Source organism: Flaviflexus huanghaiensis, from assembly GCF_014118685.1.
GTDB lineage: Bacteria > Actinomycetota > Actinomycetes > Actinomycetales > Actinomycetaceae > Flaviflexus > Flaviflexus huanghaiensis.
This window is the reverse complement of the sequence record NZ_JACFAK010000002.1, coordinates 229,949-276,527: the sequence shown is the minus strand read 5'-3', so window position 1 is coordinate 276,527 and position 46,579 is coordinate 229,949. Positions and strand designations below refer to the sequence as shown.

The 46,579-nt window shown below is 57.5% G+C and carries 34 protein-coding genes and 1 pseudogene (1 of these 35 only partly in view); 6 read left to right on the top strand and 29 right to left on the bottom strand.

The annotated features are described in order from the left end of the window. Positions 1-82: 82 nt before the first annotated feature. Entirely contained in the window at positions 83-400 is a 318-nt protein-coding gene (locus H7E91_RS02900) for a transposase (RefSeq protein ID WP_182353587.1), read from the bottom strand. 92 nt (positions 401-492) lie between these two features. On the opposite strand from H7E91_RS02900, the gene H7E91_RS02895 reads away from it, so the two are divergent. The 3 genes and pseudogenes from H7E91_RS02895 to H7E91_RS02885 all read left to right on the top strand — a co-directional run. After that, positions 493-636, top strand: a complete 144-nt coding sequence (locus H7E91_RS02895; protein ID WP_182353586.1) for a hypothetical protein — start codon at positions 493-495, stop codon at positions 634-636. After that, a complete protein-coding gene (gene istB, locus H7E91_RS02890; RefSeq protein WP_182353585.1) occupies positions 637-1,386 on the top strand; it encodes an IS21-like element helper ATPase IstB in 750 nt (249 codons plus the stop codon). A 332-nt stretch (positions 1,387-1,718) separates the two neighbouring features. Beyond that, positions 1,719-1,958 (top strand): annotated as a pseudogene (locus H7E91_RS02885) (transposase); the annotation flags it as partial. Between the two features lie 108 nt (positions 1,959-2,066). Here H7E91_RS02885 and H7E91_RS02880 read toward each other — a convergent pair. The 18 genes from H7E91_RS02880 to H7E91_RS02795 all read right to left on the bottom strand — a co-directional run bounded on the left by H7E91_RS02880 (position 2,067) and on the right by H7E91_RS02795 (position 25,223). Further along, positions 2,067-3,269: a glycosyltransferase gene (locus tag H7E91_RS02880; protein WP_182353584.1), complete on the bottom strand. Its 1,203-nt coding sequence runs from the start codon at positions 3,267-3,269 to the stop codon at positions 2,067-2,069. A 39-nt stretch (positions 3,270-3,308) separates the two neighbouring features. Then, positions 3,309-4,382, bottom strand: coding sequence for an EpsG family protein (locus tag H7E91_RS02875; RefSeq protein ID WP_182353583.1), 1,074 nt, complete (start codon positions 4,380-4,382; stop codon positions 3,309-3,311). A 17-nt stretch (positions 4,383-4,399) separates the two neighbouring features. Continuing rightward, positions 4,400-5,578 carry a glycosyltransferase gene (locus tag H7E91_RS02870; RefSeq protein ID WP_182353582.1) on the bottom strand — a complete coding sequence of 393 codons (1,179 nt, stop codon included), beginning with the start codon at positions 5,576-5,578 and terminating at the stop codon, positions 4,400-4,402. A 146-nt stretch (positions 5,579-5,724) separates the two neighbouring features. Next, positions 5,725-6,183 carry a glycosyltransferase family protein gene (locus H7E91_RS12205; RefSeq protein ID WP_422111028.1) on the bottom strand — a complete coding sequence of 153 codons (459 nt, stop codon included), beginning with the start codon at positions 6,181-6,183 and terminating at the stop codon, positions 5,725-5,727. A 1,069-nt stretch (positions 6,184-7,252) separates the two neighbouring features. After that, positions 7,253-8,662 carry a lipopolysaccharide biosynthesis protein gene (locus tag H7E91_RS02860; protein ID WP_182353580.1) on the bottom strand — a complete coding sequence of 470 codons (1,410 nt, stop codon included), beginning with the start codon at positions 8,660-8,662 and terminating at the stop codon, positions 7,253-7,255. 1,244 nt (positions 8,663-9,906) lie between these two features. After that, complete coding sequence (wecB, locus tag H7E91_RS02855) at positions 9,907-11,037, bottom strand: non-hydrolyzing UDP-N-acetylglucosamine 2-epimerase (protein WP_182353579.1); 1,131 nt, start codon at positions 11,035-11,037, stop codon at positions 9,907-9,909. A 6-nt stretch (positions 11,038-11,043) separates the two neighbouring features. Next, entirely contained in the window at positions 11,044-12,165 is a 1,122-nt protein-coding gene (locus tag H7E91_RS02850) for a polysaccharide biosynthesis C-terminal domain-containing protein (RefSeq protein ID WP_206680335.1), read from the bottom strand. Beyond that, on the bottom strand, positions 12,162-13,211 hold the full coding sequence (locus H7E91_RS02845; RefSeq protein ID WP_182353578.1) for a polysaccharide biosynthesis protein: 1,050 nt from the start codon (positions 13,209-13,211) through the stop codon (positions 12,162-12,164). Before H7E91_RS02845 ends, H7E91_RS02850 begins: the two co-directional genes overlap by 4 nt. A gap of 160 nt (positions 13,212-13,371) precedes the next feature. Next, complete coding sequence (locus tag H7E91_RS02840) at positions 13,372-14,478, bottom strand: glycosyltransferase (RefSeq protein WP_182353577.1); 1,107 nt, start codon at positions 14,476-14,478, stop codon at positions 13,372-13,374. A gap of 167 nt (positions 14,479-14,645) precedes the next feature. Further along, complete coding sequence (tviB, locus tag H7E91_RS02835) at positions 14,646-15,917, bottom strand: Vi polysaccharide biosynthesis UDP-N-acetylglucosamine C-6 dehydrogenase TviB (protein WP_182353576.1); 1,272 nt, start codon at positions 15,915-15,917, stop codon at positions 14,646-14,648. Continuing rightward, the gene (locus tag H7E91_RS02830) at positions 15,914-16,864 is read right to left on the bottom strand and encodes an NAD-dependent epimerase/dehydratase family protein (protein WP_182353575.1); all 951 of its coding nucleotides are present in this window, start codon (positions 16,862-16,864) and stop codon (positions 15,914-15,916) included. The genes tviB and H7E91_RS02830 overlap by 4 nt, the downstream gene beginning before the upstream one ends. Then, complete coding sequence (locus H7E91_RS02825; RefSeq protein ID WP_182353574.1) at positions 16,861-18,072, bottom strand: glycosyltransferase family 4 protein; 1,212 nt, start codon at positions 18,070-18,072, stop codon at positions 16,861-16,863. The genes H7E91_RS02830 and H7E91_RS02825 overlap by 4 nt, the downstream gene beginning before the upstream one ends. A 348-nt stretch (positions 18,073-18,420) precedes the next feature. After that, positions 18,421-19,428: a peptidoglycan bridge formation glycyltransferase FemA/FemB family protein gene (locus tag H7E91_RS02820; protein WP_182353573.1), complete on the bottom strand. Its 1,008-nt coding sequence runs from the start codon at positions 19,426-19,428 to the stop codon at positions 18,421-18,423. Next, positions 19,425-19,970 carry a GNAT family N-acetyltransferase gene (locus tag H7E91_RS02815; RefSeq protein WP_182353572.1) on the bottom strand — a complete coding sequence of 182 codons (546 nt, stop codon included), beginning with the start codon at positions 19,968-19,970 and terminating at the stop codon, positions 19,425-19,427. Before H7E91_RS02815 ends, H7E91_RS02820 begins: the two co-directional genes overlap by 4 nt. Next, positions 19,967-20,635, bottom strand: coding sequence for a sugar transferase (locus H7E91_RS02810; protein ID WP_194309101.1), 669 nt, complete (start codon positions 20,633-20,635; stop codon positions 19,967-19,969). Before H7E91_RS02810 ends, H7E91_RS02815 begins: the two co-directional genes overlap by 4 nt. Positions 20,636-20,646: 11 nt before the next feature. Next, positions 20,647-21,753: an aminotransferase class I/II-fold pyridoxal phosphate-dependent enzyme gene (locus tag H7E91_RS02805; RefSeq protein WP_206680334.1), complete on the bottom strand. Its 1,107-nt coding sequence runs from the start codon at positions 21,751-21,753 to the stop codon at positions 20,647-20,649. 29 nt (positions 21,754-21,782) lie between these two features. Then, positions 21,783-23,666 (bottom strand): polysaccharide biosynthesis protein, encoded by a 1,884-nt coding sequence (locus tag H7E91_RS02800; protein ID WP_206680333.1) that lies wholly within the window; start codon positions 23,664-23,666, stop codon positions 21,783-21,785. 489 nt (positions 23,667-24,155) lie between these two features. Continuing rightward, positions 24,156-25,223 carry an LCP family protein gene (locus tag H7E91_RS02795; protein ID WP_182353570.1) on the bottom strand — a complete coding sequence of 356 codons (1,068 nt, stop codon included), beginning with the start codon at positions 25,221-25,223 and terminating at the stop codon, positions 24,156-24,158. 218 nt (positions 25,224-25,441) lie between these two features. Between H7E91_RS02795 and H7E91_RS02790 the strand changes: the two genes are divergently transcribed. Further along, positions 25,442-27,937 (top strand): MMPL family transporter, encoded by a 2,496-nt coding sequence (locus H7E91_RS02790; RefSeq protein WP_182353569.1) that lies wholly within the window; start codon positions 25,442-25,444, stop codon positions 27,935-27,937. Positions 27,938-28,004: 67 nt separating this feature from the next. On the opposite strand, the gene H7E91_RS02785 is transcribed toward H7E91_RS02790, so the two are convergent. The 4 genes from H7E91_RS02785 to aspS all read right to left on the bottom strand — a co-directional run bounded on the left by H7E91_RS02785 (position 28,005) and on the right by aspS (position 33,686). Beyond that, entirely contained in the window at positions 28,005-29,870 is a 1,866-nt protein-coding gene (locus tag H7E91_RS02785; RefSeq protein ID WP_182353568.1) for an AAA family ATPase, read from the bottom strand. Between the two features lie 361 nt (positions 29,871-30,231). Continuing rightward, positions 30,232-30,600 carry a thiol-disulfide oxidoreductase DCC family protein gene (locus H7E91_RS02780; RefSeq protein ID WP_182353567.1) on the bottom strand — a complete coding sequence of 123 codons (369 nt, stop codon included), beginning with the start codon at positions 30,598-30,600 and terminating at the stop codon, positions 30,232-30,234. A gap of 409 nt (positions 30,601-31,009) precedes the next feature. Continuing rightward, a complete protein-coding gene (locus H7E91_RS02775) occupies positions 31,010-31,861 on the bottom strand; it encodes a GNAT family N-acetyltransferase (RefSeq protein ID WP_182353566.1) in 852 nt (283 codons plus the stop codon). A gap of 1 nt (position 31,862) precedes the next feature. Beyond that, complete coding sequence (gene aspS, locus H7E91_RS02770) at positions 31,863-33,686, bottom strand: aspartate--tRNA ligase (protein ID WP_182353565.1); 1,824 nt, start codon at positions 33,684-33,686, stop codon at positions 31,863-31,865. A 147-nt stretch (positions 33,687-33,833) separates the two neighbouring features. Between aspS and H7E91_RS02765 the strand changes: the two genes are divergently transcribed. Then, positions 33,834-35,240, top strand: coding sequence for an MFS transporter (locus H7E91_RS02765; RefSeq protein WP_182353564.1), 1,407 nt, complete (start codon positions 33,834-33,836; stop codon positions 35,238-35,240). Between the two features lie 115 nt (positions 35,241-35,355). Next, a complete protein-coding gene (locus H7E91_RS02760; protein WP_241698316.1) occupies positions 35,356-37,239 on the top strand; it encodes a DEAD/DEAH box helicase in 1,884 nt (627 codons plus the stop codon). A gap of 539 nt (positions 37,240-37,778) precedes the next feature. Here the strand turns inward: H7E91_RS02760 and H7E91_RS02755 are convergent. The 6 genes from H7E91_RS02755 to H7E91_RS02730 form a co-directional block, all read right to left on the bottom strand. Next, positions 37,779-38,249, bottom strand: coding sequence for a nucleoside deaminase (locus tag H7E91_RS02755; protein WP_182353562.1), 471 nt, complete (start codon positions 38,247-38,249; stop codon positions 37,779-37,781). 444 nt (positions 38,250-38,693) lie between these two features. After that, a complete protein-coding gene (locus H7E91_RS02750; protein ID WP_182353561.1) occupies positions 38,694-41,129 on the bottom strand; it encodes a DMSO/selenate family reductase complex A subunit in 2,436 nt (811 codons plus the stop codon). A gap of 749 nt (positions 41,130-41,878) precedes the next feature. Further along, a complete protein-coding gene (locus tag H7E91_RS02745) occupies positions 41,879-43,477 on the bottom strand; it encodes a GTPase (RefSeq protein WP_182353560.1) in 1,599 nt (532 codons plus the stop codon). After that, positions 43,474-45,177: a GTPase gene (locus tag H7E91_RS02740; RefSeq protein WP_182353559.1), complete on the bottom strand. Its 1,704-nt coding sequence runs from the start codon at positions 45,175-45,177 to the stop codon at positions 43,474-43,476. Before H7E91_RS02740 ends, H7E91_RS02745 begins: the two co-directional genes overlap by 4 nt. Then, on the bottom strand, positions 45,174-46,493 hold the full coding sequence (gene hisS, locus H7E91_RS02735) for a histidine--tRNA ligase (RefSeq protein ID WP_182353558.1): 1,320 nt from the start codon (positions 46,491-46,493) through the stop codon (positions 45,174-45,176). The genes H7E91_RS02740 and hisS overlap by 4 nt, the downstream gene beginning before the upstream one ends. A 60-nt stretch (positions 46,494-46,553) precedes the next feature. Further along, a protein-coding gene (locus H7E91_RS02730; protein WP_182353557.1) for an MBL fold metallo-hydrolase crosses the window boundary here: on the bottom strand, positions 46,554-46,579 show its final stretch. Its footprint extends 754 nt past the window's final position; the window shows 26 of its 780 coding nt (coding positions 755-780); its start codon lies off the right edge, out of view; its stop codon occupies positions 46,554-46,556.

Genomic DNA, 46,579 nt, shown 5'->3' with positions numbered 1-46,579 from the left:
ATGAACCCACCGGCCGTCGCAGCCAGCGTGCGACAGATAACCTCGACCCCGAACTGATCCCTATACCTATCGATGTAGGCGATCATTTCGTCGTGGGGCGGTCGAGTTCCGCTGCGAAAAAAGCTGATGCCGTCTTCAGAATTTCGTTGGCCCGCTTCAGCTCTCGCACCTCGCGGCGCAGTTCCTTGATCTCTTCCGACTCAGCACTCGACGCGGGGGTGTCACTGCTCACCTCGCTGCGTGCCCTCCTGGACCAGCCGCGCATCGTATGAGGCGAAACCCCCAACTTCTCACCCACTGCCGACGCCGCGGCCCATTCTGAGACGTCACCACCGCGGCGATAATCGTCCATCATTCGCAAGGCCCGCTGCCTGAACTCCGGGCTGTACACATTGGTCATAATCCAATTCTCCTCAATCAACGAATCGGAACGAAACCCAGGACGCTTCAGTCATCACGACTCATGATCGTCTTTGGGGCAGCGGCGGTCAGGTGACCGACCCTGACCATGTAGAGACCGCTCGGAAGCTGCGTGCGACCTTTCAGCAGCGCCAGGGCCTACCCGGCTACGGAGTGACGGTCCAGGGCGGGGACCTGGCAGTGTATGACCAGATCTTTGACATCGAGGTGGCCTAAATGGAGGCGATCAAAGACGTCACCTATTACACGAGTGCGTTGAAAGCACCACGTATTCAAGCTTCTTTCGCTCGCCTGGCTGACACCGGGCGCGCACAGGGCTGGACGTTCGAAGAGTACCTGGCCGCGGTCTTGGAAGCCGAGGTGACGGCTCGGGAAGCATCTGGGGCCGAGATACGACGGAAACGAGCACACTTCCCGTCCATGAAAACAATTGAGGACTTCACCTTCGATCACCAGCCCCACCTGCGCTCAGACGTTCAAGCAGCCACGCGCTCGACCTGGATCCACAACGCGGAGAACATGATCCTTCTCGGCCCACCAGGCACCGGGAAGACTCACATCTCGATCGGGCTCGGCATCGCCGCGACCCGGGCCGGAATCCCGGTCCTGTTCGACACTGCAGCGGGGTGGATCCAGTCGCTGACCACTGCTCACAACACCGGAGACCTGACGAAAGAGCTGCGGCGAATTCGCCGCTACAAGCTCATCATCATCGACGAGCTCGGCTACCTCCCCATCGAACCAGAAGCCGCGAACCTGTTCTTCCAGCTCATCTCAGACCGATACGAGCAATCATCCATCCTGATCACCTCAAACCTCGCTTTCGGGTCCTGGTCCACGATCTTCCACGACGAGACCATTGCGACAGCCATCATCGACCGGCTCGTCCACCACGCCCAAGTCCTGACCACGAAAGGAACCTCCTACCGGATCAGACACCGACAAGAACAACAAACAGTAGACTAAAACTGCTCAGTTTTCGATCGCCGGAAACGCACCAAATTCAACTGCCGCCGACAGAAGCACGTGCATACGTCGACTGGTACGTGCCCTGGTACAACCAGAACCACAAGCACTCCGGGATCGCGTTGTTCTCCCCGGACGAGGTCCACGACGGCACCTGGCGGGAAGCCTGGGCGCGACGTGATGCGACCCAGCAGGCCTACTACGAACGGCACCCCGAACGATTCCGGCGACAACCCTCCACGCCCGCACCAGCCGAGATAGTCGGCATCAACCTGCTCACGCAGAACTCTGAAACTAACACCGACCGACTCCACGTAGCTTGACAATGACCGAACAACCCGGGCGAACGCCTCAACCGAGAAATCCGTCGCCGCACCGACTCCGTGGGAATCTTCCCCAACCGAGAAGCCATCATCCGCCTGGTCGGTGCGGTCCTTGCTGAGCAGACCGATGAATGGGCAGAAGGCCGACGCTACCTCGGCCTGGACATCCTTGCCAGAAGCCGCTTCCAAGCCATAGACAATTCTGGGATCGAGGTGAGCGACGAACACCCACTCGAACTCAGCGCCTAACCCCGAACCAACAAAACGAAGGAACAACCACTACACCACTCAAAGGGACTTGACCAAATTCGGCCGGAATCGACACAGTACGCTGACAACAATCGCGGGTTGCTTGGCTTAAAGGGCTATCAGCGACTTGCTCAACAATTCGTATGCCGAAATTCCACTTTCCATGGAGAAGTTGTCCACCGCAAACTTACGACAAGCTTCAGAAAATGACCCTCTACCCGCCAGTCGAACTTTTTCGGCTAAGGCAATTAGACTTGTTGAGTCCGGAGTCTGGGCGACATATCCACACCCAGGTCCGACCAACTCAGGGTTTGCGGTGAAACCGTTTGTGATGACTGGCGTACCACACGCAAGTGCTTCTGCTGACACCTTCCCAAAACTCTCTTCTCTCGAGAAGTTCATAAAGGCGTCTGCAGCCGAATAGATTTCCGCAAGATCGATGGTGTTTCTCGTGGCAGGTAAGTGAGTTACTGTCTCCGGAAGCACGGTGCCGCTCGGAAGTTCACCGACCAGCACAAGTCGCATGCCTCCTGGTAACACGCTTGCGAGCGCAAGCGCATCTTTCAGACCTTTCGCCACACTCCATCCAGACGCCACTCCCAACAACAGAAACTCGTCTCCCCAGCCATATCTTTCTCGAAGATCTGATTCGCGAAACTTGAAAGTCTCAAGATCTACCCAGTTGTAGATCCGTATTACTGTTTTTGCTGTTGAAAGCAGAGATTTCTGTGCCTCGCTTGTGATCCAGTTCGAGACTCCGACTACGCCTAGCCGCGGAATAGCGGAGAACCACTCCGACTTGTCGGCTCGCATTGTGGCGGTTCTGTCGAAGAACCAGGAGGGAATTGACTGTTTCAGCAATGGGCACTGCCCACAAGATTCCTGCCATCGGGAACACCCAGCTTGGGAGTAGTGGGTGCACTTGCCCGTGTAGAACCATGTGTCGTGGAGAGTGGCAATCGTGGGAATATCCTTCTCAGCCAGATATCCCAGTAACATCGGCAGATTTACAAAGTTCGCGTGAATATTCCCCAACCTGACTACATCAGGTTGGAACTCGTTTATCATAGTAAGAATTTTGGATGTTTCGTTCTCAGACCAATAACCTTGCAATCCGGTCACGCGGGCAAGAAGGGCGTGCGTCTTGATATCCCTCAAAGATCCTACACGAACTGATTCAGTGCTCACGGGCCCCTGCGAGTGGATAGTAAGACATTTGTGCCCCCTGTCCTTCAGACCATCTGAAAGCTCCGCTGTTGTTCTTCCGGTACTTCCGATCGTGTTTACTGCGTTGATTTGGAGAAACTTCATTTGTACCTTTCAGCTAACAGAAGCGCCAATATTTTTGGCTCACACTTCCCAAAAGAATCGGTAGGGGGAATCTGCGCGAATAAGTAGCAGGAAGAGCACAGAAATGACCGCGATGCGTACGATTACGCGATCACGCTGGGAAAAAGAGGAAATAAAATCAGGAATGCTGAGAACCACGAGCAGTGAGAAGTACTGCTGAACCCTCATGAAAGACTGACTAATCAGCGTCATCAGTGCGAATCCTGCGCCAAGGCCAGTCGAGCTCATGTTGAGGTATGCATAGTTGCTTGATTCCAGAATTGATTTTCGGCGTATCAAGAAAGCAATAAAAACTACCCCCATCAAGGTGGTGAATGTTGCGGTACCTCCTATGTCATTTTCAAAAGCGTAGGCGTAGCCGAAGGTCTCCCCCAACGCTCCGGTGGCTGCAAGGACTATGGCGCTACCAACAAGAGTAGAACCGATCAACCACGCACCTCTAACACTTCCATGTGACCGGGGTATCGCGCTAACCGGGTATATCAGAGCGTAGATCAGTGCGGATCGATGGAAGAGAAATCCGATTGCAATGAATAGCGCAAACTTGAGAGGCTTTCTATTGAGCACGCTTGGATAAGAAAGCAGGACGGCAATGACTGTCGCTATGGTCTGTCGGAATCCGGTCAGCGAGAAAAACGAGAAGAATAGAACATAATAAACAACGAAACTAATGAACGGATCAGCGGAGTACCGATAGACCAACCAACCGAATGGGAGTATGAAAACCAGCGACATGACGAAAATCATGACTTGGTAGTTATCGGTGAAAGTCGATACTAGCTTTACAAAAAGCAGGAAACCAGGCTCTGTAGAGTCTCCAACCAGAATGTCGATTGAAAAGAGATTGCCGATAATCTCATTCCAAGTGATGTCGTGGGAGTTGTTGAAGTACCTCTTGTAGGAAATAAATACGTCGCGGCCTCCGATTGATTCATGACGGAGCCCTGACTGAATCGCTAATACCGCAGTAGCTAGAATCACGAAAATTCCCCGGCGCGCAATGAGGGCTTGGTTCTGCAAAATGAAGATATCCGCAGCAATCAGAAAGACAAAGACCGCTAAGTATATGTTCACAGTATTGTCGCCACCTCCTAGCGTGAGTCGGTAGTTGCTTCGGTTAAAAGATCCCGAAGTTCCGTCAGAAAACGCGTATTCAGCTCCATCAAGATCTGACGACTATCCCGCGTATGTGACGCCGCGAAAATGATTGCCCGGGCGAGCTCTTCAGCACTGTCTCCGGACGTATAGACCAGAGCGTCGCCCAATGCCGAGGTTTCCACTGCGTCAAATCGGTCGCAGACCACTGTGAGACCGTTGGCCATATAGGACAGAATTTTCGAAGGGAATGATGTGTTAGCAAAGCTGGAATCGCCGCTTTGTCCAACAATTCCTATCTTGCAAGCTTGCAGATATTCCTCGTACTCAACGCCGCGAAGGAGACCATCGAACGAGATCTTGCATTGAGAACACTTGTTCGAGTCACTGATGCGTTGTCGAAGCATTTTAATCGAATCTTTATCTCCGAAACCGATGATATGTAAACGATATTCGCTTGGCAGGAACTGAGCCGCTTCGACGACGCGGAAGCTTCCCTTGATGCTATCGATGACTCCGGCGTAGACAACCCGTGTTATCTCTTCTTCAGCCTTCACCCCGTTGCCATTGGAGACTCTATAGTTGCCGTGCACTACAACGCGTGGTCGCTTTTTCTTATTGACCGTGCGCTCCAGAAGATCCGTCGAATACAGATACCCATCGGCCCTAGAGATCGAAACTCTCTCTGCCCATCTTGTGCGGCGAGACTTCCTTGTCTGATCTGCATAAATTTCTTCTATCTCGAGGATGAGCCGAAACCCCCGGATAAGATGCGCAATTTCTACCAGAATATTGTAACCGAGCGAGTGATAAACAATGACGTTCTCGCCGCGCTTTGCGCCTCTAACTAGGAAGCTGAATACCTGCCACTTTCCGTAGAGAACGCTCGTAACTCTACGAAACTTGTTGCCCCACCGAAGACTTGGAAATAGACGCAGATACACGCCAGGGCGAACCTCAGTAACTTTTCCCGGCCGCCGAGTTGTTCCTCTGGTGATGCTCGCGGACACAATCTCAACCTCGTAGCCAAGCTCAGTTAGCACGTCCATGATGTAGTCCATTTTGTCCGTCGCAGCAGGCACCGAGCCCCTCATTTCGCCACGGTTTTCCGGTGTGTCATAGTATCCGACGTACAGAATTCTCTTCGTCGCTGAATCGCTTTTTGCTGTTTCCATTGAGTATCTATCCTTAGGCGGGGGTTCCGTTACACCGGTTTACCCACACGTACTTGTCTCCTCCGTATAGATCTTTCTCATTGTGACAATTTGCGCTGGGTGAGCGATATACCGCATCGGGAATATCGACAGAGCAGTTAGCTGAGTTAAGCATTATCGATGTCCGGACGGGGTGCTGGAGATTCGCCAGCGAGGCGTTTCAAATAGGATTCGAGCTTTGGAAGCTCAGTCTCGAGATTGTGATTCTCTCGCCCCAGGTTCCAGCCGCTACGGGCGAACTCCAGCCGTAAATCACGGTCCGTCATGAGGTCTTGAACCTGCTGTTCAAGATCATCCCTCGGCGTTGAAACCATCGCCGCTCCTCTCATTTTGAGGTAACTGGCTGAAGCTTGCCCCGTCGCAGCTCTTAGAAGTATTGGGCGACCCGCCTCAAGGTATTCGACAATCTTTGTCGAGAACGAGTGGCGGACAGTTTGCCTGCCTTTCACATCTGTCGGTTCAACCAGAACCAAGATGTCTGACTCTTCGAACACTCTCCTGAGCTTATCCGGCGACACTGGGGAGTGCAGACGAATGGATCGACAACAGTTGAAACTCCTCTGCATCCTGCGCGAGAGCGGGGTCATGGTGTAAATATCCAGTCGGCCATTGTGCCCTAACTCAGATGCTCTATCCAAAGCGCGCCCGATTTCACATAATGACTTCCATCTACCGTTCCCGACATTTCCTGCGTAGGTGAAAACAATTTGATCTCCCCTAGCTGTATCATCGGGCGCTGGCGGCTGTAGGCCAGAGAAGTCTCCAAGCTTGGTAAGAACACTGCATTCCACGCCAAGTGCCTCTGAGTAGTCCACTTTTTGAGTGTCGGAGATGACGTAGAGACGGTCACATTGTCTTATCACCTGTCGAATCAACCGTCGGCTACCAATACGTCGCGCCCAAAATAAGGGAGAGATGGAAAGCCGACGCAAGGAATAGACATCGTCCGAGACGTACGCAACCAAGGGGGCTCCTGTGCGTTCACGGAGGTGAAGTGTAAGCCTGTTCATGTGAGCACTAGCATAAAGCGGAACAAACAGAAGGTCTGGCGCGAACTCATCGATAAAAGCATCGAGCTCTGCTGACTTCCAAGGGCCAACCCACCAAAGTAGGGCTTCTAAATTGCGACCGACCATTATCCCAACAGTGCTCTTCCTTAGAAGACGAGTGAACCGCTCGACGGTAGTCCTTGAGGGAGCCGGCTTATAGGCTTCGGGCTGTTCTGGCAGGATCTCCCTCCCTGAACTGGAAGATCGCCCCAACGTTGACGCCAGCAATGAATCAGCTGTTATTTGGAAGGACCGCCTGACGTATTTTGGATCCGGGCTGCCTGAGCTACAGAAGATGCTCGCAATCTCCACGTCTCTCATGACACCGAAAACAGACGAGTAGCTACTACCAAAACTATTCTCGGAGGACCAAGGCGCTTTCGATGGAATGAGGATCCGCAAGGTGTAGACCTTCCTAGAGAGGGATATATCGAATTTTCTCGGGTACCGAATTTGACTCTAAACCAAGACCATCATCCTGAGAATCAGGTGCAAATCGGTACTCCCTATTGCAACGTTGACGAGAGTTTAGGGATACGGGCCTGACACCGTGTCCACACGCGAAATCTATAGAACCGTCAACAAGTTAGCTCCAGCGTCTTGGTCTAAAATATCCTCGCTCGGTAGTCGAGAGGACGAACTTGAACAGGACAATCCCAACGATCACAAGGAAAATAACACCTCTAAGGAGAAGAGATATCCAATCCTCCCCTACGACAAGGCGCCCTATTAGCCAGGATAAGAACGTTGCAAAGATCATCCAAGGTACGATTTTGAGGTATACCGACGTAAAGAATGATCCCATGCGTAGACCTAGATGCTTCTTGTAAATGTAGATCATGTAGCTAATTCTTCCAACAGCGTTACCGAAACAGACTGCACACGCGGCCCCCAAAGCGCCCCAGGATGAAACGAGAAAGAACGACAGAGGTAAGCTGAGTCCAGATGCTATAAGACTCGCAAAAGCGACGTTTCGGATTCTGCCGGACGCGATCAAAGACGTCTCTGCTACATGCATAGTTGCCGTAACGACAGCAGGAAAGATGAGAATTGCCGCCACCATAAAACTGTCTGCAAGCGGGCCAACCCAAAGTCGCATAAACTGCGGACCAAGTAGCATAAAACCTGAGGCAATAGTTCCCAGGAGGAAGAACTGGAGCCTTCCCACCCGCTCAAGGAGGGCCTGTAACTCGTCCCGAGATCGTTCGCCAGCGACGGTTAGGCGTGTTACGCGAGGCAGCAGGAGACCATTGATTCCACTGGCTATTGAAAAAATATAGCCTTCAACCGTAATGGCGAGCGAGAACAGCGCAACCTGGTGGGCGCCTGCGAGCCCCGCTAGAATGGAAGGCTGCACATTAATAATAAGACGTTGGGAGATAGAGATGACAGTGACCCAAACACTGAATCCCAGCACCATTCGCAAGTCCCTAAATGAATTGCTCCGCCAATCTGGCCGGATACTGGTCGCACGTAGCGCTGCTCGCAACTTGACCAACGTAACCAGTAGACCGCCTGCGACGTTAGCTGCCACCACCCCAAAAAGTCCGAAGCCGGACCAAAGAGCATAAACCATAAACACGAGAGTCAAAACCTTCTGAAGGAGATCGAGACTCTTCAGCTGCACAAACTTCTCATTCGCGAGCAGTATTCCATCGATTGGGCGTAGCGGGAAGATTACAACGCTATAAAGTCCGAATACGGCGAGAACTGATTGGAACTGCTCGATCTGGTCAGAATCTAGAGATGAGTATAGTTTATCGGAAAAAAAATATAAGAAAGTCAATCCTACTGCGAGGATTATTGTGAGGAGAACAAAAACTTTAAAGACAACAGTGAGTAGCCTTTGCTCTCCCTCAATATCACCTTTGGCTTTATAAAGCGTAAGAAAGCGAGAGGTTGCCGCGCCGAGCCCGAGATCTAGGGCCACGAGACTTACGACTGACAAGACGAGCGAATAGACCGCGTATTCGTTCGTGCCTATCGTTCTGATCATCCATGGCGTGTATAGCAAGCCGGACACGACGCCAAACCCAACGGTGAGGTAAGAGAGTAGGGCTGCGTTCCGCAGCCCCCCTGAACTCACGATTTACGCCCTGTTCGACGAGCAGGTGAGTTGGCACGCAAGCGACGTACCCATCTTCGCAGAATCGGGGCTGGGTTCTCACCATACATAATTCGCCGGACCAAACTTTCAACTTTTCGTCCCTTACCTCCCCAGAACGTCCGTCCCATAAGTTTGTCGACCTGTCTGTTGTAAGAGAGATCTTCAGTCACATACTGCGGATGCTTTAAGTGACCGTGGAATTCGTGCAGGGGAAGGTCGTATAGGAAGCGCGATGCCCGTGGGACTTTCTTAAGGGAATCAGTCGTGTTAGCTCCGTCGGGACCCACCCCTATGTTGCTCATTAAGTTGACTCTAGGAACGATAATCAACCTTGAATGGAGAATATCTCCCACACCAAGGGGGTAACTCCAAGACGTTAGACGTTCGCCTGCTTCAATTCTAGCCTTGAGCTTCTCACCTCTTTTGAGTAGCCCTGTTCCTGTCTTCCGTCGCTTTAGGTAGTCACGTATTAGACGAATCGCGTATGGATCATCCAGAAACTCTAAATCTTGATCAACGGAGGTCCATGTCCGCTTCCAAGTTGCCCAGCCTGCGATCGAGCCTACGCGTGAGAACAAGTAGTCAAAAGATGTCCCATCATATGCCCCGAGATGGTTCATTCCGGTGATCATGCCGACCCGTTGGTCATCCTTGTAGCGGTCAAGCAGTTCCGTGCAGAAAGGGAAGAAGTCCTGAGCAGGGACACAGTCATCCTCTAGGATGATCAATCGGTCAACAGTGGAGAAAGCCAATGTCAATCCGCTCGCAACTCGCCGGCCGGTGCCGAGATTCTGTTCAGCAAAGTCACGATGAACCGTGCATTCCCAGTCGATCGCACTCACGATCTCCCGACACTCTCGTACTTTACGCTCGTCAGCCTGATTACCTGAGCGCGGTCCATCTTGAATAAGAAAGAGTTCACGAGGTTGCGCGTCTCGAATTGTGGCAAATGTACGCGCTAACGGACCTGGACGATTGAAGAATATGAGCGCAACCGGCGCAGTTGTCCCGTCATATGGCAGCATCGTTTTCCCCTATTCTCGAGCCTTCCGTCATTCCACCATGGGATAAAATCGAAAGGCTCCCTGTGCTAGTGGACTGATAGGCGGATTCAGTCCTACTTTCCGGCCGACTCACTTAACTCTCGGCATCATTAGTCCCGCTGCCGTTGCGTGGCTATGCACTCGGGAGAGCAAGAATCGCAAAGTGCGGATAGAAGTATCTCTAATTGAGTACTCGACAGGAATAGTACTTACTGCGCCAGATTCCAGCTGGATTCTGGCCGAAGCGATTACGGAATCAGGTTCTAGTCCCGTTGTAATAATACTTCCGGAGTCCAGAGCTTCTGGTCTTTCAATAAAGCTCCTCAGAGTGAGCGCAGGGAAGCCCAAAATACTTGATTCCTCGCTAATGGTACCACTGTCAGACAGGACGAGCTTCGACTCAACTTGTAGTTTGATGTAATCGTGAAAGCCGAACGGTTTATGGAATGTAATGTTCGGCTCATCGGAGACGCCAAGCCCTTCGAGTCGACTACGTGTCCGCGGATGAGTGGAAACTAGTACTGGCAGACGGAACTCATCGCGCATAGCTCGAAGGGTGTCGACTGCTTGAGAAAGGCGTTCCGGGTTATCGACATTCTCCTCGCGATGAAGACTGACCAAGAAATAACCGCGGGACTTCAGATTCAAGACATCCAAAATCCTGCTCTTCTTGATCTGACTACGGTTCTGCTCCAATACCTCTCGCATGGGTGAGCCGGTAAGGAGAATGCGCGACGGGTGTATACCTTCCCCGAGCAAGTTCCTTCGTCCATGTTCCGTGTATACGAGGTTATAGTCAGAGATATGGTCGAGGAGCCTGCGGTTCGTTTCCTCCGGAACATTCTCATCAAATGATCTGTTGCCGGCCTCCATGTGGAATACGGGGACCTTTAGACGCTTAGCTATGACTGCAGAAACGCAACTGTTTGTGTCGCCCAACACCAAAAATGCATCTGGCTTTTCGCTAATTAAGACTTTCTCCGTTGCTGAGATAATCGAGCCCAGCGTTGATCCGAGGGAACTGGTATCGGCATTCAGGAAATAGTCGGGCTGCCGCAATCCAAAGTCGTCAAAGAAGACTTCGTTTAACTCGTAGTCGTAGTTCTGCCCCGTGTGGACAAGAATATGATCAGTATGCTGATCGAGCAACTTGATTGTTGCTGAAAGGCGAATAATTTCTGGCCGCGTACCAACAACAGTCATGACTTTAAGCTTATTCATACTGGATCATACTTTCTCAGGTACGGTATCTGGGTTCATTGGGTCGAACAATTCATCGCTCCAAAAGTGCATATAGAGCGTGCCTGCGCCGACATTCGTAAGGTTGTGCACCCAGCCGGTTGGCATGTCGATAGCGACAGGATTACTGCTATCAACCCGAAACTCTATGACCCTGTCGGTAAACATCTTACGGAGGCGTATTGTTGCCGATCCAGACAAGATCGAGAAGCGTTCTATTTTCCTGCGATGGTAATGATCTCCTCGACTAATACCAGCAGCAGTCGTAGATATCGACGATTGTCCAGTACCACCGTGACTTCTAACCACCTCGAAGAAGGCGCCTCTATGATCGCTGTGTTTAGTAAGGGTAATAGGAAGCTTCGCGACGGGCCCCTCAGCGATGAAGGATCGGTAGGTATTAAAGAGATCCTTTCGGAGTTTCGTAGAGATATTTGGAATATCTCCACTCGAGTAGGTCGCCGAGATCTCCTCCAAGATGCTCAATATGTCAGCGACAGTTGACGTTTGAAGTCGTTGCGCCGCCACGCTCTCATCAACGACACCAATTAGCCAATCCGCAGCATCCTGCGCGTGTAACAGTGTGAGCTCTCGATCCTGATGCACCGTCGGCGCCCCTTCACCCGATGCCAATAGATGACAGAAGGTGGCGATGACAGAGTTGTAGTACGGTCGCCCATGCTCGCCAAAAATGTTTGGCAATAGTACTGAGCGGAAGCGCGTCCCGCGCGACTCACACACGCGTTCAAGCGTCTTCGCGGCTTCATCCTTAGCCCGGCCGTAGACATTTCCAGAAAGCGCTTGAATTGAATTTGCATACACCACCTCAACTGGAGGGTTTTTGCAGGAGACGAGCGCTTCCGCAATCTGGTCTGAGAATAATCGGTTTCCGTCGGAGACCTCTTCATCAGAGCCGCGATTTACGCCAGCTAGGTGGATGAGTATTTCGGTGCCTTCGAGGGTCTTGACAGTCGGTTCTTTGTCAAAAGATTCTCCGACTGGGATGCTTTCGTAACTTGCACCGTGAGAGTGGAGCGCAAGTCGCGTGTGCCAACCGAGGAAACCATTCGTGCCTGTAATCGCGAACTTTTTGTGCATGAGATTCATCATCGTTCCTTAGGCGCGACTCCGGCTTTATGCAAATCCCTTCGAATTTCGGGAATCGTCAGGAGTAGCTCTTCGACTTCCGAGACATCCATTCTCTCCACATTGTGCGAGTCATAATCCTCGTATTCAGACTGTTCAACATTGCCTTCATTGAGGAACAGGTCATAGTTAAGATCTCTGGAATCCGCGGCGATACGGAAATAATCACCGCGATCCTCTGCTCGAGACAGTTCTTCTCTGGTTGCCAATGCTTCAGAAACTTTCTCGGCGTGACGCGTCCCGATCACATCAATTCCAACGTCGGACTTGAAGAGATTAATCAGCGCTTGGGCGAGGTCCGAAATCGTGCAAGCGCGCGCCTTCTTGATGAATAAATCACTTTGCTTGGCGTTGTGGAATGCGTAGTCAACAAGGTCAACTGAGTCCGCAAGGGACATCATGAATCTAGTCATTCCGGGGTTTGTCACGGTGAGGTTCTTTCCCTGTCGAATCAGGTTGACAAACAACGGAATCACCGACCCTCGCGAGTACATAACATTCCCGTAGCGCACCAGAGAGACAGTGGTACTCGCGTTAGGGTTATTGAGGCCGTGCGACTGTGCCACTTTCTCCATCATCGCTTTAGACTGTCCCATCGCATTAACTGGATAGACGGCCTTATCAGTGGAAAGACAAACAAGAGATCGAACACCATTGTCCTCGCAAGCTTGAACCACATTGTTGCTGCCGACGATATTTGTGCGTACGGCTTCCATCGGAAAGAACTCACACGAGGGAACCTGCTTCAAAGCTGCGGCATGGAAGACATAATCGACATCCCGGCTCGCTCGCCGAACGCTATCAATGTCTCTCACATCACCAACATAAAATCGCACCCTGTGGTCGGCAAGCTCATGACGCATCGCGTCCTGTTTTGCTTCATCTCTACTGAGTATGCGAATTTCTTTGACATTATTTTGCAGGAGCTTCTTAGTCACGGTGTGGCCGAAGGAACCAGTACCACCCGTAATTAGGAGTGTCTTGCCTTCATAATTAGAATTGTCGGTCATTCCTTTTTCCTTCTGCCGGTTGGGCGTAACATTGTGTACGTTGACATTTGGATGCCAGAGCATCGACGATTCCTCCGAGGGACTGGATTTCAAAGGGCTCAGCTTTGAGGAGACGTTCAGTGCCCCTTGCAGCTTCTTTCTGCCAATCTGGCAGCCTGCTCTAGCGCTCGCCACGATAGGTTCTTTCTACTTCGCCAAGACTTTGAACGATATTAAACTCACTGTTTTTGACGAGATCGCATTGTTCTTCTCGAGATTCGATGGATCTGGCGTCTGCTAGAAGTGCTTCAGCCCAAACTACATTTGAAGCATTTAGCGATAGCGAGCGCACATGTCGACTAACTACGACATTCTTAGGAACGGTGTCTGACATGACTACAGGTAGGCCTGCGGCTTGCGCTTCAACAACACTCACCCCAAAACCCTCATATAGCGAGGGAAAGACCATGACATCGAACATTCCTAAGAGTTCCGCAATATCACTTCGCACGCCGAGAAACCGCACACTGTCGTAGATCCCTAACCCTTCAGCATAGATTTCCATCTCCCTACGGAGACCTCCGTCGCCAACTAGCACCAGTCGAGCATCCGCCGCTCTACTTGTTACTTCCTTGAATACATCCAATATTCGCCGGTGGTTCTTCACAACACGGAAGTTACCCACATGCCCGATGACAATGCCGTCGCCAAGTTCATGCTGAGCCCGCAGAATTTGGGAACGCTCGCTTGAGAATCGAAAACTCTCAACATCGATGCCATTAGGGACGATTTGAACCTGCTTTTGACCAAACATCCAGCGCGCGGCGTCGGGCGAGCACGCCATGCGGTCAGAGGCGATGTATCTCAATGGCCATCGCGCAAATCGCTTCAGGACGTCCTTCGCTGTTGAACGCCCCCCGGCAGTGTGGCTGTGAGCAATGGTTCTACGCCCCTTCATTCTGGCTAATGTTAGAAAAATAAACGCTGGCGAGGTGTGGTGTGCGTGGACCACCGTCCATTCGGGATGAGATTCCAAAAGCCGATTCCATTGTCTGATGTATCCAAAGACATTAGATATTGGCCTTTGAACGCGATATATTCTCCCACCTAGGCTGCGAATTTCGGATTCGTGAGCATACTCTTCGCATCTTTCCTCAACAACAAAGTCGAACTGAACTTGTTCTCTGTCAATTTTTCGGTACCAGTTCATGACAACTTGTTCGGCACCACCTCTGTCGAGGCTAGAGAATACCTGGAGCACACGTCGCGGATGATTTGCCTCGCTCACACTCCGCCTCCCGTCGCGGATATGGGTTTCAAACGGAGGCAATGTGCAGATTGAAAAGAACTTAGCAAACCGTGATCAAATCGGTTGTTGGAAGAAAGCCCCAAGAAATTTGAACTTAGAAGCTGAATGCCATCGAGAGTACCGTGCGGCCGAATCACTTGCGCTCACTAAAGGCGAAGATCGGCATCTGAGAGTGCACACTTTATGTCGTAGAGCACATGACCATCGTTCTTGCCAAACCTTCGAACACCGTTGGACCCAAGCTCGACATAATGTTTGTGCGCTACGGCGAGCACGACCGCGTCGTATGAGTCCAACTCTGGGTCGCTTACCAATGAGATCCCATACTCTCCGAATGCCTCAACGGGATTAGCCCAAGGATCGTGCACGTCCACCTGCATGCCATACTCAGACAATTCTGCAATGACGTCGATAACTCGCGTGTTTCGCAAGTCGGGCGTATTTTCTTTGAAAGTCAGTCCGAGAATTAGGACCCGGGAATCTCTGACCGGAATTCCCTCTTTGGTCATCTTCTTGATGAGCTGGGTCGCTACGTAGATTCCCATCGAATCATTCAGACGGCGCCCAGCCAAGATAATTTCCGGATGATACCCCACTGACTGTGCCTTATGGGTTAAGTAATACGGGTCGACTCCAATGCAGTGCCCACCAACGAGGCCCGGACGGAATGGCAAGAAGTTCCATTTAGAGCCAGCGGCAAGTAGTACCTCCTCAGTGTCGATCCCGAGTTTGTCGAATAGAACTGCTAACTCATTAACCAGAGCAATATTTACATCTCGTTGTGTGTTCTCGATAACCTTCGCAGCTTCTGCCACACGAATAGACGACGCTTTGTAGGTACCGGCGGCGACGACCATTCGATAGAGTTCGTCGACGAAATCAGCAACGTCCGGAGTTGATCCGGATGTCACCTTCACAATTGTGGTGAATCGATTGACCTTGTCACCGGGATTGATTCGCTCTGGGCTGTACCCAACAAAGAAATCAACATTGAACTTGAGGCCGCTCTCACGTTCGAGAACTGGTACGCAGTCTTCTTCAGTAGCGCCAGGGTAAACTGTTGATTCGAAAACTACCACGTCTCCCCGCTTAAGGTGCTGACCTACGGTGGAAGCGGCGGAAAGAAGTGGCTTGAGGTCGGGCTGCTTGTGCTCGTTGATTGGCGTCGGCGCGGTCACGATAAAAACATTCGCTCGGTCAAGATCAACTGGGTCCGAACTAAACTCCAATTGTTCTGCATTGGCAAGCTCGTGGCTCTCGACTTCCAGCGTCTTGTCCCGACCCGCGCGGAGCTCGGCAACTCGGGATTCGTTAATGTCGAAGCCGGTTACTGGGAACTTCTTGGCGAATTCAACCGCTAGCGGGAGGCCGACATATCCAAGACCAATAACCGCTATGCTGACATCCGAAATCTTCATGCGACACCTTCAGTTTCGTTCATTTGCTTAAACCACGCTATAGTTTTGGCGATTCCTTCTTCCAGAGCCACTGGTTGCACTTCCGGGAACAATTCCAGGACACGGCTACTGTCTGCCTGTGAAGCTCTAATATCGCCAGTACGTGCATCAGAGTGTTCTCGCGAGATTGGCTTCCCGAGTTGAAGTTCGATCTCTGCCAACAACGCAAGCAATGTAGTGTTCGTTCCATAAGCCAGGTTGACCGGCTCGACACTATGAGTTTGGTTCTTAACTGCTGTCGCGAGGACTTCACATACTGTCTCTACATAAGTGAAATCTCGTGACTGCAAGCCGTCTCCATGGACTGTTACTGGACTATCGTTCAGAGCGGCGTCGAGGAACTTAGGGATTACTGCAGCATAGGCGTGATCTGCGGCTTGCCCAGGTCCGAAAACGTTAAAAAACCTGAACGCAAGAGTCTTTAGTCCGTATGCATACTGGTACGCGATCGCGTACCCCTCGGTCGCGAGCTTGCTAACGGCGTAAGGGCTCATCGGGCGGATCCAGTCGTATTCGCTCTTCGGCAGGTTGGGATTGGAGCCGTAAACCGAGCTCGAAGATGCTACGACTACATGACCCACCTTCGCTTGACGAGCTGCCTCCAGCACGTTGAGAGTTCCCGTGGCATTTGCAGCGTGCGAGGCGACGGGATTCGCTATCGACCGTGGGACACTCGGAATCGCGGCAAGGTGGACAATGGAATCGACGTTTTCTGCTGCTCCGGCAAGAGCGTCGTAGTCGAGAACGCTCGCTCGGATGAGTTGGACGTCGGTGCCGTTCAGATTGCTTTCGAATCCGGTGCTGAGATCATCGATGATCCGAACATCGGTATCTGCAGAATGCCTATTGATGTGCTTCGCCAGATTTGACCCGATGAAGCCGGCACCGCCAGTGATCAGAACTCTCATGATTTCCTGTTCGTAACGTTCGGCTGCTCGAGTCGAACAACATGTTCGGAGACAGCTCTTCCTTCGATTATCTCCGCAAGTCCCTGCCAGATAGACTCAGGCTTGAACTCAGTGCGCACTCGCTCGTAAGCTCGCTGTCCCATCTCACGTGCGAGTTCCGGCGTAGCAGCGAACTGATTGATTCTTCTAGTCAAAGCAACGCTGTCGTCGATATCGACCTGGTACCCTGTCTCTCCGTCCAAGACCGAATCTGTTGCTCCAGTGGCGCGCGTCGTAATTGTCGGCACGCGCGCGGAAGCCGCCTCCAGGACGACGTTTGGAAACCCTTCTCGACGTGTGGGTAACACGAGCGTGTCAATGACGGAAAGGTACGCCCAGACATCGTTGGTCCACTCAATGAAGATTACTCGCGACTCCTGAGACCCTAGTAGGCCGGCAAGTGCGGTGTCCTCCACCGGACCAATGACAAGTAAACGAACGTGTTCCGCTAGCTCACCACTCGTCATCGCACGTACGAGAGTATCGAAACCCTTGTCTCGGTTGACCCGACCAATGAAACCGACTACGAATGAATCCGCGGATATCCCGAGATCACTCCGAAGCTGACCTGCGTCGGTCGCCGAAACCCGGTCCTCGATCTTCTCGACGTCGACGCCATTACTACTCCCAGAACCGATAAGCCAGGTCTTCTTCGGATTGGTGAGCCGTCGTCGTACAAGCTCACGACCAAGCGATTCGCTGACCACAACGACGTCCGTCGCGAATGTCGTAGAAAGTCGCTCCATCAGCCACAAGACTGGCAGAAGAGGGCCATCGACGCCTTCGAGCCGAAGCCCCCGAACGACGTAGACACGACGAGGGACGCGGGTCAGCCAAGCCGCAAAACCTCCAAGAAGACCCGCCTTTGGAGTACCTACATTCGTTGCGTCGGGAGAAAGCCGACGCAGTAAGCGGATCCAGCACCATAGAGAAAACGGATCTTGCACAAGGGAGATCCCCCGTCGCATCGACAAGGGTTCGAAATTAACGCCTTCGCGCCTCGATGCAGCGAGGGCTTTATCATCCGGATCCGATACGAGGGTGACCTTCCATCCCCTCGTCGAGAACCACTGAAGCTGCCCTTTTAGGAGAGAATATGCACTGACTCCAACGGTTACGCCATAGACAATAGATCTGGATCCGTCTAACCTTCGCTTCTTCGTCACCATTGTCCGTGGTCCGCCTTATCGATGACTATAGAAGGAGCAACGTTCGTGACTACTAATTCGGCTGTAGTTCTCGATCCTCCTCCCATCGCCAAGACCTCTGGAGCGACGTCGCCACCGAATTCGTAGCCGCGTACGTCCCCCTTCAAAATCATCGCGGCCCTCCATTCTCCATCAATGTTTGTGTAGCCCTCGGACACTTCTTGCTCGCGACGATAAGAGATGCGCCCATGCGGTCTACGCTGTTGGCCTAGACGCAGGCAACGACCTGACGCGCAACCTTCGGATCGAAGCGAGGCGCGGAATTCGACTACCTTCATGCGATTTGCGTGCATGCTCATGACCCTTCGTTCAGATTCTGGCACGATATGCAGGGAAAAAATCTGACGTCTCCTGGTTCCGTTCCTTCGACAGCTGGCTATAAGCCACTAGATCGTGAATTCGCTTACCGAGATAGAAACCGCTCAATGTCGAGCCGAACTTTCGTTTGAACTTGAAAAGGCTGTCTTCGCTTGAAGCGCTTCGTCCCCCACCTAAATGCACGAGCTTGTATCGATGTTCGATCCCCCAAAGCGCGACCTCATGCAAAATGCTGGTCGTGGGCGATACATCAGAGTACTGGTAATCGGAGCCCGAGAGATGATAGTGGATCCGGTCCGGGCCTAAGAGAAATATTGCCGCGGCTATTAGCTTATTTTCAAAGTAAGCCTTCGCGAATAGGACCTTGTCCCCCATTCTGTCAGCTAAGCCTTCGAAATACTCCTGGTCGAAAAGGTAAAAGTCCGCAGCGCGATTTCGCTTCATCGTACTCTCGTAGAGAGATACAAACTCCTGCAGGGACTTTGGCCGATCGAGGGTGACTTCGATTCCTAAACTCAAGTTTTTACGCGCCCTCCAACGGGTCTTTTTGTCAAACTCCCGAAGCAGAACATCCTCACCACGCAAGTCGACGACTACGGTCTGTCGGTTAAGAGAAAGATCGTAAAGAGATCCGAATGTGGATACTCCAGAATCCAACGGGCTAAAGCGCACAAGTTCGCTGACAATGCCCTCGTTCCGACAATAGGTACGAAACTCCTCGTCGAAAACACTGACTAGCTCCTTCAACCGTGACCTATCCGGGCACGATAGGATCATAGGCTCGCCATAACCGTAGGGAGTTATGATGTCAGATCGGTCCTCGACAATGTCCGAGGTTACCGGTCTCCTGACGTACGAATACTGCACGCTTCCTAAATCATGCTTGAGCCTGAACTTTTCAGGTGTCCCGCCGTCCAGCTGGGCATGTAGCTCCAAGTACTCATCACCGAAATAAACGTCTGGATTTGTAGCCCCAAATTCTGCAGCGATGCTTGTCATTCGACCTCAGCCTTCTGTGGACCTGTTGAAGACCGAAATTCGCTCCTCAGGAGCGAGTACATCACAACCGAATGGCGGGCTCCACCTTTGAAAATCCGAGCACGCAGGACTCCCTCCTGAACGAAGCCTAAGCTCTTAAAGAGAGCTCTCGACGCCCGATTACCTTCAAGAACATCCGCCACTGCGACCTCGAGCCCCAGTTCGTCAAACATGTACCTGAGGAGCAGATTTAAAGCCTTACGACCGATTCCCCGCCCTCGGCTCCCCGGGACAAGCTTTATATTTACCGTCCCAGTCCGGTTCTTGAAATCGACAGGGTCGATCCGAACCATTCCAGCTGGGCTACCTTCGTATTCGACCATAAATCGAAACTCGTGCGGCTGGATATTCCTGATCCACCTATCCTGGGAGGCAAGGGAAACCGGTCCAGACCAACCAATCACTGAAGATTCCAAATCGGGGTCAGCCAGCATCGCGTAAAGCGTGTCCGCGTCGGATGGTTCTACCGCCCTGAGCACTAAGCTGCGGTCATACAGATTCATTCGAGGGACCCCTTCTCTTTAGTGTCCAAGCTCCGGTGGACATCAAAATCCTGCACTGTCCCTTCTTCGCGGATAGTAACGCCGTTCCTAGACGCAACCTTGCGAATAGTACGAAGCAGGATGGCAACGTCCATGCGCACACTCAAACCCTCAACGTACGCAATGTCCAACCCGAACCTATCCTCCCACTGGAGCGCGTTGCGGCCACTGATTTGAGCAAGGCCTGTTATGCCGGGGCGTACTTGATGCCGTTGTCGTTCGACCTCCGAATAAAAGTCGAGATATTTGACCGTTAATGGTCGTGGGCCTATGAACGACATCTCTCCCTTGAGAATATTCAGAAGCTGGGGCAGCTCATCGAGTGATGACGACCGAAGGAATTTTCCTAGGACTGTGACGCGATCTCGGTCGGGGCCAGTACCTTCGACCATCGTTCGAAACTTAAGTAGCGTGAAAAGACGCTCGTTCTGGCCCGGCCTTACTTGTCTAAAAAGCACTGGACTTCCCATACTTACGCGAATCGTCAGCGCGACCCCCGCGAACACTGGAGCGAGAATAACGATACCAGCGAGGGCTCCAAGCACATCAAAGAGCCTCTTACCATGATCGCGGTAGATCTGGGTTTTGGGCTCTGTTTGGTCCGTAACTTTGCGAATACTCGACATCACGCCCACCCTCATTTCCAAAGTTCACTTAAAAGAGCTCCAATGCGATCCCTGCTGGCAGGGGACAGACTCGAACCGCTGGGCAGGGATACTCCTGCACGAAATAACGACTCACCCGCACCGTCAACAAATCGTCTGTGAACACTAAAAATCGGTTGGACGTGCATCGGTTTCCAAAGGGGCCGAGCCTCTATGTCTTCGTCTGAAAGAGCCGAAACGACAGCTTCCCGATCAAGAACGGCAACGTCGCTGTCGATCAGCAATGAGGTCAACCACCAATTGTCGTGTGTCCAATCATCGTCTATACCGGACGGCTCTCCAAAGATACAAACTCCCCGAAGATCCTCTACTAGCCTGGTATAGAACTGTCGGTTCTCCCGTCGAATTCGCATCATTTCGTCTAATCGAGATAGTTGAGCCCTTCCGATAGCCGCTAGCAGATTAGACATACGGTAGTTGTATCCGATGTCGGTGTGCTCGTAGTGAAGGACAGGCTGTCTTGCCTGAGTCGCCAGGTAGCGCACATGCTGAGCAAGATCGGCATCGTCCGTGAGGAGAGCGCCTCCCCCGGAGGTCGTCATAATCTTGTTGCCGTTGAAGGACACCGCTGCGACATCGCCATAAGCCGCCGACGATCGCCCCTTGTACCTGGCGCCCAGCGACTCAGCTGCATCGGACAGGACGACCGCTCCGAACTCGCGGGCGATGACTCCGATCCGATCGTGGTCGACCACCTTGCCGAGCAGGTCGACTGGAACAACAGCCTTGACTGTCTTACCTTCAGACCGAAGCGTCTCGAACGCTGTGCGAAGGAGATCCGGATCCATATTCCCTGTCTCGTCGCAGTCAACGAAGATGGGCTCGGCTCCGGTATAGGTGATGGCATTCGCTGTGGCAGCAAATGTCATGGTCGACGTGAGGACCAAGTCCCCCGGAACAACACCGAGTGCGAGGAGGCCGAGGTGAATGGCAGCCGTGCCGGAGGACAGTGCGACGGCATACTTGCGATCGCAGTAGGCCGCAAGCTCCTCTTCGAACGCGTCGACCTCAGGCCCGAGCGGGGCGATCCAGCCCGAGCGGAAGGCCCGCACGATGGCGTCCTCCTCGAGCTGTGTCACGTCGGGAGGAGAAAGATAGATCCGGTCGGTCAACTGTTCACTGCCTTAGCAGTAGCTTCAGTGGACGCCTCGTGGATTTCGCCCACCGCACGAATTGTCGCTGTTGTCTGAAGATCGTCATTGAGCAGCGCGAGAACGGATTCTCTGTCAACGGGGTGTTCAGGCACATCCACTGGGGCGAGTTCAGGCACTCGCACGGTGCTGATGAGGGGGTGCTCGCTGGGTCGGCTGCGCTCCGACGAGCTGAAGAGAACCTCGTGGAGCTTCTCTCCTGCCCTCAGCCCCGTGTAATTGATCTGGATGTCCTTTCCGGATTCGGCGATGAGCCTTTCGGCGACATCGACGATCTTGACGGGATCTCCCATATCAAGGACCAGCACCTCACCGGGGTTACCGATGGCGCCGGCCTGGAGGACGAGCTCGCAGGCTTCGGGGATGGTCATAAAGAACCGGGTGACATCCGGGTCGGTGACCGTCACCGGTCCCCCGCGCTCGATCTGAGCCCGGAACGTGTAAAGCACGGAGCCGCGTGAGCCGAGGACATTGCCGAAGCGGACGGAGAGGTACGTGAGCCCACCATCTTGCGCATGCCACGATGTCAGGCGCTCAGCGAACCGCTTCGTGATGCCGAGGACGCTCGTGGCATCCGCTGCCTTGTCCGTCGAGATGTTAACGAAGTGCTCAACACCAGACTTTCGGGCGGCAGCGAGGACGTTACGGGTGCCAAGAGTGTTTGTCTTCCAACCCTCGAGCGGGTAGCGCTCGAGCATCGGCAGATGCTTGAGGGCGGCTGCATGGAAGACGACTTCGGGCTGGTGGTAGTCAAAGACCGCTTCCAGGGCGTCAGGCTCTCGAATATCGCAGAGGACGATGTCGTCGCTGTCGAGAAGGCCATCGCCATCAATCGACAGGCGCACGGCGTGGAGCTCGGATTCGTCACGGTCGAGAAGGACCAGCTTCTCGGGGCCCAGCCGGTGCAGCTGACGGGCGAGCTCGGAGCCGATGGAGCCACCGGCTCCAGTGATGAGGACGCGCTTGCCCATGACGTAGTCCGCGATCGACCGAACATCTGTCTCGATGGGCCGCCGGCCCAGGAGGTCGGCAACGTTGAACTGGCGCAGCCGGTCGAGGCTGACTCGCCCACCGATCATCTCCCGCACAGTCGGGATGACGACGAGGTCGAGGCCGTGGGCCGTGCACTCGCGCGAGACCTTTTGAACGAGCTTCGCCGGTGCCTGGCTGATGGCGAGGATGACGGTCTTCGCGCCCAGGCGCTCTGCGAGGTCGATGAGGTTATCGCCCGTGCCGAGCACGCGATAGTCGCGGACCCTCAGCATCTGCTTGCCGCGGCTGTCATCGACGAAACCGAGGATTCGGTAGGGCGCCTCTGCTGCGTGATCGACGAGCTGAGCGACCTGGCGGCCGGCTTCGCCGGCGCCGTAGATGAGGACAGGCACTGCGGCTTCAGCAACAGCCTTATTCATGTGCGAGCGCTGGACGAAGAGTCGGTACACGCCGCGGAAGGCTCCCATGGAGATGAGGGCCAGCGGGGGCATGACAATCGGCAGAGCGCGGGGAAAGTCGGTGATGAAGGCCGAGAGCAGGAGACCGACGGGGAACACGATGAAAAGCGTGGTGGCGGCGACCCCGACGACCTCATCGAAGCTTGCAACGCGATTACGACCCCTGAGGTAATTCGAGAATACAAAGCTCGACGTGTGGATACCGATCGCGAGGATCGTGAAGCTCACTGCCCACGCCCACTGGGGATCGCTCAGTCCGAAGTCATACCGGAGCGTCGTCACCGTAAGGAGCGCCAGCAGCCACGCGAGCGCGTCAACTCCCAGGAGAACAGAAACCTTCAGTCGCAGCGGCAGCTCATGGAGCCGCTCGTTTATCGGTGCTTTACGCACTGATCACCCCTCACACCTACGACTATCTTCGGACACGTTCAGGCTAATCCCAGGTTCAGACGAAACTCAACCAGATATTGCTATGAGCCTGGCCATGCGCCTCCATGCACGTCCGATTGTTTAGGCGCGTCAATCGGCGTGCGCCGCAACCTACACGCGTTGTTTATGTTGAATTATCAACGTTCCGATAGTTTTCGGGCGCCTCACCCAGCTGCACAGAACGCGGCGCTCGAAAGAAAATGAGTACAAACACGTGGCGAGACGCATTCTGTATTCTCCACATTGTGGGACAGGTACAAGCGGAGCAATGCGTTGAGCATGGGAGATTTAGTCGATCCACGCTCTCAGCGTCGGAGAGTGACTGCTCGTGAGCTGGCCAGAGGAAAGTTCGTCGCACATCAGAACCGATGAATGCCCGCGTCGCGGATACGCGGTCGCACAAACCCTCGGAACCGCGACCGCGGATCGCGGCTCCCCACTCTCCCAGGTCTACTCCGGATTCGCTGGAAGGCGGGTGACAACGTCGGGGTTCTCGGCGAGGTACTCCCCGAGGACATCGTTCTTCATCGCATCGAAAAGGGCGGTGCCGTTGACCTCGTCGAAGATCACGATTGACTGGCCATTGTCTGAGCGACCGACTCCGTTGTGAGGCATGGTCAGGAAGTTGACGTCGCCGGGTCGGACATTGCGGGCAGAGAACAACAGGTTTCGCATCTCTCCGATGGAAAAGCCTTCGTCCACCGTGACGGACTGGGCCACGGTTTCCACGAAGTCGGTCAGCTTCCCCATATCTCCGAGGATGTCCTGCTCGAAGACTTCCCGCATGATCGACCGCATCCAATTCTGTTGGCGCTGCACGCGAGAGAAGTCTCCGCCGCTCAGCTCGTAGCGCTGGCGGACATAGACGAGGGCCTCATCGCCGGTGAGCCGCTGCTCGCCCGCTGAGAGTGTCTCCGAGCCGACCTGGAGGGGCTTGCTCAGATTGATGGTCACTCCTCCGAGTGCGTCGGTCATTGTCGAGAACGAATCGAAGTCAGTGACAACGAAGTGGTCGATCCGCACATCGGTCAGGTCCTCAACGGCCTGGATTATGAGAGGCGGGCCGCCGAAGGAGAAGGCGGCGTTGATCTTGTTCTTTCCCCAGCCCGGGATGGTCACCCACGTATCTCGCGGGATCGAGGTCACGGTGATGCCCTCGCGGTCTCCATCGACATGAACGAGCATGATGGCGTCCGTGCGCTGTGCGCCGATCTGCCACTGGGAAGGATCGCCAGCCGAGATCCTCGAGTCGGAGCCGAGCACGAGGATGTTGACCGGCTGCTGATCCTGCTCGTCGACCTGCGAGGGTACTTCGGGACGTGAGGGAATTGCGGCAAAGGGATCATCGATCCTATCGATCATTCCGTCCAACCGGCTCTGCATCCACCAACCGAATCCGGCGACTCCCGCAACGAAGACGAGAGCGGCAATGACGAGGAAGATGAGAGTCTTCCGAGCAGTCGACATCCTCTTGCGTGGAGCGGACTCGTCCGGGGTTCCGACCTGTGTTTCCACCATGAATCCTTCTCAGCGATCATCACCAGTGACTGGCTCTTGTTGTCCAGATTAACCCGAGGGGCTCCTTTGTGGTGAGACCAGTTCATTCGACATCCCTGGACCACGTGTGTGCGGATGGTGGGACTTCGGGTGCCGAGCAGGCTGTTGCGCGCACGAGAGTCGGCGTGAGATTGCTTAAGAATGTTCCCCTGCCTGGCCGTGAGGTAGAGAATTTGAGTGTGTTTGCGAAACTTGGTTCTGCGATCTCCCGCCGGCCCCTTACCACCATCGGTACCTGGGTCGTCCTCATAGTCCTCGCAGTGGCATCTGCCCTGACCGGCTTCGGGGGCAGGACTCTTTTCGAGTCCATGGAGACCGGCAACCCCGTCATCCCCGGCAGCGAATCAGCCGTCGTCTTCGACGAGAGCCAGGCAGGGGGCGAAAGGATCCTCTACCTCCTCGACGGCATCCCGGAGGATCAGATGGCGGCGGGAACGGATGCGACCGACACGATCCTCGACCTGTCGGCTGAGCTCGAGGCCACCGATGGCGTCGGATCTGTCATCTCCTACCCCGCCGTGGTCGGCGAGATCCGCGCCGAGGTCGAGAAGAGTCGCCAGGCCGCCCTCGCCGAGGTGGTCGCGGGCTTTGAACAGCCGCAGGCTGAGATCGACGCACTGGCCCAGGCAGACCCAGCGACAGCAGCTGCCGCCCAGGCTCAGCTCGATGCCGAGAAGGAGGCGGCGATCGAGCAGGTCAACACCCAGATCGATGCGGAGCTCGAGCGCCTCATCGCCGGGTCGGGCGGCGAGCTCGAGCCGGGCGCCATCAGTCCGAGCAGCTTTATGTCCACCGAGGGTGATGGTCACATTGTCATCATCACCCTCGATGATGATCTGTCCGATGCGGAGAACAAGGCTGTCGATGCCGAGGTTATCGCCCTACTCGATGCGACGACTGCCGATCTGCAGACTATCGACCCGAACATTGACGCCTACATCCAGTCCGTCCAGCTCATCACGGACGACATCATGGCCCAGGTCCAGGATGACCTCATCATCGGCGAGGCGATCGGCCTGCCGATCGCTCTCTTCCTCATGGTTATCGTCTTCGGCGGCCTGCTGGCCGCAGGCCTGCCGCTGGTCGGGGCGATCTCGACGATCGCTGTCGGCATGGGCGTGCTCTGGGTCCTCTCCTACGTGACGACAGTCGACTCCTTCATCCTCAACATCATCTCCCTCATCGGGCTTGGCCTCTCGATCGACTACGGCCTCCTGGTTGTCTCCCGGTACCGGGAGGAGATCCAACGGCTTCTGCCGACTATCGGGTATAGGAGCGACGGTGCCGACATTCCGAAGGACCTGAGCCGCGAGCAGCGGAGGACCCTCAAGGACGCGATGGACCAGGCACTGACCACAACCGTGGCGACAGCGGGCCGGACCGTGTTCTTCTCCGCCGTCATCATCGCCATCTCGATCGGGTCGCTTCTGGTCATGGAGGCGCAGATCCTCAACATGATCGCCATCGGCGGCATCTTCACCGTGCTCCTCGCCGTCCTTGCCGCACTCACTCTCGTACCGGCACTGGTCCGGGCCTTCGGGGTCAAGCTCCTCAGGCCCTCGGTGCTCTCGCGGATCCCGGTCCTGCGGAATGTGACCCGCGGATTCGGCGATGCCGCAACCGAGCAGGGCTTCTTCTCGCGGCTCGCCCGGTTTGTCCACGACCGTCCCTGGCCGATCCTCATCCTTGTCGGCGCGATCCTCATCGTCATGGCACTGCCGCTCGGCAACCTCCACATGAGGTCCTCCATCGATGAATACGTCCCGAAGAGCTCCCCCTCAGGTGCGGCGATCGCCGTTCTCAACGAGGAATACCCAGCCTTCCGCACCCCAGAGATTCAGATCCTCGCCGATGAGGTGCCCACGACAGTGGCGGACTCCGCGTACGTCGCGGAGCTGAAGACCATGTTCCCCGAGGCGGCGATCAGCGTCTCCGATGGTGCTGTCGATGGGACATCAATGATCGGCGTCGACCTGCCGGTCGAGGACGCGCTCTCTGTCGAGGTCGAGGGCTACGTCGATGACATCCGGGCCGTCGACGCTGAGTTCGAGACCTGGGTGGGCGGCAGCGCCGCCATGCAGATCGACTTCAGCAGGTCCCTGGCCGATGGTGCCCCCGCCGCTGGCGCGATCATCATCATCACGATTTTCGTGCTCCTGTTCCTCATGACAGGCTCCCTCATGGTCCCGCTCAAGGCCATCCTCCTCAACGGCCTCTCACTGCTGGCCTCCCTCGGCCTAGCAGTGTGGATCTTCGAGAACGGCTTCTTCGGTCTCCCCCAGGCCGACGGGCTGGAATCCTATGTCATCGCCATCGGCCTCGCCTTCGGCTTCGGCCTTGCCATGGACTACGAGGTCTTCCTCCTCGCCCGCATCAAGGAGTACTGGGACGCCGGCTACTCGAATGATGAGTCGGTCGAACGGGGCCTACAGCGCTCGGGCCGGATCATCACCTCGGCAGCCGCCATCATCATCGCCGTCTTCATCGGATTCGTGTTCGGTGAGCTCGTCATCGTCACCCAGGCCGGTGTCACCCTCGCGATCATCGTCGCGATCGATGCGACGCTCGTCCGCATGCTCCTCGTGCCCGCCACGATGACACTGCTCGGCCGCTGGAACTGGTGGGCACCCAAGCCGCTGGTCCGACTGCACGAAAAGTTCGGCATTTCGCACTGAACTTGGACAGCCTTCAGTTTAGGTGGAGGTAAGAGAACCGGCGGGTTCGGCGAATCAAGCTAGGATCTCAACCTGACAAATTGGCGAGCTTGCTGGACAGCCTGGCCAGATCGGACGGGCTGGTGACAACGTCGGCCTTAAGGGCTCCTATCATCGCCCTCATTAAGAGATCTTTTGTTCGCATGACCTTGCATCGGGAGCTGAACTGTCCAAGAGCCCGCTTGGGGTCTATGTACGCGAGTCGGTCAGATTTCCATTCCTCCTCAAACTCACTCTCAAGCGCATGAAGGTTGGCATCTGTCAAAAATTCCAATCTCTTCGACGCTACTCGAGCTGCATTCTCAAAATAGTCGCGGATCGGAGCTTTGTGGTCATCATTTGATTCGATGTGGTGAACGGTTTTTTCTTGCAGCCACAGTCTTTTCGCATCGTCGTACTGTTCTTCAAAGCACAACTCCAACGTCTCATCCACCTCGGCAGCCGAAATATCGAGGTCAATGTGGCTAAAGGTCTGGTGTATCCATTTCCCATCTAAGAAAAGACTCTCTAACGCGTACCCTGTCCACATGAATCGCGCAGGCGAACTATTCCATTCGGTAACGTAGCGCAACGACTTACGATCGCGATCCCGTATAAAAACTATGGGAACATTCGCCGTATTCTCGAACTTGTTCGCAATCGACGCTACACTCGCGCTGCTTCCAGCCACTACGAAGAATGCGGAAGCGAACTGCTCAGGTAGCAGAAGGCGCAACCACTTCTCATCGGTAGGGCCCTCGACAACGGCGATAAAATTTCCAGGAACCCATAGGCCTGGGGATACACCAATGTCCTCAAACATCTGGAGGCGCGATTCTTCGGTGTCAGCAAAAGTGACATTTGCCAACCCTGTCGCTTCACTCCGAGCAAGTACCAGTACGTCTTTACCAGGAATCGTGCCGAGGATATTAGGACTATGCGTAACCATCCATAACTGGCCTGCCCCTACTTCGCTCCGAATGGCAGTCGCAATCTCAACCTGAAGGCTTGGATGCAGGTGCTGTTCAGGCTCATCGATGAGGAGTATTGATCCCGTCTCGAAGTGCGTCTTGACGAACTGGAGTATTTGAAGTGCGATCAGCTCTCCCGCGGAAAGTGTATTTACGCGATGCCGCCCTCCGCCCGGTACTTCGACTTCCAGAGCAATCCCGCCGTCTCTTTGAAGGGAAGGTTCGTGTAGCCGCTTTCCTGTCGCGCGCTCAAACGCATCCGCGATCTCCTTAAAGTCAGCTTCGTAACTGGATGGTTCTCCGCTGGCTCTGGAAGTCAACAAACCAGCGTAGTGAAGCGCGGCGAGACTGGAGAAGACGTCAAAGTTGTGGATTTGGCTCCAGTCAGCTATCTGTTGTGCGATGGTTTGTTGCCCCAAGCTCCGGGTCTTTTCCCTGGAGAGGCTCGACAAGCTCAAAGTCAGCTCTGGAGAACGTTCGACCATCCGGTCCGCAGGCAGGTAGGTGACCTCCATGAACGGTAGTTTAGTCCTAGCGATATGATTGGACATGAATTGACCAGGAATCGGGTTTCCCGAGTCGTCCTCGACCGTCCATTCTGTGTAGTCGACGGAAGAGACCTTCAATCGACAGCGCAACTCATTTCCCGAGAACAACGTCGGATGATTCATCTCGCGAACAACCTCTGTAAACGCTTCCCTTTCGAATTCGGATAGATGAAAGTGCACCTCGATCGACATCTGGCTTCCAGCGAACCGAATGTATTTATGAAGTTCAGTAGAAAATACCTCCGGGCGAGAGGCTAACGCTATTGCGAGTAAGAGCTGGCTCTTCCCGACCCCATTTCGACCACCGACGAAAATCTCGTGACGAGTGTGGAGATCTTTCAGATCTATGCTCCCAAGGCCGGCGAAGTTGTTCGTTAGTATTCTTTTGACTCTCATTCCACACTCCTTCCATGCCAGCGTAACGTTTGATGGAACGTCTTACGCCAGTTGCGTCACGCGCGCGGCGCAAGCGCCCGCTGATCATCCCTCCGTCATTTCGGAGAACCGCGCGTACCATGGGTGACACCACGTCCCGAAGATAAACAATGGCGGAACACGCCTGCGAGCGTTGTGCAGGAATGCGCGAGCTCAACAGTCGAGTGAACGCGACATACCGTCCCTGAAATAAACTAGCGCGCCGTTTTCACACTTGACGACATGCCGACGGTCTCCGCGCGCACCCGCGTTGTTAGAACAAATAACTGGGCGGACGCTACTATCCTCGTAATCCAGGGCAGCAAGTTGCACTTTAACAGGATCAGCCGGGGATGATCCAAAGCGGGATACGCCGGCGATTGCTCGCAACGAGGCGATAGGCAGCCCGCGCGACGGGCGTCAGCAGCCTGAAGTTGATGACATACCCTGCAGCCTTCCATGGCCACGGCATTGTCTTGAAGACCGCACCGACGGCACGATGCCCGCGCTCAACGGTCTTTCCCGCGAAGATCAGGTACTTCTCGTACTCCCAATGCTCAACGCCGCGATGGCTGAGATCAGCATGGTCGGTGAACTCGGCGTTCGATCGCCTGCTCGCCCAGCGGGCCATCTTCGTACAGATGCCGCAGTTGCCGTCGTAGACGCAGACCGGCCTTCTTTTTGTCCCTGGAGCCTCGTGCTCATTGGTCATGTCCATCTCCCCCTAGAGCACAGTCTGACACTCGACCAGTCGGGTGTATAGGCGAGAGCGGTCGATCGGAGGCAGCTCCGTGGCTGCGTCCCGGGAGCATCCAGAGAGAACCAGCCACGCTCCCTCGCCCACGACAGGGGCCCGTCGTGATCGCCCCTGCACAGCCCGGTATCCTCGACCAGCCTCAGTCGACCGCCGACGCGCGTCCTGCAATTGCCCGCGTGTCCCACCGGCCGACATGTTCCACCGGCCCTCGTCTTCCACCGGCCCGGACTATTCTCCAATGACATTCACTGTCCTGGTCGATGGAAACAGGGCGGGCGGGATAGTGCTTGCGCACCATCCCGCCCGCCCGTCACATTCACCTGGAGAGTCCTGCTGATCGACCTCCAAAAGTACTCAACTCCAGCTACTCGTCGTACTCCTGCAGCGGGTGCGTGGCCAGGGTGACGTAGGTGTGGCCCTCATTGATGCCGAGCTTGCGATAGAGCCTCCTGGCTCTGTCGTTCCAGCTCCACATACCGAAGGTAACGATCGCGGTCTCTTTGAGTTCGCGGTTGATGGCGCCTGCCATGACCGCGCCTCCGATCCCCCTGCCCTGCCGATCCGGATCCGTGCCGAGCCCGGCGAAGTGGGAGGCGAGAGTTCCATCGAACTGTCCGCGCCTCTCGACGCCCATAGCCCCGCCCAAGAGGTCTCCCTCGACGTAGCCGTACCATAGGAGCTCATCAAGATCTGCCAATGCGGTTGTCGACGGATTTGATGCGGAAATGACACGCTCGATCTCTGACCGCCAGGTCGGTACATCAAGCAGTTGAACATACTCATCGCCCTGCGGAGTTTCCAGCGGCTCATCGGACCAGAAGAAGTCCCACCTGTGACCCTCGTGCTTACCGAACCATTCACGGTGATGGTCGGACAGTCCGTCGAGTGTGCGTTCCTCGAACATGGCGTAGGCGGGCGGGGGTAGCGTGCCCCTGCCCTGCAGGGCCTTGAACGTGCCCCTCTCCATCTCCTCCCGCATGTCATCGAGCCTGCGGTTAATGGAGTCGGGATTGCCGATCGCACTCATTCGGAAGAAGTCCTCCTCGCCCTCGCGGGCGAGGAGATCTTCAAGGCTTCTAACCGGCTCCGAGGTGACGGCGAGGATCGCATAGTCATCACCCGTCTCGAAGAGCAGGGCGGTGCCCCGCTCGACGAGGTGATCCCAACGCTCGGCGCCGCTGTTCCAGAAGACCTCGGTGGCCCTGTCCATCCCCATGCTACGCATCCGCCTCCGGGGCTTCGCCGGCCTTGTCGGACTGCTCGTCCTCGCCGCGGGGCTTCGGCTTCGCGTCGACGCCGGCCTCCTTGCGCTGCTCGGGGGTGATCGGTGCCGGTGCCTCGGTCAGCGGGTCGTAGCCGCCGCCCGACTTCGGGAAGGCGATGACGTCGCGGATCGAGGGTGCGTCGACGAGGAGTGCGACGATGCGGTCCCATCCGAAGGCGATGCCGCCATGCGGCGGGGCGCCGTACTTGAAGGCGTCGAGGAGGAAGCCGAACTTCTCCTGCGCTTCCTCCTTAGAAAGGCCCATGACCTTGAAGACACGCTCCTGGACGTCGGAGCGGTGGATACGGATCGAGCCGCCGCCGATCTCGTTGCCGTTGCAGACGATGTCGTAGGCGTAGGCGAGAGCGCTGCCCGGGTCCGTGTCGAACGTGTCGAGGTGCTCGGGCTTGGGCGAGGTGAAGGCGTGGTGGACGGCCGTCCACGAGCCGCCGCCGACCGCGACGTCGCCCTCGGCCTGGGCCTCGGAGGTGGGCTTGAAGAGCGGTGCGTCGACAACCCAGACGAACGCCCATTCCTTCGGGTCGATGAGGCCGCAGCGCTCACCGATCTCGAGGCGGGCCGCGCCGAGCAGCGCACGGGACGCGGTCGTGTCACCGGCGGCGAAGAAGATGCAGTCGCCCGGCTTGGCGCCGGTCGCCGCGGCGAGGCCGTCGCGCTCGGCTTCTGAGATGTTCTTGGCGACGGGGCCGCCGAGCGTGCCATCCTCCGCGATCGTCACGTAGGCAAGACCCTTGGCGCCGCGGGCCTTCGCCCACTCCTGCCACTTGTCGAACGTGCGGCGCGGCTGGGAGCCGCCGCCGGGCATGACGACTGCGCCGACGTACTCGTTCTGGAACACCCGGAAGGGCGTGTCCTTGAAGTACTCGGTGAGGTCGACGAGCTCCTGGCCGAAGCGCAGGTCGGGCTTGTCGGTGCCGAAGCGGCGCATCGCCTCGGCGTAGGTCATGCGCGGGATCGGGGTCGACAGGTCGTAGTCGATGAGGCTCCAGACCTCTGAAAGGACCTTCTCCGCAATCTCGATGACGTCATCTTGTTCAACGAACGACATCTCAACGTCCAGCTGGGTGAACTCCGGCTGCCGATCGGCGCGGAAGTCCTCGTCGCGGTAGCAGCGAGCGATCTGGTAGTAACGCTCCATGCCAGCCACCATGAGGAGCTGCTTGAACAGCTGCGGGGACTGCGGCAGGGCGTACCAGGAACCCGGAGAGAGGCGGGCCGGGACGAGGAAGTCTCGGGCACCTTCCGGGGTGGAGCGGGTGAGTGTCGGGGTCTCGATCTCGACGAAGTCGGCTTCGTCGAGGACCGCGCGTGCCGCGCGGTTGACCTTGGCGCGAAGGCGGATCGCGTTCTGCTCGTACTTCCGTCGCAGATCGAGGTAGCGGTACTTGAGGCGGGTCTCCTCGCCGACCTTCCCGGAATCCTCGGCGTGCTCGGAGACCTGGAACGGGAGCGGGGCGGCCGAGTTGAGGATCTCGACGTCATCGGCGATGACCTCGATCTCGCCGGTGGGGATCGCGGCGTTGGCGTTGCCCTCGGGGCGCTCGGAGACCGTGCCGGTCACCTGGATGACGTATTCGGCCCGGAGCTCGTGGGCGACCTCTTCGCGGATGACGACCTGGGCGATGCCGGAGGCATCCCGAAGATCGATGAAGGCGATCCCGCCGTGGTCGCGGCGGCGGTCGACCCAACCGACCAGGGTGACAGTTTCTCCCACGTGGGAGGCGCGTAGGCTTCCCGTGTAGTGCGTACGGAGCACGATTCCTCAATTCTTCTATGGTTCTGACCCGCGAGACGGGCGGGCCCGGGCGGCGGCGAGACGAGCCGACGCCAAGGTACAGTGTAGGACACGCATCACCCCAGTCCATGTCGTCGGCCGCCGAGAACCGGTGAGACAATGCCCATCATGGCGAAAAATTCAAAGCCCCAGCCCACAGCATCGGAAACCGCTCAGCGGTGGCTTCTGTGGACGGCAACAGCGATCATCACCGCCATCGCCTTCGAAGCACTCGCTGTCACAACAGCAATGCCGACCGTGACCCGCTCGCTGGAAGGCGAACACCTTTACGCCCTCGCCAACGGCATCGCTCTTGCCGCCCAGCTCATGACAACGGCTCTCGCGGGTCAGTGGGTCGATGCGAAGGGCGTGAAAACCGCCCTCTTTACCGGCTTGTCCGCGTTCGCCGTTGGTCTCATCATCTGTACCGCAGCGCCGACGATCGAGATCTTCACGATCGGCCGCCTCGTTCAGGGCTTGGGCGGCGGCCTCTGCGTTGTTCCGCTCTATGTGCTCGTTGGCAGGCTCGTGCCGGCCGCTCGGCAGCCGAAGTTCTTCGCCTTCTTCGCCGCAGCGTGGGTGCTGCCCTCCCTCGTGGGACCGGCAATCTCGGGTTTCCTCGTGCAGCAGATCCACTGGCGCTGGGTGTTCGCCATCGTTCCGATCATTCTCATTTTCATGCTTCCCGCAATCGGGAGGGTTCTTGCGATCCTGCCCCCAATGGAGTTCACGGGTAACCTCTCGGGCCTCCCCCGGATCTCCGTCCTCGCCTTCGGCACCGGTGGTGCCGCCATCATCCTCCAGGTCCTCTCCGGCACAACGGCAGATGACTTCACCGTGTTGACATACGTCGTCATCGGTGTCGCGATGGTGGCCTCCCTCGCCTTCGTGCGGCCGCTCCTTCCACCTGGCACGATCAGCCTTCACCGCGGGCTCCCCTCGACGGTCGCCTTCCGCGGGATTATCAACGGCACGTTCATTGGCGTCGAAATCTACCTGCCCCTTATGCTTCAGCGGATCCACGGCTGGGACCCGTTCCAGGCCGGGCTCACGCTGACGTTCGGGAGCATCACGTGGGCTCTCGGCTCTTTCGTCCAAGCCAGGGTTGTCGACCCGAACAAGCGAAAGCACATCGCGACCTGGGGTTCGTTCATCATGCTTGTTGGGTGCCTCATGACGATCCCTGTCGCCTGGTCGAGCGTCTCCCCCATCCTCCTCATCGTCGCCTGGTCCATTGCTGGCCTCGGCATCGGCATGGCCTTCCCGGCCATGGCGACCCACGCGCTGTCTCTCACGCCCGTCGAGAAGCAGGGCGGCACGTCTGCAGCCCTTCAGCTGTCAGACACGCTCGGCGCTTCTCTTGCCATTGCCGTCGCCGGCATTGTCTTCGCTCTCGTCGCGGGCCAGGGCACCCCGTCGTTCCTCATTCTTCTTGTCGTCATGAGCGGCCTTGCCGCCTTCTCCTTCGCCGTGTCGTTCCGTGTTGAGCCGAAGGTCACCGCCGCGGATCTGCCGAATTCAGTCGACACTCGCTAGAGTGGTCGAGGCGCAACGTGCGCCGGTGGCGGACGACGCCACGCGCCCGAGGGGCGCCGTGATAGCTGAGGCTGCGAGTATGTGAATTCGGGCAGCTCGGCAGATGAGGAAGACAATGGCGGAATCGCCTGAACTGAACACCCCCGAAATTGACATAATTGAAGAGCCCACTGCGTCGGCCTTTGCTGAGCTCGGCTTGCCCGATGACCTGCTTGACGCGGTCGAGAAGCTCGGCTTCACCACTCCCACCGCCATCCAGGAAGAGACCATCCCGGTCCTCCTCGGCGGCCGCGACGTCGTCGGCGTTGCCCAGACAGGCACCGGCAAGACCGCCGCCTTCGGCCTGCCCCTGCTCGCCCAGATTGACCCGGATAAGCGCCGGGTCCAGTCCATCGTCCTCGCACCGACTCGCGAGTTGGCCATGCAGGTTGCGGATGCTATCAAGGACTTCGCGGCGCTGTCCCGCGACATCGATGTTGTCGCCGTCTACGGCGGCTCGTCCTATGTTCCGCAGATCCGCGCCCTTGAGCGCGGCGCACAGGTCGTTGTCGGCACGCCGGGCCGTGTCATGGACCTCATTGAGAAGGGCGCTCTCGACCTTTCCCGCGTTTCCTACTTTGTCCTCGATGAGGCCGACGAGATGCTGCGCATGGGCTTCGCTGAAGATGTTGAGACCATCGCCGCTTCGCTGCCAAGCGAGAACCGCCTGACGGCGCTTTTCTCGGCGACGATGCCACCACAGATCCGCCGGGTTGCTGAGCATCACATGACGAACCCGAAGCACATCTCCGTGTCCAACCCGCGCTCGGTCGTCGCCACGGTCAAGCAGACGTTCGCGGTCGTGCCCTCCCGCCACAAGATTGGCGGACTCGCCCGCGTCCTCGCAACAACAGAGGCCGATGCGGCGCTCGTCTTCGTCCGCACCCGCGCCTCGGCCGAGGAACTCGCACTTGAGCTCAATGCTCGCGGCGTCCAGGCCGCCGCCCTGTCTGGTGATGTTGCCCAGCGTGATCGCGAGAAGCTCGTCAACCGCCTCCGTGAAGGCTTCCTCGACGTCCTCGTCGCCACCGATGTCGCCGCCCGCGGCCTCGACGTCGAACGGATCGGGCTCGTCATCAACTTCGACATCCCGAAGGAGATCGACACCTACGTTCACAGGATCGGTCGCACGGGCCGCGCTGGCCGCGAGGGCGTTGCCCTATCGTTTGTCACTCCCCGTGAACGCGCTCGCCTGCGCAAAATCGAGCAGGCGACCAAAGCGAACATGGAAGAGGTCGAGCTCCCCACGCCGGCCGAAGTGTCGAAGCTTCGTGCCGACAGGCTTATCAAGGAGGCCGTCCAGCGTCACGCCGCAGGCAGGCTCTCCGTTTACCGGGAAACTCTCGCAGCTTTCAAAGCTGCCCAGGAAGCTGACGAGACCGACATGTCTGTCGACGACCTCGTCTACGCCCTGCTCGCTCTCGGTGTTCGTGATCCCGGCCCGCAGGCCGATGATGAGCCGGACCGCATCACTGTCCGCGACGAGCGCGGCGACCGTCACGACCGAGACCGCGGCGAACGCCGTGAGCGCGGCTCCATGGCAGGCTCGCGACGCTACCGCGTCGAGGTTGGCCACCGTGATGGTGTCAAGCCTGGCGCGATTGTCGGTGCGATCACGGGCGAGGGCGGCCTACGTGGCTCGGACCTCGGCAAGATCGACATCTACCCATCCTTCTCCCTCGTTGAGATTCTCGGCGAGCTCTCCTCCGATGCGACGAACCGCATCTATGACGCCGAAGTATCCGGCCGTGCCCTCAAGATTCGCCCCGATGAGGGGCCACGCGGGGGTGGCGGCGATCGAGGCGGTTACCGTGGCGACCGTGGCGGCTACCGCAGTGATCGTGGCGGATACCGTGGCGATCGTGGGGATCGCATGAGCGGTGGAGACAGATTCAAGCGTGGGGGTGACCGTTTCGACAAGCGTCGTAGCGCAGCTCCCAAGCGTCGCCGAGACTACTGAGACAGCGGAGCGACACGTCACTCTTGAGTGACACACGTGAGGCCCCTCTTCGGAGGGGCCCCACGTCTTTGGCGTAAGCGCTCGCTGCTTCAGTTGTGAGCGCTGGCTACGGCCTAGACCTTCTCGACCTCGACGAGGTTGGTGTGCTGCGCCGTTCCCTTGGGGTATGGGGTCGGGCGCAAGGTGGTCACGGGCGTCATGCCGGCCTCCTCGATCGCGGCAGCCGAATCCTCGCAGAGCCGCTGGAGCCATTCGTCCGATTCAGGCGACCGAGTACGTGCCGTCGTAGTCGAGGAAGCACCGGCGGTCTTCAGCAGCCTGCGGAAGCCGCCGCCATCATTCCCAAAGTTGCCGCCCTTGACTCTCGACCCCTGTGTGAAGCCTCGCGCCCGGAACTCTAAAGGACGATTGTCAGGTAAAGCGCGAGTATCCAGTCACGAGACGCTTCGTCGACAAGACCGACCCATGAGCCGCACGCAGGCGGAGTGAGAAGAAGCCAACCAACCAGGAGCATTCGGCGCAGGTGTCCGGTTAGAGCTTCAGTATGGGACCTTCTCGTCGTATTCCGTCCATGTCGTGAACGGCAGGAGCCGGTCGGGATGAGGGATATGGGTGTATCTGAAGTCGGCGGGACCCTCGCTAACCTGCTGATAGAAAGCGGTGTCATCGAAGCCAGCTGCGGCGGCATCCGCAATCGTCGCCGCGTAGTAGACGTGATCCAGACGAGCCCACATGGCGGCCGTCAAGCACATCGGGCACGGCTCGGAGGTGGCGAGGAGTGTGGCGCCAGCAAGACTGTGGGAGCCGAGCAGAGCACACGCGGCCCGGATCGCATTGATCTCAGCATGGGCAGTTGGATCGTGGGAGATGGTGACGCTGTTGAACCCGGAGATCGTCTCCCCTTCAGGGAGAAGAACGGCTGCCCCGAACGGGCCATACCCCGAGGTGACGCGGGAAGCGGTCTCGGTAATGAGCTCTCCGAAGATTACGTCAATTGGTCGTGTGCTCATCCCGGGATCTCCGTCGTCGCATCGTCGAGCATGTGTACGTCCACCATAGATCGTTCTGCACGCAGAGCCGGGACTTTCGCGCAGTTTTCGATGAGAGACTTCGGATTTTGATCGCATCTACACATGCGGTCCGTCCGAAAAGGGAGGGTGGAAATGGGTAACGCTCGAGCGGTTCCGCCAGGCCGGCCTCACGGAAGCGGCGCCACCACCGCCATCCCGTCGTTCGAGAGACACCCCATCTCGGCAGCGACATGCGCAGCAGCACGCCCCAAATGAATACGCCGAACCATCATCGGTCTTCCGGCCGGAGCCAGGCGGGCGTTGGCGTGGGACATGAGAGACCTCCGTGAGTACGAGTAAGGGAACTAGACAGCTCCAACTCGACTACGGAGGTCTCCCTCAAGTCAACAACGATCCGACGGCCCGAGCCGCAGTGCGTTCGACTTACGCTTTCGCAACCTCGACGAGGTTGGTGTGCTGCGCTGTGCCCTTGGAGAACGGGCTCGGGTGCCAGGACGTCAGGGTGTTGATGTTACCGCCCTCATCGATACCGTCATCCGTTGCGTCGAGCCACGCGCCCTGCGGGATCGAGACAACTCCGGGCATGATGCGAGGAGTGACAAAGGCAGGCACTCGCACACGTCCGCGATCATTGAAGACGAACACGTCATCGCCGTTGGAGATGCCGCGGGCCTTCGCATCCTTCTCGCTGATCTGCAGTTCGTGGCGATGGGCTTCGAGGAGCCAATCAACCTTGAAGTAGCTCGAGTGCACGTGGCCCTTGAAGTGGTGGCCGATGCACTGGAGAGGATACTCGGAATCCTCCGTGACCTTCTCGTGTCCCTCAAAGGTCTCGACCTGCTCGGGCAGCGCCGGAATCCTGTCTCCTTCGGGCAATTCGAAGGCCTTGCTCGCCTCGTAGAACGCCTGGGAGAAGATCTCGATCTTGCCCGAGGGTGTTCCGAGCGGGTTCTCCTCCGGATCATCGATGAAGTCCTTGTAGGTGATTCCACTCATCGGGTCCCGAACATCACGGTAGACGCCCTGTTCGCGCATGACCTCGCGCGAGGGAAGCGGAGTCATGCCAGCCTCGGCAACGGCAGCAACCGAATCATCGTAAATGCGCCCGACCCACTCCTCCTTCGTCAGACCTTCCGTGAACTCCTCCTCGATACCAAGCTTCTTGGCGATGTCGACGCACATGTCCCAGCCGTCGCGCGTTTCGTACAGGGGCTCGGTCGACTTGCTCATGTACAGGGCGAAGCCCATGTCGCCGCCGCGGATACCTGCGATGAAGTCCTCACGCTCGGACCAGGTCGTCTCCGGAAGAATGAGATCGCAGTACTCCATCGAGGGCGTCATCTGGTTATCGATACCAACGATGAACTCGCACTTCGACTCGTCCTCGAGAAGCTCTCGTGTCCGGTTCGTATCCGAGTGCTGGTTGATGAGGGTATTGGACGCGTAGACAACCATCATCTTGATGTCATTCTTCAGTTTGTCCGCCCCGCGAATGCCATCCGTCGTCGCAGTCATGTCCTTGCCATGGTCAATGGCATCGGTCCAGAGGAATGTCGGGATAAGGGCTTCGACGGGGTTCTCGCTGTAGCTGTCGAACGACATGACGGGCACCCCGTGGTTACCGGCCTGAACGCCGGTGCCGCCTCCGGGCTTGCCGACGCTACCGATGACGTTGGCGAGCAGCATCGGTGCACGGCAGGCCGTCTCTCCGTTGGCCTGCCTCTGAATGCCCCACCCCTGGCGGATTGCACACGGGTTGGCAGTTGCCATCTGCACGGCGAAATTGCGGATCGTTTCGGCAGGGATACCGGTGAGCTCAGATGCCCACTCGGGTGTCTTTTCGACGCCGTCCGGGCCCAGGCCCTGGATATAGGACAGGTACGACGAGTTCGCCGGCACGTCCTCGGGCATATGATCCTCATCAAAGCCGAGGCAGTAACGGTCAAGGAACTCCTGGTCGTGAAGGTCGCTCTCCACCATGTGGTGGACCATGCCAGCAACGAGCGCCGCGTCGGTGCCGGGACGAATGGGAATCCACTGGTCTGCGAGGTTTTGTGCGGTATCCGTGTACCTCGGGTCGATGACGATGATCTTGAGGCCCGGGTTCTGCTTCCTCACCTGCTGAAGAATGTACGTCCATCCGCCACCGGACATGCGGGTCTCGAGCGAGTTGTCGCCCCACAGGACAAGCAGATTCGAGTTGGCTGCGTCGTTCATGGAGTTATCCCAACCCCACGTGCCATAGTGCGCCGGAATCGCATCGACCATGCAGGCGACGGAGTACGTGCCATAGAAGTCGAGAAAGCCTCCGGTTTTCTTGAGGAGCCTGCGGAAACCGCCACTGTGGGTGAAGTTGCCGCCTTCAACGCCTGACCAGTAGAGGAAGTGAATGGCGTCGGGGCCGAACTTCTCGTTCGTGTAGGTGATCTTATCCGTGACGAGGCTCGTTGCTTCGTCCCACGAAATCTCGTCAAAGACCTTGTCCCCGCGCTTTGTCCCCGGTCGGCGTACCAATGGCTTCTTCAGCCTGTGCGGGCTGTAAATGCTGTGCCGGATCGAGCGGCCACGAATACATGCGCGGATCTGCTGATCCCCGAGCTCGTCACTCCCTGTATCGTCCGCAAGCACGCGGGCGATGACCCCGTCCTTGATCTGCAGCCGCAACGGGCAACGCGAGCCGCAGTTGACGAGGCAGGCACTCCAGATCGTCTTATCGGCATCTTCCAGACCCCCTGCGTTGGCCGGTGTCGCCCCTCCGAACGGGAACGCTCCCGCCGCCACGAGGCTTGCACCGCCCGCTGCAACCGTCGACCATGCGATCATGGACCGGCGAGAAAGTCCTTCGCTCACTATTGACATGTCTGGTCCTGTATAGATAGTGAATTCTCTTGAAATATACGTCGGAGGGTTTGTGCCATTCGGGACCAAGGTCTACGACTTTTCAGGGTTACCGAATCGGCGAGTTTTAGGCTTACGCGTATCGGTTTTGACCCGTTCGAGGTTCGCTCGCGTCAATGCCGAAACTCCGCGGTTTGACGGGGATAAGGTCGACAAAACGCTCTCTTGACACATCACACGATTCTCAGGTGTCGCTATTTTCGACATACATACAGTACGTAATCCATCCAGACTCACCCGTGAGATTCTGGGACGTCCGTACCCGGCTGGCGCCACTGTCGGCGGCCGCGACCAACTATCGTCATGGCGTGCTTTTCCACCCGCCATTCCATCGTCGTCGCTCACCTGTCAGTTGAGAGTTCCGAAGACGCCGCCACCACTGCGGAGGCAAGCACTGTCTAGCCACGTTGCCCAGCACGGAAGCGAAAGTCTCGGCGTGCCGAGCGGAGCTTTCAATACACATGGGACGACGCCCTGAATGAGGGCCTCATCTCGACGCCCACCCCACCGCATTCGAGTTTGTCGCGGGGTTGGCCGGGACACTGGTCACGCACATTGACGAGAACAGGCGACGGACGACAACCGCGGCGCGCAGTGAACCCCTGGGATATTTGAGCCTGCACTGCGGGCCGCTGAACCGCTCCGGGGTTCCCGTTGGAACCTCCGTGGCCAAGGGGCCCGTCCGTCACCAGAGGTAGAACAGGCCTCGACTACGCGCGTCGCTTCTTCTTCGACGAGCGGCCGACATGCATGAGCCGCTCCGCGATCTCGTTTAACTCCTCCGACTCCTCGATCACTCGATCGATGCCAGCGAGCATGTGCTCTTCCGTCACCGGCGTGATCTCCTTCGTCAGGGTCTTGCGGACCCTGCGCTCGACCGCGTTGGCGCCGGACGTGAGGAAGGCTCTGCCGAGTATCGTGAGGATAAGGCCCATGAGAAGGCCGCCGAGGAAGAGAACGGGCGGGACCGGGAACTCACCGAACTGTGGAGTATCTGGGAGCGGCATGGCGAGGGATTCGAACGCCCAGAGAACTCCGATCCAGATGGCGCCTGCGGCCGCGATGAGGAGGAAGACCCACTGGAGGAGCCGCCACACGGACCACCAGCCGGGCCTCTCGGAGTAGCCGAGATCAGCGCGGGCAATGATGCGGTCGGCGTGGTCGAGGACATTGCCGACCCTGTACTCCGCACTTTCTGCGGCGTCCCTCCGCCGCGCGGGCGGCATACCTTCCGTCGCGTCGGTGACTATGCCGCGGACAAGGCCCTGAACCTGAGACTCTTTCGCGGGGGTTGCCCTCACACCCGTGAGTGCAGGCACCTCCCCTTTTTCAGGAAGCAAGTGGAGGCCCTTGAGCGGATCGACCCGAATAGAACGGAGCCACGCAAGTGGCGGCCATCCCACCCATGTCCTGCCGCGGTACCGGTAGGAACCTGCCGCGGCTTTCGCGACATGGTCGACACCGGCGGCCGAGGCAACTGCCGAGACAATCGCCTCCCGATCCTTCGTCGTCACGCCCTTGCCGGGCTCACCTAGATTGCTCTTGAGGTCGTTGCCGACCGAGCGAACATCGGCTGTCATACGCTCGTAGGCGGCCTCCTGCGTCGCGGCAACGGACACGATGCGGGCCTTGAGATCAGAGATCCCCTCCCCGGTGCGTGCCGAGGTTGGAATGACATCAGCATCGAGCCCGTCTTCGCGGATGATGCGCTCGGCGTCCTTCCGGACGCTCATGCGCTCAACCTCATCAATGGTGTCGATCTGGTTGAGAACGATAAGGGTGACATCGGAGTGCTCGCTCATCGCCCGCAAGTAGTCTTCGTGAACGACTGCGTCAGCATACTTCTGGGGATCAAGCACCCAGATGAGGACATCGACGACGCTGGCAAGCCGTTGGGCAATCTCCCGGTTCTCTATCTCAGTCGAGTCAATGTCCGGCATATCGAGCAGGACAATGCGGTCCCCGTGAGTGCTGAACATTCCGGACTTCAGGTGCCGGTCGTTGACCTCGAGCCAGTCGAGAACGTCGGACGCGGGCTGCTGAGAGACAGCCATGGGTGCGCTCGTCGTCGGCCGACGAGCCGCGACACGGGCCAGCTGTTCGCCAGCCAGGGCGTTGAACAGGGATGACTTGCCGGACCCTGTTGCGCCGAACAGCGCCGCCACTGTCGTCTCGAGACCCGCGGCCTGCCGCTCGATGATCGTGTCCCGCAAGGCCGCGGCACGTGCAAGCAGGTCGCCAGGGACTTTGCCTGCGGCGAGATCGATGGCACGGCTGAGGTCGTGCAGGCCTTCATTCAACGTTGTCACTCTCCCTGCTCCTCACGCCGCGCCGCGGCAAGAAGCGCCAATACCTCTGACAGGTTGTCACCGGCAGCCGCATCGACCCCGAGGGTCGCCAGCTCATCGCGGAACGGCTCAGCATCGACAACCATGAACTCGCCGGCACGGCGATGCAGGTCCTCCTGCGCCGTCCGCGCCATGCGGCGCACCGCCTCGTCACCAAAAATCGCCTCAAGGACCTTCTGGGCGACAACAGCGGTGCCGCCAGCGACAACAACCTCGCCCCCGGTCAGTCCCGCGGTCGAGGCGAAGATGACGATCATGAGTGCAATACCAACGGTGTTGATGCCGAGCGACAGGACCCGTGCTGCCGCCCTCTTGTCTTGGCCCTCTTCGCGAATGAGGTCGGCTAGCCTCCCCTGCCATTCACGAACGAGCAGTGTCGCAACGTCGACTCGCTCCTCGTGTGAGCGGAGCCGCTGTGCTGCCTCTGCGACGAGGGATTCCCCGCCCAACCCGCGAGCCCATGCTCGCTCAACGGTGGCAATGGCGGATTCTGTCTCTCCGACGAGCATGCGGGCGATGCCGTCCTCGATCGCCTCTTCAACATCCTGGGCCTTCTCCTGAGCGTCGCCCCGGAACCATGCGGTGATCTTGTCCCGCAGCCTGCCGACTCCCGCCTCAACCTGACGGAGAATCTCGCCGGAGCCGACGAAGTCCTGCCACCGGGCAAGGACCTCGCCGCGCAGAAGAGACCCATCGTCGACGGCGGCGACAACCTTCGCGTGAGCATGAGCAAACGCGTCATCCACCTGGGAGGCGAGGGTGACGAGAGCGTCACGCTGCTCGCCGAGTGCGGGAAGAAGAGTCTCACCGCGGACGGTGAGGGCGTCGACTGCGCCACCGAGGGTCTGTCGGGCGACCGCGGTTCTCGCGGATGAATCATGGGCGAGGCCTTCAAGCCAGGCACGGATCCCGGTGACATCGGGTTCGGGGATGAGACCGCCCTCGCTGAGATCGCTCTCGCCGATGACAAACAGGGGCGCGTGCGACAGTCCGCGTTGCTCAAGGCGCCTCGCGAGGTCCGAGCGGACCTCGGCGCCGACGCCCGGTGGCACGCGATTAAGGACGATGGCGATGACGATGTTGCGGGCCGCCGCCTCGTCGAGCAGCCCCCACGGGATCGCATCCGCATAGCGTGCCGCTGTCGTAACAAACAGCCACAGGTCAGCGGCTGCAAGCAGTTGGGCGGCGAGCCGCCTATTCTCTTCGACAATTGAGTCGATGTCAGGTGAATCGAGCAGGGCGAGGCCGCGTGGAAGAGTCGCAGTCTCGGCAATGCCAAGCTCCGAGTGAGACTCGCCTGCGCCGCCGTGGATGCGGGAGAGCTCGGGCAGGATCCGGTCTCCTTCAAACCACACCCTGTCATCCGGGTGGTGGACGAGCAGCGGCGTGCGGGTGGTCGGCCTGATTGCGGAGGATTCGGCGACGCGGGTGCGAGTCAGAGCATTGACGAGCGCAGACTTACCGGAGCCGGTCGAGCCGCCAACAACCGCGAGAAGCGGTGCGTCGAGGGACTCCTGCCGCGGTAGCACGTAGTCATCGAGCTGATGGCGAAGGTCGGCTGTCTCCTCCCGAGCATCGGCCGCCTGTGGGAGGTCGAGTGGGAAACTCAGCCGATCGAGGGTCTGACGCAGGTCTTTGAGGAGCGGCGCAACGTCGCTCATGACGTCATCCGCACGGTCGGGTACAGGTCGTCTTCGGGCGGCATCCACTCTCCCGCGTGAGCATCCGACTGCTCACCGGAGCGGATGTCCTTGACCGAGTCTGGTTGACCGGGGAACCACACGTAGGGAATGCCGCGACGGTCCGCGTATCGGATCTGCTTGCCGAACTTGGCCGCCGATGGCGACACCTCGGTGGGGATGCCGCGGTCTCGCAGTTGCATCGCAATCCGATCAGACTCGGCCCTATGTTCCTCATCCATGACAGCAACAAGTACAGCAGTCGGGACGCGTCGGGATGTGTCAACGAGCGGAGCCTGAAGAACGCGGGCGAGAACCCGTGAAACCCCGATCGACAGGCCAACACCCGGGTACGTTTTCTTCCCATCCGTCGCGAGCGAGTCGTAGCGGCCACCCGAACAGACGGAGCCCAAGTCTTCGTGGCCGATCATTGTCGACTCGTAAACCGTGCCCGTGTAGTAGTCGAGGCCGCGAGCGATCTTGAGATCGGCTGTGACGGCGCCGGGAATGAGGGCGTTGGCGCCTTCGATGAGGGTAACGAGTTCCTCGAGCCCTTCATCGAGCAGATCAGAGCGGGCGCCGAGCGCGCGTACCTGGTCGGCAATCGACCCGTCGGAGCCGTGGATGCGGGCAAGGGCGAGAGCCTGCTCGGCCTGCTCTTGCGTCGCCCCATCGGCGACGAGCATCTCGGCGACGGCCTTCTCGCCGATCTTGTCGAGTTTGTCGATGGCACGCAGGGCGCCTTCGATGTCGGTGATGCCGACGGCTTCGTAGAAGCCCTGAGCAACCTTGCGGTTAGACGCCCGGACAACGACCCGCGGGATCGGAAGCCGCCCGAGAGCATCGACCATGACGAGCGGTAGCTCCATGTCGTGATGCTGGGAGAGTGTGTCCTGGCCAACGACATCGACATCGGCCTGAACGAATTCGCGGAACCGCCCATCCTGAGGGCGTTCGCCCCGCCACACCTTCTGGATTTGGTAGCGCCTAAAGGGGAACATGAGCCGGCCCGCGTTCTCAACAACATAGCGCGCAAGAGGCACGGTCAGGTCGAAATGGAGGCCCAGCTCGGCATCATCGCTACCCGCCTCGGCCTGGAGCCGCGACAGCAGATAGATCTCTTTCGAGGTCTCGCCCTTAGAGAGAAGCTGGGAAACGGGCTCAACGGCCCGCGTTTCGATGCCGGAGAATCCGTGAAGCTCGAATGTCCGCTGGAGGGTGGCGAGGACATGCTGTTCCACGAGCCGCTGCTCGGGTAGCCATTCGGGAAACCCGGAAAGGGAGAAGTGACGTGCCATGGCCGCTATTATCGCACGGCTATGACCCGCCTGCTGTCAGGGTCGGCTCGTTGTGGCGAATCAGGCGTCAGCCATGGTGGCGGCGC

Bases quoted from the DNA above. Each gene is read 5' to 3' on its own strand.
- H7E91_RS02870 (WP_182353582.1), bottom strand. From the start codon at position 5,578: ATGGAAACAGCAAAAAGCGATTCAGCGACGAAGAGAATTCTGTACGTC.
- H7E91_RS02815 (WP_182353572.1), bottom strand. From the start codon at position 19,970: ATGAATCTGTATGACCGCAGCTTAGTGCTCAGGGCGGTAGAACCATCC.
- H7E91_RS02820 (WP_182353573.1), bottom strand. From the start codon at position 19,428: ATGACAAGCATCGCTGCAGAATTTGGGGCTACAAATCCAGACGTTTAT.
- H7E91_RS12205 (WP_422111028.1), bottom strand. From the start codon at position 6,183: ATGCAGAGGAGTTTCAACTGTTGTCGATCCATTCGTCTGCACTCCCCA.
- istB (WP_182353585.1), top strand. From the start codon at position 637: ATGGAGGCGATCAAAGACGTCACCTATTACACGAGTGCGTTGAAAGCA.
- H7E91_RS02845 (WP_182353578.1), bottom strand. From the start codon at position 13,211: ATGACCGACAATTCTAATTATGAAGGCAAGACACTCCTAATTACGGGT.
- H7E91_RS02850 (WP_206680335.1), bottom strand. From the start codon at position 12,165: ATGATGAATCTCATGCACAAAAAGTTCGCGATTACAGGCACGAATGGT.
- H7E91_RS02765 (WP_182353564.1), top strand. From the start codon at position 33,834: ATGGCGAAAAATTCAAAGCCCCAGCCCACAGCATCGGAAACCGCTCAG.
- H7E91_RS02740 (WP_182353559.1), bottom strand. From the start codon at position 45,177: ATGAGCGACGTTGCGCCGCTCCTCAAAGACCTGCGTCAGACCCTCGAT.
- hisS (WP_182353558.1), bottom strand. From the start codon at position 46,493: ATGGCACGTCACTTCTCCCTTTCCGGGTTTCCCGAATGGCTACCCGAG.
- H7E91_RS02825 (WP_182353574.1), bottom strand. From the start codon at position 18,072: ATGGTGACGAAGAAGCGAAGGTTAGACGGATCCAGATCTATTGTCTAT.
- H7E91_RS02860 (WP_182353580.1), bottom strand. From the start codon at position 8,662: ATGATCAGAACGATAGGCACGAACGAATACGCGGTCTATTCGCTCGTC.
- H7E91_RS02830 (WP_182353575.1), bottom strand. From the start codon at position 16,864: ATGAGAGTTCTGATCACTGGCGGTGCCGGCTTCATCGGGTCAAATCTG.
- tviB (WP_182353576.1), bottom strand. From the start codon at position 15,917: ATGAAGATTTCGGATGTCAGCATAGCGGTTATTGGTCTTGGATATGTC.
- H7E91_RS02755 (WP_182353562.1), bottom strand. From the start codon at position 38,249: ATGAGCACACGACCAATTGACGTAATCTTCGGAGAGCTCATTACCGAG.
- H7E91_RS02785 (WP_182353568.1), bottom strand. From the start codon at position 29,870: ATGAGAGTCAAAAGAATACTAACGAACAACTTCGCCGGCCTTGGGAGC.
- H7E91_RS02760 (WP_241698316.1), top strand. From the start codon at position 35,356: ATGGCGGAATCGCCTGAACTGAACACCCCCGAAATTGACATAATTGAA.
- H7E91_RS02880 (WP_182353584.1), bottom strand. From the start codon at position 3,269: ATGAAGTTTCTCCAAATCAACGCAGTAAACACGATCGGAAGTACCGGA.
- H7E91_RS02795 (WP_182353570.1), bottom strand. From the start codon at position 25,223: ATGGTGGAAACACAGGTCGGAACCCCGGACGAGTCCGCTCCACGCAAG.
- H7E91_RS02775 (WP_182353566.1), bottom strand. From the start codon at position 31,861: ATGGGGATGGACAGGGCCACCGAGGTCTTCTGGAACAGCGGCGCCGAG.
- H7E91_RS02810 (WP_194309101.1), bottom strand. From the start codon at position 20,635: ATGTCGAGTATTCGCAAAGTTACGGACCAAACAGAGCCCAAAACCCAG.
- H7E91_RS02780 (WP_182353567.1), bottom strand. From the start codon at position 30,600: ATGACCAATGAGCACGAGGCTCCAGGGACAAAAAGAAGGCCGGTCTGC.
- H7E91_RS02900 (WP_182353587.1), bottom strand. From the start codon at position 400: ATGACCAATGTGTACAGCCCGGAGTTCAGGCAGCGGGCCTTGCGAATG.
- H7E91_RS02750 (WP_182353561.1), bottom strand. From the start codon at position 41,129: ATGTCAATAGTGAGCGAAGGACTTTCTCGCCGGTCCATGATCGCATGG.
- wecB (WP_182353579.1), bottom strand. From the start codon at position 11,037: ATGAATAAGCTTAAAGTCATGACTGTTGTTGGTACGCGGCCAGAAATT.